Source organism: Pectobacterium brasiliense, assembly GCF_013449685.1.
In the GTDB taxonomy this organism is placed as follows: Bacteria; Pseudomonadota; Gammaproteobacteria; order Enterobacterales; family Enterobacteriaceae; genus Pectobacterium; species Pectobacterium brasiliense_A.
Genome location: NZ_JACDSF010000043.1, coordinates 1 through 57,671 on the forward strand (window position 1 = coordinate 1; position 57,671 = coordinate 57,671).

Annotated in this window: 50 protein-coding genes; 31 read left to right on the forward strand and 19 right to left on the reverse strand. The window is 51.2% G+C overall.

Annotated features, from left to right (window positions below; genetic code table 11):
* Positions 1-176: 176 nt before the first annotated feature.
* From H0248_RS16675 to rfaQ, 6 genes are read right to left on the reverse strand one after another with little or no spacing between them, the layout of a single operon-like run.
* Positions 177-1,079, reverse strand: a complete 903-nt coding sequence (locus tag H0248_RS16675; RefSeq protein WP_110163103.1) for a hypothetical protein — start codon at positions 1,077-1,079, stop codon at positions 177-179.
* Positions 1,080-1,108: 29 nt separating this feature from the next.
* On the reverse strand, positions 1,109-2,119 hold the full coding sequence (waaO, locus tag H0248_RS16680; RefSeq protein WP_180786761.1) for a lipopolysaccharide 3-alpha-galactosyltransferase: 1,011 nt from the start codon (positions 2,117-2,119) through the stop codon (positions 1,109-1,111).
* A 29-nt stretch (positions 2,120-2,148) separates the two neighbouring features.
* Positions 2,149-3,231 carry a lipopolysaccharide 1,6-galactosyltransferase gene (waaB, locus tag H0248_RS16685; protein WP_110163101.1) on the reverse strand — a complete coding sequence of 361 codons (1,083 nt, stop codon included), beginning with the start codon at positions 3,229-3,231 and terminating at the stop codon, positions 2,149-2,151.
* Between the two features lie 21 nt (positions 3,232-3,252).
* Complete coding sequence (rfaP, locus tag H0248_RS16690; protein WP_110163100.1) at positions 3,253-4,053, reverse strand: lipopolysaccharide core heptose(I) kinase RfaP; 801 nt, start codon at positions 4,051-4,053, stop codon at positions 3,253-3,255.
* Positions 4,054-4,062: 9 nt separating this feature from the next.
* Positions 4,063-5,184, reverse strand: coding sequence for a glycosyltransferase family 4 protein (locus H0248_RS16695; protein WP_180786762.1), 1,122 nt, complete (start codon positions 5,182-5,184; stop codon positions 4,063-4,065).
* On the reverse strand, positions 5,181-6,254 hold the full coding sequence (gene rfaQ / locus H0248_RS16700) for a lipopolysaccharide core heptosyltransferase RfaQ (RefSeq protein ID WP_180786763.1): 1,074 nt from the start codon (positions 6,252-6,254) through the stop codon (positions 5,181-5,183). The genes H0248_RS16695 and rfaQ overlap by 4 nt, the downstream gene beginning before the upstream one ends.
* A gap of 356 nt (positions 6,255-6,610) precedes the next feature.
* Between rfaQ and H0248_RS16705 the strand changes: the two genes are divergently transcribed.
* Together H0248_RS16705 and H0248_RS16710 are read left to right on the forward strand one after the other, a co-directional pair.
* Positions 6,611-6,835, forward strand: a complete 225-nt coding sequence (locus H0248_RS16705; RefSeq protein ID WP_180786764.1) for a type II toxin-antitoxin system Phd/YefM family antitoxin — start codon at positions 6,611-6,613, stop codon at positions 6,833-6,835.
* Positions 6,832-7,206: a type II toxin-antitoxin system death-on-curing family toxin gene (locus tag H0248_RS16710; RefSeq protein WP_180786765.1), complete on the forward strand. Its 375-nt coding sequence runs from the start codon at positions 6,832-6,834 to the stop codon at positions 7,204-7,206. The genes H0248_RS16705 and H0248_RS16710 overlap by 4 nt, the downstream gene beginning before the upstream one ends.
* A 2-nt stretch (positions 7,207-7,208) precedes the next feature.
* Here H0248_RS16710 and H0248_RS16715 read toward each other — a convergent pair whose 3' ends face one another.
* The 4 genes from H0248_RS16715 to rfaD are packed head-to-tail and all read right to left on the reverse strand — an operon-like array spanning position 7,209 to position 11,498.
* Positions 7,209-8,468, reverse strand: coding sequence for an O-antigen ligase family protein (locus H0248_RS16715; RefSeq protein WP_219609239.1), 1,260 nt, complete (start codon positions 8,466-8,468; stop codon positions 7,209-7,211).
* 26 nt (positions 8,469-8,494) lie between these two features.
* Positions 8,495-9,478, reverse strand: coding sequence for a lipopolysaccharide heptosyltransferase RfaC (rfaC, locus tag H0248_RS16720; protein ID WP_180786767.1), 984 nt, complete (start codon positions 9,476-9,478; stop codon positions 8,495-8,497).
* Positions 9,475-10,542: an ADP-heptose--LPS heptosyltransferase RfaF gene (gene rfaF / locus H0248_RS16725; RefSeq protein ID WP_180786768.1), complete on the reverse strand. Its 1,068-nt coding sequence runs from the start codon at positions 10,540-10,542 to the stop codon at positions 9,475-9,477. Before rfaF ends, rfaC begins: the two co-directional genes overlap by 4 nt.
* Before the next feature lie 23 nt (positions 10,543-10,565).
* The gene (rfaD, locus tag H0248_RS16730; RefSeq protein ID WP_180786769.1) at positions 10,566-11,498 is read right to left on the reverse strand and encodes an ADP-glyceromanno-heptose 6-epimerase; all 933 of its coding nucleotides are present in this window, start codon (positions 11,496-11,498) and stop codon (positions 10,566-10,568) included.
* A gap of 242 nt (positions 11,499-11,740) precedes the next feature.
* Between rfaD and H0248_RS16735 the strand changes: the two genes are divergently transcribed.
* Both H0248_RS16735 and tdh read left to right on the forward strand, forming a co-directional pair.
* Complete coding sequence (locus H0248_RS16735) at positions 11,741-12,937, forward strand: glycine C-acetyltransferase (protein ID WP_180786770.1); 1,197 nt, start codon at positions 11,741-11,743, stop codon at positions 12,935-12,937.
* Between the two features lie 10 nt (positions 12,938-12,947).
* Positions 12,948-13,979, forward strand: a complete 1,032-nt coding sequence (gene tdh / locus H0248_RS16740; protein ID WP_180786771.1) for an L-threonine 3-dehydrogenase — start codon at positions 12,948-12,950, stop codon at positions 13,977-13,979.
* Positions 13,980-14,030: 51 nt separating this feature from the next.
* Here tdh and H0248_RS16745 read toward each other — a convergent pair whose 3' ends face one another.
* Both H0248_RS16745 and envC read right to left on the reverse strand, forming a co-directional pair.
* On the reverse strand, positions 14,031-14,978 hold the full coding sequence (locus H0248_RS16745) for a divergent polysaccharide deacetylase family protein (RefSeq protein ID WP_180786772.1): 948 nt from the start codon (positions 14,976-14,978) through the stop codon (positions 14,031-14,033).
* A gap of 2 nt (positions 14,979-14,980) precedes the next feature.
* The gene (gene envC, locus H0248_RS16750) at positions 14,981-16,282 is read right to left on the reverse strand and encodes a murein hydrolase activator EnvC (RefSeq protein WP_180786773.1); all 1,302 of its coding nucleotides are present in this window, start codon (positions 16,280-16,282) and stop codon (positions 14,981-14,983) included.
* Positions 16,283-16,526: 244 nt separating this feature from the next.
* Between envC and H0248_RS16755 the strand changes: the two genes are divergently transcribed.
* The 6 genes from H0248_RS16755 (at position 16,527) to H0248_RS16780 (ending at position 21,708) form a co-directional block, all read left to right on the forward strand.
* Positions 16,527-16,958 carry a rhodanese-like domain-containing protein gene (locus H0248_RS16755; protein WP_180786774.1) on the forward strand — a complete coding sequence of 144 codons (432 nt, stop codon included), beginning with the start codon at positions 16,527-16,529 and terminating at the stop codon, positions 16,956-16,958.
* 187 nt (positions 16,959-17,145) lie between these two features.
* A complete protein-coding gene (gene secB, locus H0248_RS16760) occupies positions 17,146-17,616 on the forward strand; it encodes a protein-export chaperone SecB (protein WP_014913761.1) in 471 nt (156 codons plus the stop codon).
* Positions 17,616-18,635 (forward strand): NAD(P)H-dependent glycerol-3-phosphate dehydrogenase, encoded by a 1,020-nt coding sequence (gpsA, locus tag H0248_RS16765; RefSeq protein ID WP_180786775.1) that lies wholly within the window; start codon positions 17,616-17,618, stop codon positions 18,633-18,635. Before secB ends, gpsA begins: the two co-directional genes overlap by 1 nt.
* Positions 18,636-18,777: 142 nt before the next feature.
* Entirely contained in the window at positions 18,778-19,599 is an 822-nt protein-coding gene (gene cysE, locus H0248_RS16770; RefSeq protein ID WP_039278732.1) for a serine O-acetyltransferase, read from the forward strand.
* Between the two features lie 307 nt (positions 19,600-19,906).
* Positions 19,907-20,560, forward strand: a complete 654-nt coding sequence (gene pagP / locus H0248_RS16775) for a lipid IV(A) palmitoyltransferase PagP (RefSeq protein ID WP_180786776.1) — start codon at positions 19,907-19,909, stop codon at positions 20,558-20,560.
* Between the two features lie 248 nt (positions 20,561-20,808).
* Positions 20,809-21,708 (forward strand): carboxylate/amino acid/amine transporter, encoded by a 900-nt coding sequence (locus tag H0248_RS16780; protein ID WP_180786777.1) that lies wholly within the window; start codon positions 20,809-20,811, stop codon positions 21,706-21,708.
* On the opposite strand, the gene metR is transcribed toward H0248_RS16780, so the two are convergent.
* Positions 21,614-22,549 carry an HTH-type transcriptional regulator MetR gene (gene metR / locus H0248_RS16785; RefSeq protein ID WP_014913764.1) on the reverse strand — a complete coding sequence of 312 codons (936 nt, stop codon included), beginning with the start codon at positions 22,547-22,549 and terminating at the stop codon, positions 21,614-21,616. The two genes, H0248_RS16780 and metR, sit on opposite strands and share 95 nt — an antisense overlap.
* Positions 22,550-22,653: 104 nt before the next feature.
* On the opposite strand from metR, the gene metE reads away from it, so the two are divergent.
* The 3 genes from metE (at position 22,654) to H0248_RS16800 (ending at position 29,417) form a co-directional block, all read left to right on the forward strand.
* The gene (gene metE / locus H0248_RS16790; RefSeq protein WP_180786778.1) at positions 22,654-24,921 is read left to right on the forward strand and encodes a 5-methyltetrahydropteroyltriglutamate--homocysteine S-methyltransferase; all 2,268 of its coding nucleotides are present in this window, start codon (positions 22,654-22,656) and stop codon (positions 24,919-24,921) included.
* A gap of 530 nt (positions 24,922-25,451) precedes the next feature.
* Positions 25,452-27,080 carry a methyl-accepting chemotaxis protein gene (locus H0248_RS16795; protein WP_180786779.1) on the forward strand — a complete coding sequence of 543 codons (1,629 nt, stop codon included), beginning with the start codon at positions 25,452-25,454 and terminating at the stop codon, positions 27,078-27,080.
* A gap of 675 nt (positions 27,081-27,755) precedes the next feature.
* Positions 27,756-29,417: a methyl-accepting chemotaxis protein gene (locus H0248_RS16800; RefSeq protein ID WP_180786780.1), complete on the forward strand. Its 1,662-nt coding sequence runs from the start codon at positions 27,756-27,758 to the stop codon at positions 29,415-29,417.
* A 102-nt stretch (positions 29,418-29,519) separates the two neighbouring features.
* On the opposite strand, the gene H0248_RS16805 is transcribed toward H0248_RS16800, so the two are convergent.
* Positions 29,520-30,347, reverse strand: coding sequence for a dienelactone hydrolase family protein (locus tag H0248_RS16805; protein ID WP_180786781.1), 828 nt, complete (start codon positions 30,345-30,347; stop codon positions 29,520-29,522).
* A 322-nt stretch (positions 30,348-30,669) separates the two neighbouring features.
* Here H0248_RS16805 and udp point away from each other — a divergent pair, with 322 nt between their 5' ends.
* The 5 genes from udp (at position 30,670) to H0248_RS16830 (ending at position 37,051) form a co-directional block, all read left to right on the forward strand.
* On the forward strand, positions 30,670-31,440 hold the full coding sequence (gene udp, locus H0248_RS16810; RefSeq protein WP_180786782.1) for a uridine phosphorylase: 771 nt from the start codon (positions 30,670-30,672) through the stop codon (positions 31,438-31,440).
* 236 nt (positions 31,441-31,676) lie between these two features.
* Positions 31,677-32,465, forward strand: a complete 789-nt coding sequence (locus H0248_RS16815; protein WP_180786783.1) for a tyrosine-protein phosphatase — start codon at positions 31,677-31,679, stop codon at positions 32,463-32,465.
* 145 nt (positions 32,466-32,610) lie between these two features.
* Complete coding sequence (locus tag H0248_RS16820) at positions 32,611-34,308, forward strand: Hsp70 family protein (protein ID WP_180786784.1); 1,698 nt, start codon at positions 32,611-32,613, stop codon at positions 34,306-34,308.
* The gene (locus H0248_RS16825; protein ID WP_180786785.1) at positions 34,305-36,356 is read left to right on the forward strand and encodes a tetratricopeptide repeat protein; all 2,052 of its coding nucleotides are present in this window, start codon (positions 34,305-34,307) and stop codon (positions 36,354-36,356) included. The genes H0248_RS16820 and H0248_RS16825 overlap by 4 nt, the downstream gene beginning before the upstream one ends.
* A complete protein-coding gene (locus tag H0248_RS16830) occupies positions 36,353-37,051 on the forward strand; it encodes a DUF1266 domain-containing protein (protein ID WP_180786786.1) in 699 nt (232 codons plus the stop codon). The genes H0248_RS16825 and H0248_RS16830 overlap by 4 nt, the downstream gene beginning before the upstream one ends.
* A gap of 74 nt (positions 37,052-37,125) precedes the next feature.
* On the opposite strand, the gene ppc is transcribed toward H0248_RS16830, so the two are convergent.
* Positions 37,126-39,765 carry a phosphoenolpyruvate carboxylase gene (gene ppc / locus H0248_RS16835; protein WP_180786787.1) on the reverse strand — a complete coding sequence of 880 codons (2,640 nt, stop codon included), beginning with the start codon at positions 39,763-39,765 and terminating at the stop codon, positions 37,126-37,128.
* A 242-nt stretch (positions 39,766-40,007) separates the two neighbouring features.
* The gene (locus H0248_RS16840) at positions 40,008-41,381 is read right to left on the reverse strand and encodes a PTS transporter subunit EIIC (protein WP_014913771.1); all 1,374 of its coding nucleotides are present in this window, start codon (positions 41,379-41,381) and stop codon (positions 40,008-40,010) included.
* 447 nt (positions 41,382-41,828) lie between these two features.
* Here H0248_RS16840 and H0248_RS16845 point away from each other — a divergent pair, with 447 nt between their 5' ends.
* Positions 41,829-43,028 (forward strand): starvation-sensing protein RspA, encoded by a 1,200-nt coding sequence (locus tag H0248_RS16845; RefSeq protein WP_180786788.1) that lies wholly within the window; start codon positions 41,829-41,831, stop codon positions 43,026-43,028.
* A 3-nt stretch (positions 43,029-43,031) separates the two neighbouring features.
* On the opposite strand, the gene H0248_RS16850 is transcribed toward H0248_RS16845, so the two are convergent.
* Together H0248_RS16850 and argE are read right to left on the reverse strand one after the other, a co-directional pair.
* Positions 43,032-43,745 carry a GntR family transcriptional regulator gene (locus tag H0248_RS16850; protein ID WP_180786789.1) on the reverse strand — a complete coding sequence of 238 codons (714 nt, stop codon included), beginning with the start codon at positions 43,743-43,745 and terminating at the stop codon, positions 43,032-43,034.
* A gap of 54 nt (positions 43,746-43,799) precedes the next feature.
* Positions 43,800-44,951, reverse strand: coding sequence for an acetylornithine deacetylase (gene argE / locus H0248_RS16855; RefSeq protein WP_131526237.1), 1,152 nt, complete (start codon positions 44,949-44,951; stop codon positions 43,800-43,802).
* Between the two features lie 202 nt (positions 44,952-45,153).
* Between argE and argC the strand changes: the two genes are divergently transcribed.
* From argC to hemB, 12 genes are all read left to right on the forward strand, one after another.
* Positions 45,154-46,158, forward strand: a complete 1,005-nt coding sequence (gene argC, locus H0248_RS16860) for an N-acetyl-gamma-glutamyl-phosphate reductase (protein WP_180786790.1) — start codon at positions 45,154-45,156, stop codon at positions 46,156-46,158.
* A gap of 37 nt (positions 46,159-46,195) precedes the next feature.
* Positions 46,196-46,969, forward strand: coding sequence for an acetylglutamate kinase (argB, locus tag H0248_RS16865; RefSeq protein WP_039278775.1), 774 nt, complete (start codon positions 46,196-46,198; stop codon positions 46,967-46,969).
* 61 nt (positions 46,970-47,030) lie between these two features.
* Positions 47,031-48,404, forward strand: coding sequence for an argininosuccinate lyase (gene argH, locus H0248_RS16870; RefSeq protein WP_180786791.1), 1,374 nt, complete (start codon positions 47,031-47,033; stop codon positions 48,402-48,404).
* 219 nt (positions 48,405-48,623) lie between these two features.
* Positions 48,624-50,183 (forward strand): DNA recombination protein RmuC, encoded by a 1,560-nt coding sequence (rmuC, locus tag H0248_RS16875; RefSeq protein ID WP_180786792.1) that lies wholly within the window; start codon positions 48,624-48,626, stop codon positions 50,181-50,183.
* Positions 50,184-50,370: 187 nt separating this feature from the next.
* Positions 50,371-51,126 (forward strand): bifunctional demethylmenaquinone methyltransferase/2-methoxy-6-polyprenyl-1,4-benzoquinol methylase UbiE, encoded by a 756-nt coding sequence (gene ubiE / locus H0248_RS16880; protein WP_010283801.1) that lies wholly within the window; start codon positions 50,371-50,373, stop codon positions 51,124-51,126.
* 12 nt (positions 51,127-51,138) lie between these two features.
* Positions 51,139-51,780 (forward strand): ubiquinone biosynthesis protein UbiJ, encoded by a 642-nt coding sequence (gene ubiJ, locus H0248_RS16885; RefSeq protein ID WP_180786793.1) that lies wholly within the window; start codon positions 51,139-51,141, stop codon positions 51,778-51,780.
* Positions 51,777-53,417 carry a ubiquinone biosynthesis regulatory protein kinase UbiB gene (gene ubiB, locus H0248_RS16890; protein WP_180786794.1) on the forward strand — a complete coding sequence of 547 codons (1,641 nt, stop codon included), beginning with the start codon at positions 51,777-51,779 and terminating at the stop codon, positions 53,415-53,417. Before ubiJ ends, ubiB begins: the two co-directional genes overlap by 4 nt.
* Before the next feature lie 82 nt (positions 53,418-53,499).
* Positions 53,500-53,760 carry a twin-arginine translocase TatA/TatE family subunit gene (tatA, locus tag H0248_RS16895; protein ID WP_180786795.1) on the forward strand — a complete coding sequence of 87 codons (261 nt, stop codon included), beginning with the start codon at positions 53,500-53,502 and terminating at the stop codon, positions 53,758-53,760.
* 3 nt (positions 53,761-53,763) lie between these two features.
* The gene (gene tatB / locus H0248_RS16900; protein WP_180786796.1) at positions 53,764-54,357 is read left to right on the forward strand and encodes a Sec-independent protein translocase protein TatB; all 594 of its coding nucleotides are present in this window, start codon (positions 53,764-53,766) and stop codon (positions 54,355-54,357) included.
* A 3-nt stretch (positions 54,358-54,360) separates the two neighbouring features.
* Complete coding sequence (tatC, locus tag H0248_RS16905; protein WP_180786797.1) at positions 54,361-55,113, forward strand: Sec-independent protein translocase subunit TatC; 753 nt, start codon at positions 54,361-54,363, stop codon at positions 55,111-55,113.
* Between the two features lie 106 nt (positions 55,114-55,219).
* Positions 55,220-56,002, forward strand: a complete 783-nt coding sequence (gene tatD, locus H0248_RS16910; protein WP_180786798.1) for a 3'-5' ssDNA/RNA exonuclease TatD — start codon at positions 55,220-55,222, stop codon at positions 56,000-56,002.
* 17 nt (positions 56,003-56,019) lie between these two features.
* Entirely contained in the window at positions 56,020-57,042 is a 1,023-nt protein-coding gene (gene hemB / locus H0248_RS16915) for a porphobilinogen synthase (protein WP_010283816.1), read from the forward strand.
* 96 nt (positions 57,043-57,138) lie between these two features.
* Here hemB and rfaH read toward each other — a convergent pair whose 3' ends face one another.
* Positions 57,139-57,627 (reverse strand): transcription/translation regulatory transformer protein RfaH, encoded by a 489-nt coding sequence (gene rfaH, locus H0248_RS16920; RefSeq protein WP_180786799.1) that lies wholly within the window; start codon positions 57,625-57,627, stop codon positions 57,139-57,141.
* Between the last annotated feature and the right edge of the window lie 44 nt (positions 57,628-57,671).

Genomic DNA, 57,671 nt, shown 5'->3' on the forward strand with positions numbered 1-57,671 from the left:
ATTGTACAAAAAATAGTTACGGGAAACAGCCTATTTGAACTTGGGCGGAGCTCGAAATTCTCACGTACTATATGTACGCTCTGGTTTCTCCGAGCTGTCTGATTCCACATTGATTAGTGTCAAAAAACGTCTATTGGGGTATGGTCTTAATAATATTTAAAAGTCATTTAATATTGTTACGACTCATGAGTGGGGCGCGTATCAGGCACGATTTCAAATTTTGAGCGTGGGTGTGCGCCATTTAGTGTAAATTTGATTAAGTTTTTAGTTTTTTCCAAATTATTTTTTAATCTCAAAAAATCTCTTATACATACCCATAATGTACTTAGCGTTGATTTTTTGGAGTAAGCCTGGCGGATGAAAAATTTAAAATAGAATATTTCCATGTTCCTGAAACTACTTGTTGCTTCCTCTGGATTAAAAATAGCAAATGAATGGTGTACATTATTAATGCAATAAATTTCAATTGGTATCCCGCTATCGAGCATCAAATTTATTGTGCGAAAGAGATCGCTATCGATGCCATAAAATGCCAATCTCTCTTCAAACGCATACTTACGAAAATTGACAATTTTTCTAATCATTCTAGCTGATAGCGTAATACCTGACATAACAGAGTTTATACGGACTTTAACTTTTCCCTCGTTAATCAGCGTTTCGTCATCACCATAGACGTGTGGATAGTTCTGGACGAGTATGCCATCTTTCTCCGCAATGATTATTGGAACGATTATATCTCGATCGCGATGTAGATGTATATTCTGGAAAAATCTCGTTGGTAAGGAAGTATCTTGATCTAAAATAGATATAAAATTGTAATTTCTTTCTTTAGATATAAAGTTATAAACCTTGGATAGCGCGAGATTCCTTGTGTCTTGATAAATTCTTACATTGATATTTTTAGAGGCACAAGTGGAAAAAAAATTTTGTATATCATTTTCTTCTAATAGAATTGGGCCATTATTCCATATATTAATAGTTAGACTAATATTGTCCAGACTACAGTCAGTGATACTCTGCAATGTTTCAGATTCTATAATTCTTGAATTATAAAGTATTACGATAGTCGTTATATTCATGATGATTAATTTATATCCAATAAACCAGATTAAAATTTAATTTTTTTTATAAAGTATAATATAAAAAAACGAATATAATTCAATATCTTGCCTTGGTGACGCATGTGCTTGGCACAGTATCTCAGTTGGGTTGACGATTTTGCCTTTTCCAACGGTGAGTTTTCCCAAGGAGAATGTGATTTTGCAATTTGAAAATAGTGGCTGTTAGGATAATTAGCCCATTCGTGCCAAGGTTTTGTGGGCCCGATATAATGAATAAAAATGACGTTATCTGCAATAAAATGCGTCGTATCTTTATTTAGTTCGTAGTTAATACTATATTGATTATTATATTTTTTTGTAAGGAACAAAATTTTATCAACAAACAATATGTTTAAAATATCTTGATCTAAAAATGAAATTTTGTTTTTAACTTCATCACTGTCAAGCAGAACCATGGCTTGACGACTAATATCTTCTTTTCCCCATTGAGAAATATTTATCAATAGAAAACCTGCATTAAAATAACCAGCACTGATCCGCTCATCTCCCAGCGCCTGTGCACGTTTGGTCCACCACGGGTTCTCGCCTTCAGTTACTACTGCGGCAAGATGATTCTCCAGTTTCAGTTCAACTAATTCATCTACGTTTCCGTTACAGATTATATCTGCATCGAGGTAAAGAATTTTATCTTTTAATTCGTAAAAGTAGTCGGCAATGATAAATCTGAAGTATGTAGCGTAAGACCAGTTCTTTGTGCTGGGAAGTGACTTTAGTTCGTCACAATTCACAATATAAATTATGATTTGAGTATTGTATTGATGACTTAGTTTAGTGAATTCATCTCTATTTTTTTTATCAAAAAAATCAGTGAAAACATGAAATGTGAAATTTGTTTGCTTATTGTTCAGTAAAATGGATGCTATAGATATCCCGCAACCAAAAATGAAGTTTTTGTCAATTCCATAGGCGATGTCTAGCGTTTTTTTCGACGCGTCTAAAGATATATTTTCGTTTAAAATAAACTTATTGATAATAACTGTTTGAGGGGTAAAATACATGCTTTCACCATTATACGTTGTGCAATTAATTATTTTTGTGATGCTGTGTTTATGACACTTTTAAAGGTACGATAATAGTTATCATCATAAAAATCATGAATAGAGATTTTTATTATTTGTACATCAGGTGTCTCCCTACTCACAATAATTGAAGAGAGAATCGCTTGCAAAGCGTTCAGATCCCTCACAGGATAAAGCTGCCCATTGATACCATTCCTGATGATATCTTCCGGCCCAGAAGGGCAATCACTGCTAACACAATAGATACCATAAGACATGGCTTCAAGTAACGTCATGGGTAGCCCCTCAAAGGCAGAGCTCATGACGAACGCGGAAACATTTTTAATATTATTTTGTACATATTCCCATGGCGCTGCATGCCAACCGTGCCAGTGGATGTGTGCGGCAATGCCCAATTTTTTAGCATACTCCTGACACGTCTGAGCATCAGAGCCATCACCAATAAAATGGCATTCCCAATCACCTGTCAGCCCAGAAAAAGCGACCAACATATCTTTGAGGCGTTTTTGCCCTTCAAACTTAAGCCGTCCGACGTAGATAAATATGGCTTTTTCCGCCTCGGAGGGAGGGGGGATCACCGTGGTTTGTGGTGTTACTGGATTGAAAATGACCGCAACACGATCGGCAGGAACGCCGCGATCGACCAACTGTTGTTTGATGCCGGAACTGATCGCCAAGTGGTAATTGGCAGCCAACACGTGCTCTGAATGCTTTTTATGGTCAAGTGAATAGTGTATCCAAGAGACCAGCGGCAATGTTTTCTTGCTTGCGCGAATGGCTTGTGCCGCTACACGGCATGAAGGTGAATCAAAGGCAATAACGACATCCGGTTGGCTCTGTTTAATATGATGTGCCAACGCACTGGCATGACTCAGTCGACGTAGAAATGAAATCTTGATGTTTGAACGGTGGCAAACGAATTTTTTCCCTTCGAGCCATGCTTTATCCATGCGGTCATCGCGACATAAAAAATATAGGGTGTAGTCGTTTTTTGTCTCGACGTCATTTTCAAGAAAACCCGTTACTTTTTTCAGCACGGTTTCTATACCGCCGAACCCAGAAGTGGCTTCACCAACAAAGAGTATGTTCATAAGTGTTATCAGGCTAAGGCCTTACAAAGCCTTGCGCTCCGTTCGCACGCGAATCTTTTCTGCCTTTACACGTGCTTGTTGAAATAGAGGCTGTTCGTGTTGCAATGTTGTACGCAACGTTTGCCGATCAAAATAGATCGTTAAAAACCACAGTAAATCGTTTTTGGTTAAACCAATGTCGGTCGATGAAAAATAGAGGCCAATAAGATCTTTATTCCGCCAGCGCAGAGGAACACGATCGCGAAGTTGTGCTCGATGTAAATCAATAACTGAAATTTTAAATTGCGTGTCTGTGGGTTGATAAGGCAGATGCAGTAAAAAATGGCAGATATAACAATCGCGGTGATTAATCCCCGCAGCGTGCATGTCGCGTACCATTTCTGCAACGCGACGGATAAGCCGACGTTTTTCTTTCACAGAGGGCGGATTAGCCAGCCAGTTTGCACAATAGTCTTCCAGACTCATCGAAGGGTTAAGATCTTCGGTAATTATGAAAGAATGACGTCGTAGTGGGTTTAACCCACGTTGGCCGAATCCAATACCCTTCATGGTATCTACACCCAGATCTGCCAGACGATGGATGGCTTGCCATTCACGATCGGCACCGAGTACAGGCAGTCTGAGTGATAGCAAATTCTTTAACGCTTCTTTGAGCGCGGTGCCACGATGTATTTTGATGAAGTAGGATTTTTCTTTTAGTACAAAACGTAGCGTCCGGCGACTTTCCAATGCGCGAAAAACGTCGCCATCCAATTTTTCAACTTCTTCGAAGGGATCGCGATCTTTCCATTCCGATGCAAACGGCTCTTTTAGTTCAATCATGCTGTTTATTCACTCATCACTGCCTGAAATCAGCATCGCTGCTTTTTCAGGCAGGCTGTATAAATCTTCGCTATCGGCGAAATGGCGGGCGTTGTTAGCCCAGTTCAGTAATGTTTCCGGCTGATTCAGAGCATCATGTAGGGCCATATTCAACGATGTTTGTGCATAAGGTGAAGGGATAACAGCCCCTGCCCGCGCCTTGTCTATATAGGGCGCGTAGCCACACACGTCAGTCACCATCACCGGTAGTCCAGCGGCTATCGCTTCAAGTAGTACAATTCCCGCAGCTTCCTGATAAGCTGGATGCATCAACAGGTCTGCTGCGGCCATGAAATCAGGGATGTCATCACGTCCTGAAAAGAAGCGTACGTTATTTTCAATGCCACACTGCTTGGCCAATGACAGATAGCGCTCCGGCTTATCTTGCCCGACAACGAAAAAAATGACTTTCTGGCGTAATCCGTCAGGTAGACTCGCGATAGCCTGAATACTGCGTTCCACACCTTTACGTTTAAAATCAGATCCTACCTGAAGTAGGAAGATAGCGTTGTCGTCGATGCCTTGTGCGCGGCGAAAGGTTTGTCGAATGTCAGGTGCTTGACGGTCGTATTTTCTGTCGAGAGCGATGCCTGGTGGCAAAATAAAAAAGCGTTCATCTTGTGTGTTGTAGTGCTTCTTGAAATCTGCGATTTGTCGCTGCGTTAACATCAGCATTTTTGTGTGGCTATCGCGTTTAAAGACTGCCTTTTCAAAGGCGGCATAATGCCTGTAGCGTGGCATTAAGCGGTAGATTGCCCCTTTCTCTTGCTCGACTTTCTCGGCATAACAAACATCGGCAGCATAGTAGAAATCCAGCCCTGGCATTTTATTAAAACCAACAATCCGATCGACAGGATAGTGTTGGAGATGGCGTTGAACCCATTCACTATAACGCTGATTTCGTCGGTTATTGCTCATACCCGATACGGGAACGACAATAATCTCAAGGTTATCTGGCTGCTCACCTTGCCATGATAAAACATAGACGCGGACCTGATGTCCCAGCTTTACGCAAGCTTGAGCAATACTATAAAAATCACGTTGCAGTCCGCCGAAAGGGAAATATTTATACAGGCAGATGGCAATATTCATTGCACTTCCTCGTTTGTCGAACGATCTGCTAATAGACTATTTACCGCTTGAATAACCTCTTGTGCAGGGATGCAGGAAAGGTATTTTTGGTTCCTATCGAGATTTTTTCTTTCCGGCATCGGGTGATAGTCCCCAGCCCAAATAACGATACTATTGTCAGACCAGGGTCGCCATTTCTTGTGATCCGTTGGCCCAAATAGACAAACTACTGGGGTATCGAGCGCAGCTGCCATGTGCATGGGAGCAGAGTCGACACCGAGATAAAGTTTGGCTCTATCGATTAATGCGGCGAGTTCCAGAAAACTGGTTTTACCTGCAAAGGTTATATTCGGTTTGTGCTTGCATAGAGCATAGATATCTTGAACAACATGAAGATCGTCCTGAGACGGGCCGCAGGTCAGTACCACTTCGATGCCTCTTACTTTCAGGTCGTCGATGACAGTCGCAAATTTATCATTGTCCCAGCATTTAAAAGACTGTCTCGCCGTAGGCTGGATGACAATATAAGCTTGTTCACGTAGCTGTGGAGAGAGGCTGAACATACGATCGGCATCTTCCTCTCTGTAATACAGCGACATTCGATCTTTTTGCGTGGTCGGCTGTAAGTCGAGAGAAGAAAGCACGGAGCGGTTTTGCTCAACAATATGCGCCCCCATTGGCGGAACGCAGGTGCTGAAAAAAGAACGCCACATCTTTCCCTTCAGATTATTGCCCCGATCGAGAGCAATACTGTGACATCCCAATGATTTCACCAATAGGGCAATTGGCCACTGGTCAGCTAAATTGACGATCAGATCGTAATTGTTTTGCTTAAGTTCGAGCCTGATTCCCTGGAAATTGCGGATCTTTTCCAAAAGCGTGCCAGTCTTTCTTTTGAGGCCATAAAGCTGATGTATCTCTGGATTGGCGGAGAGAATTGGCATCGTATCCTGATACAGCAATACATCGATTTTGGCGTCAGGGTAATTGGCTTTCAGCGTGCTGATGAGCGGAGTGGTCAGCAGCATATCGCCATGATATCTGAGCTTTACCACGAGAATCCGGTGATAAGGGATGATGCGTTGACTCACTCGTTTTCCTTCATGTCATCAAAAGGTTAATTTTTACAGGCACGCTACCGCCTTGGCTTAACAGCGACCAAAAGGCTGATCCTATCCATGTGGTGTGACAGCATGGATAGCTAATTTTTCCGCTATGGTACTAAAACCCACCCCCCTCTCACAGTAGTAATTACTATTATATCCGTCATCTTGAAAGCTGCGCAGAGGTTACCTTTATCCACAGATTTCCGACCACCGCTGGTTTTTTGTTGTCATGCCCTCTCTCGTTTGTCGAAAAGATGTTGAGCGCATTGAATTGACAATTATACCGACTTAATTGTACAACTTAATTGAGATTAACCCGAAGCAATTTAAAGGAACATGCTATGTTGACCATGACTTTCTCTGATGTTCGTCAGAAATTTGCCAAAGTTCTGGATACGGCTATCACGCAGCCAGTGACGATTACCCGTCGTTCAGCGCCAGATATGGTGGTCATCACGGCGGCACAGTTTGCAGAGTTGCAGCAGGCTAAATTTGAGGCTTCCCTTACCAAGGTAATGAGTAAGCCAAAGAATCAGGCGCTGTTTAAGGAACTCGCTGATAAATGATCTTCTTCTTAACCGTTGAACAGGTCATCGCTATTCACGACAGCCAGTTAGAAACCTATGGCGGTTTGGCAGGGTTTAGGGATATTGGTTTGGTGGAAGGTATGGTTGCCCGTGTTGAGAATCTTCACTCATACCAAGGTGAGAATGACCTACACGTGATTGCCGCGTCACTGTTGCTTTCTATAGCGCGCGGGCATGGCTTTAATGATGCGAATAAAAGGACTTCGGCAGCCGCGGCTATGGTGTTTCTTGATATGAATGGCGCGTCAATGACTCCGTCAGAAAACTTTGCTGATTTCGTGGTAATGGCTGCACAAGGGGGTTACGACGTGCATACCGTAGCGGAAGCATTGAAAAAACTCGCCGATTAGGATCATTTCTGCTTTAACCATTTTCCAGTCAGCGTTGTGCCAAGACAAAACGCCATCAGCCACGCAATCAGCATGTCTCGTGAATAGAGAATGACATCGCTAAGTCCATACATCAGTAAGGCAAAAAGCAGCGCAGCAGAGAGGTGGCTGCGTAGAACAAAACACGAAAAATAAAATAAAGAGGCATAGAGCAACACAAGCAATATTGCTCCTGGTAATCCCTTGAGGGAGAAGGCATCAATCACGTCGTTATGCAGATGGACATTCAAATATCCCAACGCGCCTGATAATTCAGACTCTTGCTTTGCTTGTGCAACGATTCGTTCTGCACGCTGTTCGGCGGATTGTCCGAACAGGGCTTCTTCTCCTGCCTCGATACCGGATTGGTACATCGCAATACGCGCACCCACCGAGGTCATGCTGTTGTCCATACTATAGCTGTGTATATCGTTGATCAGGTCGTTGACACGTTGATAAAGCGTATTCTGGAAGAGGAATAAACACAGGAGAAGCGTGGCGGCTGAGCCGACGAATGCTTTAATAAGCAGGCGTTTATTATGCCTGACTTCTGACAATAAAATGGTCGCGCCGACAATCGGGTAGACGAATATCGCTGCCCGCGTCTCTGTTAGCAAAATAGCCACCATCACTAACAGAAAATGCCCCAGATAAAGGTAATATTTATGCGGTGAATCGAGTTTAAGCAGTGCCTGTGCGCTTAAGGCGCCAATGAACGTCAGAAAATAGGCTGCGCTAGTGGCCGTGCCAAATACCAGCCCAATGCGATGCATTCCACTGAACCATGCCTGATAAAATGCATAGCCTAACGCTAGCACACAAATGACGAGCATATAGGCATGTAACCGTTGTAGCTGACTCCTTTGTGAAAGATGCAAGACCGTTAGCAGGGTAAAGGCACCCAGAATACCAGCATGGGCAGATGTCCTGTAGGCGTTATACACATAAGGTAAAAGGCTATCGGGTTGATAATAGTGGTGATACCAAATGAGATTGGTTAAGCCGATAGCCAGTAGGCAAAGTGGAATCAGTAACAGCCGCTTAGCCGCTATTACTGTTCTTAAGTGTGTCGCCACATAAAAAACAGATAGCGAGCCCGTGAGATAAAAAAGCCACCCGGCAATAATGCTACTAAATGGCATCACGGCTAATGTGAGTAAACAGCCGGGGAAAACCGCTTTAAGCGCGACAGCCGAACTTATGCTGGGCGTTTTTCCCAGTTCGTACCTTAATTCATTGAGCATGTATTTGTTCACAGTCGGGAGCGATATCACTCGCCTGATGCTGGTAATTCTATCAGCTTCTCTAATTTCTGATGGACGAGGCTAGCGGGAATAGTCTCCATTTTCTGGCTTTCAGACATTTCCACCACCTGATTCATCCCGTAGCCGCCAATCAGCCCCGGGTCGGTTGGCCCATATAAGGTGATATTTGGGCGATCCAGCGCTGCCGTCAGGTGGCTAAGCCCGGTATCGACGGAAACGACGACTTTGGCGCCAGCTAATACCTCGGCGACCTGTTGCAGCGTGAGGCGTGGTAAGACTTCGACATGTGGAAAGCCTTCCGCCAGTCGTAAGGCGCGCTGGTGCTCATGCTCCGCTCCCCAGGGGAGTTTGATGCGTAATCCACTCGGTGCTAATAGCGCAATCAGTTCACGCCAGTGCGCTTCCGGCCAGTGTTTTTCATCACGCGTCGTGGCGTGGAGAAACACCAGATAGCGATTAGCGTCTGCGGGCGATTGGGAGAGAAAACGCGAGGCAATCGCATAGTCGCCGCGTTCGGTGGGTTTCCGATAGTTCAGGCTGGCGGCAAACAGCTCCCGCACGCGCTCGACGGCATGCTGCCGACGGCTTATTGGGTGGCGGTAGTTATAAAACCAGCTTGCCAGTGGTTCACGCGCACTTTTGCAATCCAATCCGTGCTTCTTTCCGTTGGCGAGTCGCGTAACCAGCAGCGCGCTTTTAATCAGCCCTTGCGCATCAATAATCGCATCGTAGCGATACTGGCGTAGCTGGTGTGTGAACTCTGCACGCTCCTGACGTATCGGGGCGCTGAACCAGCTTTTGCGCCAGCGGCGTATTGCGACAGGGATTACGCGAGAAACCGCCGGGTGCCAACTGGGAACTTGCGCGAAACCTTCTTCAACTACCCAGTCGAACTGGATACCGGGAATAGCCTGCATTGCATCGGTTAAGGCGGGCAGCGTATGCAGCACATCGCCCATCGACGATGTTTTTACGATCAGCACTCTCATGCGTCCGCTCCCAGAATGAGACTTTCTCTTGGAACGATATACTTATCCAGTGCGCTGAGTACGCGTTCGGGCTGAATGTCGATCAAACTCTGGTGGTAACCCTGTTCGGCATCGCCTTTGCGCACCCGGTGATAGCCGGTAATCAGGCGAATCACCTCGGCCTGATGGGACAGCGGCGGGGTAAAATCGGGGCTGCTTGGGCCATAAAGCGCGACAAGCGGACGATGAAGTGCCGCCGCAACGTGCATGAGCCCAGAATCGTTGCTGACGACAGCGTGGCAGGCGGCAATGAGTACAACCGCCTGTTCCAGCGAAGTTTTCCCCGCCAGATTGCTGCAATGCTGTCGTGCATCTTCCGTCAATCCTTGAAGGATATCATCACAGGCCGAACGGTCATTGGCCGAACCGAACAGCGCTATCTGGTAGCCGCGCTCGATCAGTGATTGTGCCAACGCCGCATAGTGATAATGCGGCCAGCGTTTGGCGGGGCCGAACTCGGCACCGGGGCAAAAGCCGATGATAGGGCGCGCATCGCTGAGATCGAAGGCCTGCATCATGTCCACAATTTCGGCCTGATTGACCTGCAACTGCGGCCACAGTAGCGGCTGCGGTAAGTCTTCGGCCCGACGAATACGGCTACGATCGTAGGCTAACGCGGTATAGCGCTGAACCATCAGCGGAAATGCGGCTTTATCCAGCACGCGTGCGTCGTTCAGCAGCCCGTAACGCATTTCGCCACGCCAGCCTGTACGCTGCGGAATCTTGGCAAAGAAGGGGACCAGTGCGGATTTAAAGGAGTTAGGCAGTACGTAAGCGCGGTCATAGCCCGCATCGCGCAGCGATACGCCAAGACGGCGACGTTCGCCCAGCTCCAGTGCGCCGTGACCTAGCGGCATGGCTAACGCCTGATTGACTTCCGGCATCCGTGCCAGCAGCGGACGGCACCAGGCCGGTGCCATCACGTCAATGACCGCTTCCGGGTGTTCAGCCTTCAACGTGCGATAAAGGCTGTGCGACATCATCATATCGCCGACCCAGGAAGGGCCGATGACCAAAATTTTCATACCGCTTATGAATCCTTATCCGATTAAACGGTACGGTTCAGCCAGGCCATATATTCCGCCACGCCTTCGGCGACGGTTTTGAACGGCTTGTCATAGCCAGCAGCACGCAAATTGGTGAGGTCGGCTTGTGTATAAGCCTGATAGCGGCCTTTCAGCTTTTCAGGGAACGCGATGTATTCCACGCTGCCTTTTTTATGGAAGGCGAGGGTGGCGTCCGCGACAGCCTGGAAGGATTCGGCGCGACCCGTACCGCAGTTGAAGATGCCGGAAACACCGTTTTGCCAGAACCACAGGTTGACGGCCGCGACATCACCGACGTAGATGAAGTCACGTTGGAAGTTCTCGCTACCGGAGAACAGCTTCGGATTTTCACCCTGATTAATCTGGTTATTCAGGTGGAATGCGACGCTCGCCATGCTGCCTTTATGGCCTTCGCGCGGTCCGTAGACGTTGAAATAGCGGAAACCGCAGATCTGCGATTCAGCTTCTGGCAGAATTTCACGCACGTACTGGTCGAACAGGAATTTGGAGTAGCCGTAGACGTTCAGCGGCTGCTCGTATTGACGCGCTTCGATAAAGTTATCGTTGCGGCCGCCGTAGGTTGCGGCAGAAGAGGCATACAGGAACGGAATGTTGCGATCGAGGCAGTAGTGCAGCACGTCTTTAGAATACTGATAGTTGTTATCCATCATGTATTTGCCATCCCACTCGGTGGTGGAAGAGCACGCGCCTTCATGGAATATGGCATCGATATCGCCCAGATCGTCACCTGCAACGATGCTGGCGATGAAATCTTCTTTATCCACGTAATCTGCGATGTCCAGATCGACCAGATTGGCGAATTTGGTGCCGTCTTTCAGGTTATCGACAACCAGAATGTCCCGATAGCCGATGTCATTCAGAGATTTTACGATATTGCTGCCGATAAAACCGGCACCGCCAGTAACGATAATCATGGGCGCGACCTTTATTAATCTTGCCGGTGAGGCACCGCGCCCCACACTGTTTATGACCGCTATAATAGCATTTCATTTTACCGCAAGCAGCCAGAGCTTAATTTATCCCGTGTTGCTCCCACGTTTTTAAGATGATTCAGGCCGTGACGAAGCCAGCATTTTCAGACTGTTTACCCCGCATTTCTGCCCACATCCGCTAGCTTAAAAACCATAACGCAATCTTTTTATGGGAGAGTGACGCTATGCCTGCCGCGTTTTATCAACAACTTACTGCACAAATTATGGCTGCACGCACCGAAGGCGTGTTCAAGGAGGAGCGCATCATTACCTCTGCGCAGCAGGCTGAAATCGAGGTAATGGACAGCAACCGCCTGCTCAATTTCTGTGCCAATAATTATCTTGGTCTGGCGGACAGCCCTGAGCTGATTGCCGCAGCAAAAGCCGGATTGGACAGCCACGGTTTTGGTATGGCTTCGGTGCGGTTCATCTGTGGAACGCAGGATATCCATAAAGCGCTGGAGCGTAAGCTGGCGGAGTTTCTGGGAATGGACGATGCGATTCTCTATTCCTCCTGTTTTGATGCTAACGGTGGGCTGTTTGAAACGCTGATGGGGCCGGAGGATGCGATTATTTCCGATGCGCTTAATCATGCCTCAATCATCGACGGTATTCGGCTATCGAAGGCGCGGCGCTACCGCTATGCCAATAACGATATGAGCCAGTTGGAAGCACAACTGCAACTGGCCATAGCGGAAGGGGCAAGACACGTCATGATCGCCACCGACGGCGTTTTCTCGATGGATGGCGTCATTGCCGATTTGCAGGGGATTTGCGATCTGGCGGATCGTTATGACGCGCTGGTGATGGTGGATGATTCGCATGCGGTGGGATTTGTGGGCGAACAAGGGCGCGGAACGCATGAACGCTGTGGCGTGATGGAGCGCGTTGACATCATCACCGGGACGTTAGGCAAAGCGCTGGGTGGCGCATCGGGCGGTTATACGGCGGGCAAGCATGAGGTGATCGACTGGCTGCGCCAGCGTTCTCGACCCTATCTTTTTTCCAACTCGCTCGCCCCTGCCATTGTCACCGCGTCGCTCAGGGTATTGGATTTGCTGGAACAGAGTGGCGAACGGCGTGAGCGTCTGTGGACAAATGCCCGCCTGTTCCGTGAAAAGATGACGGCCGCAGGGTTCACGCTAGCGGGAGCCGATCACGCCATTATTCCCGTCATGTTAGGTGAGGCGCAGCTGGCACAGGATTTTGCGCAGGCGCTACAGCGGGAAGGTGTTTATGTCACCGGCTTTTTCTATCCCGTAGTCCCCCTCGGTCAGGCGCGTATTCGCACCCAAATGTCGGCCGCCCATACGCCGCAGCAAATTGAATTCGCCGTCGAGGCTTTTATCCGCGTGGGCAAACGTCTGGGTGTGATCATCTGAGGAAACCATCATGAAAGCATTGGCAAAACTGCGGTCGGAAGAAGGCATCTGGATGGTGGACTCGCCCACGCCGGAGCTCGGACATAACGACATCATGATTAAAATCCGTAAAAGCGCGATCTGTGGAACGGATGTGCATATCTATAACTGGGACGAATGGTCGCAGAAGACGCTTCCCGTTCCGATGGTCGTCGGGCATGAGTACGTTGGCGAAATTGTCGCTATCGGTCAGGAAGTTAACGGTTTTCATATTGGCGATCGGGTCTCTGGCGAAGGGCACATTACCTGCGGCTACTGTCGCAACTGTCGTGCCGGACGGCGTCATTTATGCCGCAATGCTATCGGTGTCGGTGTAAACCGTCCCGGTTCATTCGCGGAGTATCTGGTGATTCCTGCCTACAACGCGTTTCGCATTCCCGACAATATTTCTGATGAGCTGGCCGCCATTTTCGATCCTTTCGGCAACGCGGTGCATACCGCGCTTTCCTTTGATTTAGTGGGGGAAGATGTCTTGATTGCCGGCGCAGGGCCGATAGGCATGATGGCTGCGGCGGTGTGCCGTCACGTTGGCGCAAGGAATGTCGTGATTACCGATGTGAATGCGTACCGTCTGGATCTTGCCAGTAAAATGGGGGCCACACGCGCCGTCAATGTGGCAGAAGAAAAGCTGGCGGACGTGATGATGGAACTAGGTATGACCGAGGGGTTTGATATCGGTCTGGAGATGTCGGGTGCGCCATCGGCCTTTCGTGCCATGCTGAAAGCGATGAATCACGGTGGGCGCATCGCTATGCTGGGTATTCCGCACGAACCGATGTCGATTGACTGGGGAGAGGTGATTTTTAAAGGGCTATTTATCAAAGGTATCTACGGACGGGAAATGTTCGAAACCTGGTACAAGATGTCGGCGCTGATTCAGTCTGGACTGGATTTGTCACCGATTATCACCCACCGCTTTCACATTGATGAATTTCAGAAAGGGTTCGATGCCATGCGCTCGGGTCAGTCGGGCAAGGTGATTCTCAATTGGGATGAGACATGACCCTGCCGAAGCGAACCCGTGCGATGGCAAAAGAGAAACGCGCGCCTGACATTACGGTTGTTTGGATGCTTCGGTCGCGGCTGGCGCAATCCAGGTCTGCCAGCGGTGCTTGATAAATAGCACGGGGGCGCTTTCCCGAATGCTGCTACTCACCAGCTTGAAGAACACATCGTTCTTCACCGGTTCCGGCGGCTGTTTGACGTGGCACTGCGGTATACCGCGGAACGGATTACGTGGTTTGACTGGCTGCTGCGGCTGGGGCTCATACTGCCGCGCCGGTTCATTCAGCAACTGGCTGGGGCGGACTAAGACAATATCGGTATCCAGTGTAGGCAACATCTGCTGCAAGACGCGGATGGTTGCAGGATGGGGATGCCCGATAGCGATGGCGGAACCGCTGTGGCGGGCGATTTGCACCGCACGGGTAAACTGTTTGCGAATCTCGGCTTCGTTTTGCGAGTCATCCAAAAAGACTTTGCGTTTGATGACCTTAACGTTCGTTCCTGCCGCGGCCTGGCTTGATTGGCTGCTGCCAATGGTCATGCTATCGAGGAAATAGAGCGGGTAGGCGCTCAGCGCCTGCATGACTTTTTGCATACCCGGCAAGCTGGCGGTCATCGCGCTGCCCATATGGTTATTCAACCCCACAGCGTAAGGCACGTTATTAACCGATTGGCGGATAATGCGCTGAATTTCTTCGCTGCTCATGTCCGGGCGTAACGTATCGCGCTCCAGCGGCTGCTTGCTCATCGGTGCCATCGGCAGATGGATCAGCACTTCTCGCCCTTGCTGGTGAGCTTTGGTCGCCATTTCGCGGGCGTACGGCGCATTGGGTAAGACCGCGATGGAAATCGCTGTCGGCATTGCCAGAATCTGGTTCTCATTATGCGGGCGATAGCCGAAATCATCGATAACGATGGAAAGTTTTCCGGCCAGTGCCAAAGGAGACAGGGCGAGCAGGCTCAACGCCAATAGTGGTGTTTTGGTTAAATAAGACAAGACTATCTTCCCAGCCAAGGTTGTGGATTGACCGCCTGACCCTGGCGACGGATTTCAAAATACAGTCCAGGCTGGCTCTGGCCGCCGCTGGTGCCGACCAGCGCAATGGGCTGGCCTGCCTTAACCTGAGCGCCAACGGAAACCAATGCGCTCTGGTTATAACCGTACAGGCTCATATCGCCTTTACCATGCTGCACAACAACGACCAGCCCGTAGCCCTGTAGCCAGTCGGCCATCAGTACGGTTCCGTCGGCGATCGCTTTCACTTCCGTTCCTTCCGGTGCGGTAATCACCATACCCTTCCAGCGCAGCTCGCCCTGCAACGGTTCACCGAAACGATGTTCAATACGTCCATTAACTGGCCAGATGGCTTGACCTAAAGGTCGCCCTAAACCGCCGGTTCGGGCCATGAGTGAGCGTTCACCTTCAGTCGGTTTGTAACTGCTGCCGCTGCGTTTGGCTTGCTCTTCTTTAGCGCGAACTTTGGCGGCCTCGCGCGCTTCCCGTTCGGCACGGGCTTTCGCTTCTCGCTCAGCGCGGGCGATCTGATCGCGCAACCGCGTTTCATTCTGGCGCAGTTCCGTCAACTGCTGCTGATCTTTTTCCAGCGAGCTTTCGAGCGTCGACAGCGTTTTCTTCCGATCGGACTGTGCCTGCTCCAGCGTCTGTTGCTGTTGCTGTTGGTCGCCCAGCAGCGTTTTTTGCTGTGCCTGTTTTTGTTCCAACTGACGCTTTTGGTCAGCCAGCTCTACGCGCGTTTGCTGCAATGCGTGGATAGATTTCTGCCGTGCTTCATTCAGGTAGCCGAAGTAGGCGAGGATGCGCTCGTTGCGCTGGCTCTCTTCTCCGCTCAGCATTAATTGCAGTGCGCTGTGCTGGCCTTGCCGGAAGGCGGCGTCAAGCTGACGGGAAAGTAGCGTTTGTTGCTTATCCTGCTGAGATTGCAGTTTGGCGATAGAGGCGCTGAGGCTGGTTAATTCTTTATTGAGCGTGGACAGCGTATTGCGCGTTTCATGCAGTTGACGACTGGCCTGAGAGATGGACTGCTCCTGCTTTTTCAACTGCTGGACTAAGGCACTGCGTTGCTTTTGTTGTTCTTGAACGCTTTTTTCTTTCGCGGCGATATCGTGTTGCAGGGTCTTAAGCTGTGCTTGATTATCTTCAGCCTGGCCGAGCGCGGGCAACAACAAAACGCCAACGCAGAGCGCGCTGACGCAGCGGGTGAGTAGCCTGTGTAATGCGGATAACTGGCGATCGGCGCTACATGCTACTCGACTCTGGACAAATAACGCGTTTTTACTCATATCGATAAATTATTCCACGATGAACAGCGGCTTACCAGTTGTCTCTTGTCTGATTTCTATTTCCAGACGTGACAAGCATGGCACAAAGGCGCATGTCTATGCGTATCAATGATAGATAAATGGAAAGCGCGCCGCAGATTAGATACGCTATATTGGCTTACTAGCTGTAATTGCCGTATCGCGCAGGTATACTCAGGAACCTTATATTTTTGTTGCTTAACTGATCCGGGAGCCGTTACACCCCATGCAAGAGATTATGCCATTCGTTAGCAAGCACCCTATTTTGAGCATCGCCTGGGTTGCGCTGTTGGTTGCGGTCATTGTACTTACTGTGAAGAGTAAACTGTCGAACGTGAAAGAAGTGGTTCGCGGTGAAGCGATCCGACTGATTAATAAAGAAGAGGCTGTCGTCGTTGATATCCGTAACCGTGACGACTATCGCCGTGGCCATATTGCCAGCGCATTTAACTTGTTGCCGAACGACATTAAAAACGGCAGCGTAGGTGAGCTTGAAAAACATAAGTCGCAGCCGATTATCGTGGTGTGCGCCAACGGCCTCTCTTCGCGCGAAGCGGCCGAGAATTTGTATAAAGCCGGTTTTGAGCGTGTGCAGGTACTGAAAGACGGCCTGGCTGGCTGGAGCGGTGAGAATCTGCCTTTAGTTCGCGGCAAATAAAACGGTTTGTGGTAAAACTATCCGCATCGTGCCAAGTGTATCAATTATACACCGTGAAAATGGCGGCGATTTTGCAGGATAACCGACAGGCTGATTGCAGTACGACAATGACAAAAATGTGCTGACGTCCGCCCACTTATGACGACGGAAGACGTCAAGATAATCTAACAAAAGGGTATTACTTAACATGTCTGAACAAAACAACACAGAAATGGCTTTCCAAATCCAGCGTATCTACACCAAAGATATCTCTTTTGAAGCGCCGAATGCGCCTCAGGTGTTCCAGCAGGAATGGCAGCCAGAAGTAAAACTGGATCTGGATACGGCCTCTAGCCAGTTGGCTGATGATATCTATGAAGTCGTACTGCGCGTGACCGTAACGGCTTCTCTGGGTGAAGAAACTGCGTTTCTGTGTGAAGTTCAGCAAGGTGGTATCTTTACCGTTGGCGGTATCGAAGGAACTCAACTGGCGCACTGCCTGGGTGCATACTGCCCGAACATTCTGTTCCCTTACGCGCGTGAGTGCATTACCAGCCTGGTTTCTCGCGGTACCTTCCCGCAACTGAACCTGGCACCCGTTAACTTTGATGCGCTGTTCATGAATTACCTGCAGCAGCAGACCGAAGGTGAAGGCGCTGCGCAGCATCAGGATGCCTGATGAACGCGTCTGACGCTTCAATGACCGTCATCGGTGCCGGCTCGTACGGCACCGCCTTGGCCATTACGCTGGCGCGTAATGGCCATCGAGTCGTGCTGTGGGGTCACAACCCTGCGCACATTCAGGCGTTACAGGCCGCTCGCTGTAATCAGACATTCCTGCCGGATGTGCCTTTCCCCGATTCGCTACAGCCGGAAACCGACCTCGCGCAGGCGCTTGCTGCCAGTAGAAACGTGCTGGTCGTTGTGCCGAGCCATGTGTTTGGTGATGTCTTGCGTCAATTGAAACCTCACTTGCGTGCCGATGCGCGTATCGTGTGGGCGACCAAAGGGCTGGAAGCGGAAACAGGGCGCTTGTTGCAAGATGTCGCACGCGAAGCGTTGGGCGAAACCATCCCACTTGCGGTGGTATCCGGCCCGACATTCGCCAAAGAATTAGCGGCGGGTATGCCGACGGCGATTGCGCTTGCATCAACGGACCGCGAATTTGCTGACGACCTGCAGCGGTTGCTGCATTGTGGGAAGAGCTTCCGTGTTTACAGCAACCCCGATTTTATCGGCGTGCAGTTGGGTGGAGCGGTGAAAAACGTCATTGCGATCGGTGCTGGGATGTCTGACGGCATTGGATTTGGCGCGAATGCGCGTACCGCGTTGATCACCCGCGGGCTGGCAGAAATGACTCGACTTGGCGCAGCGCTGGGTGCGGATCCTACCACCTTCATGGGGATGGCGGGGCTTGGCGATCTGGTGTTGACCTGTACTGATAATCAGTCCCGTAACCGGCGCTTCGGTATGATGCTGGGGCAGGGAATGGATGTACAGAGCGCGCAGGATAGCATTGGTCAGGTGGTTGAAGGGTATCGCAATACGAAAGAGGTGCTGGCATTAGCACAGCGCTACGGCGTTGAGATGCCGATTACTGAGCAACTCTGGCAGGTGCTGTATTGTGGGAAAGACGCCCGAGAGGCAGCGCTGAGCCTATTGGGGCGCACGCGTAAAGACGAAACCGCCAGGTTATAAAACACGTCGTTCCATGCTGGGCTTCCTAATCTGGGAGGCTCATAGTATCTTCGTTTTCTTGTATACGAGCAGTGGTGCTAATCAGCCCGCTGTTTGAGAACAGATATACGTTGTGGTGTGTGGTATCTCGGAGAGTAAGGTAATGTCGACAGAAGAACTGGAACTGGTCTGGATCAATATCAAGGCAGAAGCGCGCAGTCTCGCGGACTGTGAACCGATGCTGGCCAGCTTTTTTCATGCCACATTGCTGAAGCACGAAAATCTGGGTAGCGCATTGAGCTACATGCTGGCGAACAAACTGGCAAATGCGATCATGCCTGCAATTGCTATTCGTGAAGTCGTGGAAGAAGCCTACCGCGCCGATCCACAGATGATCGTTTCTGCCGCGCGTGACATTCAGGCCGTTTGCCTGCGGGACCCAGCGGTGGATAAATATTCGACGCCGCTGCTCTACCTGAAAGGATTTCATGCATTACAAGCTTACCGCATTGGTCACTGGCTTTGGTCGCAGGATCGTAAAGCGCTGGCGGTCTATTTCCAGAATCAGATCTCGGTTTCTTTCGGTGTCGATATTCACCCAGCGGCGAGAATCGGCTGCGGGATCATGCTCGATCACGCAACGGGCATTGTGATCGGCGAAACGGCTGTCGTTGAAAACGATGTTTCCATTCTGCAATCCGTGACGCTGGGCGGTACGGGTAAAACGAGTGGCGATCGTCACCCTAAAATTCGCGAAGGCGTGATGATTGGCGCGGGCGCGAAAATTCTGGGGAATATTGAGGTGGGTTGTGGCGCGAAAATTGGCGCGGGTTCTGTTGTGCTGCAATCGGTTCCTCCACATACGACGGCGGCAGGGGTTCCGGCTCGTATCGTCGGTCGTCCGGAAAGCGATAAACCCGCTATGGACATGGATCAGTATTTCAACGGGATCAATCGCGGTTTCGAATATGGTGATGGTATCTAATCCCACGGCATAGGCGATTCATCGTTCTTGCTATCTCTCTGATACGGGTTCCAACCAGAATATAAACCGCCGATAAATAAGGTGGTTTTTTGTTATTTCAGCTAGGAAACGTCTGAAAGCGGAACGGAATTCACTATCTATTTAAGCAAAGTTGCTGTTTATCTCTTCATAATAGGCTGTTTTGGTTTCCCGCCTATATAGGCAGATGACGTAAACTGAACTATATATTCTGGTAAGAACCAAAAATAGTTTTGTTTGGATCACCTTTGTTTGAATGGAATCGTGACGCTGTTACAGAGAACCTTATATGTATTTGAAGCGAATTTTAATCACGTTGAGTTTGATTACACTACCCGTTGTCCCTTTTTTGAGTTACGCAGCAGAAAGCATAAATAATGTAGGGATAAATAATACGAGTAGCACGGCAAATCTCGCACCTGTCGCGGTTGATTCCAATGAGTCGGCGTCGGATAAGCAGGATGAAAGTTGGTGGCAGAGAAGTAAAAATAATCTGTCTACGACCTGGAATTCGCCGCAGAGCCACGATATTTATATCCCGACGATCACCTGGCATAACCGCTGGACGTACGATAAAGAAAAGACCGATAAATATAATGAAAGGCCGTGGGGCGCGGGCTATGGTGTTTCCCGCTTGGATAAGGATGGGGACTGGCACGGGCTTTATCTCATGGCATTCAAAGACTCCTACAACAAATGGGAGCCTATCGGTGGCTATGGCTATGAAAAGCGCTGGCGGCCAACCAGCGATCAGGATTTTCAACTGGGGCTGGGTTTTACGGCGGGTTTCACTATGCGTGATAACTGGAACTATATTCCAATTCCCGTCTTATTACCTTTGGCATCAATAAGCTACAGCAGGCTCTCTTTCCAGGCGACTTACATTCCCGGAACATACAATAACGGTAATGTTTTCTTTGCTTGGTTCAGATGGCAGATTTAATTCCACGGTCACAGGGTCTCTTTATTTGATAAAAAGAGGCCCTATTTTTTGCTAAAAGAGCAGCACTGACAGAATATATTTAATGACGTGGATGCTACCTGATAAAGATTATTTAACGCCGCCTTTCTCCGTTGTTAAGCGTATTTTTTTGTTTGTTTGCTATTTAATCTAATGTAAACCACATTGACTGAAATTCATTCAGCCATCTCCGTTACAATGGTGATACTTTTTCCTAAGCGGATGTTGTTGTGCCATTACTTACTATCACCACTATCTTGTGGGCATTTTCATTCAGCCTGATTGGCGAATATCTGGCGGGTCAGGTTGATAGCTGGTTTTCTGCGATGTTCCGCCTGACGGCGGCGGCAGTGGTGTTTTTGCCGTTCCTACGCCTGCGGGGTTACAAGCCACGCGTCATTTTCTTGTATCTGTTAGTGGGTGCTTGCCAACTGGGTATCATGTACCTGTTCGTATTCCAGGCTTACCTGTACCTGACCGTACCTGAGTTTTTACTCTTTACGGTGATGACGCCGCTGTACGTGACGCTGATTTACGACCTGCTTGCCCGACAGCGCCTGCGCTGGGGCTACGTGATGAGCGCTCTGCTGGCGGTATTCGGGGCGGCGGTGATCCACTATCACGGCGTGAGTGCACATTTCTGGTGGGGATTCCTGCTGGTGCAGGCAGCTAACGTGTGTTTTGCCGCCGGTCAGGTGGGTTATAAGCGTTTGATGGAGCTCTATCCGGTGCCGCAGCACTGCGCGTTTTCCTGGTTTTATCTGGGGGCGGCGATTGTGACGATAGCTGCATGGCTGCTTTTCGGCAATCTGGATAAATTACCCACTACAACCTTGCAGTGGGGCGTGTTGGTCTGGTTGGGGATTGGCGCTTCTGGCCTGGGGTATTTTATGTGGAACTACGGCGCAACTCAGGTCGATGCCGGAACGCTTAGCATAATGAACAACTTTCACGTGCCGGCTGGGCTCTTGGTCAACTTCGCTATCTGGCATAAAACGCCAGACTGGCTGAGCTTTATCGTGGGGACGATAATTATTACGTCCTCACTGTGGGTACACCAGCGTTGGGTCGTGAAGCGTCCTTCACAAATGGTAAGTGCTCACAAGCGTGCTGGCGCGCCGAACGAATAAACGCATCAATCACCGGTTGGCGCTGCTCTCCGTCACGGACGGCGGCGTACAACCGGCTCCACAGCCCGTCCCCCAGCGATTTAGTCACAATCAGTCCCTGACGCTCGAAGCTTTCCACCACCCAGTGCGGTAGCGCAGCGATGCCCATGCGGGCGGCGACCATCTGAATCAGCAGCAGCGTATTATCCACGCTTTTCAGCGTCGGACTGATGCCTGCTGGTTGCAAAAAGTGACGCCAGACGTCCAGTCGTTGTCGCTGTACCGGATAAATCATCAGAGTCTCGGCGGTGAAATCCTCCGGTTCAATTTTCTCTTTTCCTGCCAGCGGATGGTCGGGAGCCAGCACCAACCTGACTTCAAAATCAAACAGAGGTGAATAGTGCAGGCCACTGCGCGGCATGATGTCGGAGGTCATAACCAGATCTAGCTCGCCTTGTTGAAGTGCTGGCTGAGGATCGAACGTCACGCCTGATTTAAAGTCCATCGCCACCTGCGGCCAGTGCTGATGGAACTCGTCTAGCGCAGGCGTCAGCCACTGAATACAGCTATGGCACTCAATGGCCAGACGTAGCGTGGTTTGGTGTGGCTCATGGCATGACTGCAACGCCTGCTGGATTTGCGGCAACACCTGCTCTGCGAGCTGCAACAGAATTTCTCCCTGAGGCGTAAAGCGCAGCGGCTGGCTTTTACGCACGAATAGCCTGAACCCAAGGCGCTGCTCCAGATCGCTGAACTGGTGGGATAACGCCGATTGAGTTTGGTGAAGTGCAGAGGCAGCGGCGGCTAACGATCCGGTATTGCGCAGTGCTTGCAGCGTTCGCAGGTGTTTGAATTCGATCATGAGAGTCCTTCACAGTGACAGTGAATAAATTGCGCTTGTGCTTACTACACTACCTGCGGATTATGGATGTGTAAACATCTGGACGGCTAAATGAGGAATTAACGATGGCGATTGTGAATCACACACTGGGTTTTCCGCGCGTTGGATTACGCCGTGAACTGAAAAAAGCGCAGGAAAGCTACTGGGCAGGTAACGCAACACAGGAGGAGTTGCTGACCGTTGGCCGCGAGCTACGTGCGCGCCATTGGCAACAACAGAAGGATGCTGGCGTTGATCTGCTGCCAGTGGGTGATTTCGCTTGGTACGACCATGTGCTGACCACGAGTCTGCTGCTGGGTAACGTACCTGCACGCCATCAGAATAAAGACGGTTCGGTCGATCTGGATACGCTGTTCCGTATTGGCCGCGGACGTGCGCCAACCGGTCAACCTGCTGCTGCGGCAGAAATGACCAAGTGGTTTAATACGAACTATCACTACATGGTGCCGGAATTCACCAAAGGGCAGCAGTTCAAGCTGGCCTGGACACAGCTGCTGGATGAAGTTGATGAAGCACTGGCGCTGGGCCATAACGTGAAGCCTGTTCTGCTAGGCCCGGTGACCTACCTATGGCTGGGTAAAGTGAAAGGCGAGCAGTTTGATCGTCTGTCGCTGCTGAAGGACATTCTGCCCGTTTACCAGCAGGTGCTGGCTGAGCTGGCGAAGCGCGGCATTGAGTGGGTGCAGATCGATGAGCCTGCACTGGTGCTGGAACTGCCGCAAGCGTGGCTGGCCGCATTTAAACCGGCTTACGATGCATTGCAGGGTCAGGTGAAATTGCTGCTGACGACCTATTTCGATAGCGTTAGCCAGAATCTGGAAACGATCAAAACGCTGCCGGTTCAGGGGCTGCATGTCGATCTGGTTCACGGTAAGGATGATGCCGCTACGCTGAGCGCCCAACTGCCTGCTAACTGGGTCCTGTCTCTGGGGGTGATTAACGGCCGTAACGTATGGCGTGCTGACCTGAGTAACTGGTTCGAGCGTCTGCAACCGCTGGTGGGGACGCGTGATCTATGGCTGGGCAGTTCATGTTCACTGCTGCATAGCCCTATCGATCTGAGTGTGGAAGTGCGTCTGGATGATGAAGTGAAGAGCTGGTTTGCCTTTGCCATCCAGAAATGTGCGGAGCTGTCACTGCTGTCTCAGGCACTGAACAGTGGCAACGGGCAGGCACTGGACGCCTACAGCGCGCCGATTCGTGCTCGCCGTACCTCGACGCGTGTGAATAACGCGGCCGTTGCCCAGCGTCTGGCGGCGATTACTGCGCAGGACAGCCAGCGTCAGAACGTGTATTCGGTTCGTGCGGATGCCCAGCGTGAGCGCTTTAATCTGCCAGCATGGCCGACGACGACGATTGGTTCTTTCCCGCAAACCACCGAAATTCGCGGCCTGCGTTTGGATTTCAAACAGGGTCGTCTGGATGGTAATCACTACCGCACCAGCATTTCCGAGCACATCAAGCAGGCTGTGGCTGAGCAAGAGCGTCTGGGGCTGGACGTACTGGTGCACGGTGAAGCCGAGCGTAACGACATGGTGGAGTACTTCGGCGAGCATCTGGATGGGTTTGTCTTTACCCAGAACGGCTGGGTGCAGAGCTATGGTTCTCGCTGTGTGAAACCGCCAGTCATTATTGGTGATGTGAGTCGCCCAGAAGCGATTACCGTCGAGTGGGCGAAATACGCACAGTCTCTGACCGACAAGCCGATGAAAGGCATGCTGACGGGGCCGGTGACGATCCTGTGCTGGTCTTTCCCACGTGAAGACGTCACGCGTGAAACCATTGCTAAGCAGATTGCACTGGCGCTGCGTGATGAAGTGGCCGATTTGGAAGCTGCAGGCATTGGTATCATCCAGATTGACGAACCGGCGCTGCGTGAAGGTCTGCCGCTGCACCGCTCTGACTGGGATGCTTATCTAGCCTGGGCAGTGGATGCTTTCCGTCTGAACGCCGCGGTGGCGAAAGATGATACGCAAATCCATACCCACATGTGTTATTGCGAGTTCAACGACATCATGGATTCTATCGCCGCGCTGGATGCCGACGTGATTACGATTGAAACCTCGCGTTCCGATATGGAACTGCTGGAGTCGTTTGAAGAGTTCGAGTACCCGAATGAAATCGGCCCGGGCGTTTATGATATCCACTCCCCGAACGTCCCAAGCGTGGAATGGATGGAAGCCCTGTTGAAGAAAGCGGCGCAGCGTATCCCCGCTGAACGCCTGTGGGTGAATCCGGACTGCGGTCTGAAAACCCGTGGCTGGCCGGAAACGCGTCAGGCTTTGGCGAATATGGTTCAGGCAGCACAGCGTCTGCGTGAAACCCAGTCATAGTTAATGGCTAATGCAATCAGGGAGGTGATGGCCTCCCTGATCTTTTATAGCTAACGAGTAGATAAAATACGCACTATTTTTCGTCGTATCTCGATTGTTTATTATTTTCTCCTGCAAATTTTCTCCCTTCCTGAAAATTAACTATATTGTCTTTCCCTTAATAAAATCGCCGCGCTATCCCCCTTTTTTTTCTGCATCGACTGGTAGGTTATTTGTCGAAAAGGATTATTTATCCGCTATCAATATATTTATTCATCGGCGGAGTGAGTCGACGTCGTCATAAAGCTAGGGAATCTTGTGCCGATAAGGTAGACGGCATGGAGGTGGCTCTGGGTTTACCAATAGAGCGAGGTCGTTTGTATTTTTTAACGTTCTACTTATGTTGAAAGTGCACCTGCAATTACTCATTTATGGGTATTTATATATACCCATAAAGCCTATTTTTTTCCGAAAAAACGATAATTCCCCACTCTGCGGTGTTATTAGACGAGCAGCAGTCATTATTATGTATTACCTAAAAGGAGTGAGACATGAGTTTAGCGAATTGGCGAATTGGCTATCGATTAGGAGGCGGATTTGCCATCTTGATTCTGATGTTATTTACCGTGAGTATTTTTTCTTTGTCTAAACTGTCCTCTTTTCAGGATGGTGCCAGAGATATCGTCAAAGAGGTTTATCCGCAAACGGTAGATGCGAATGACCTCATCGATAACGTGAATGGGCATTTTGTCGCTTATTTGCAAATGATGCTGGTATCCGGCCAGGAGCAGCGTCAGGAGTATGTCGATCGAATTATGGCGTATCGCAAGGAAATTAGCCGCCTACTCGACAATCTGGAAAGCAATGTCTCAGGAGATCATGCCCGTAAACAGGTAGGCGTTGTCCGCGGGCTTCGTGCCGAGTTCATCAAGTCTGGCGATAAAATTATTAGTGATGCGCTGGCGGGTAATAACGACGTTGCTGTAAAGGAATTCAATAGCAACCTGAACGTCATTCAGCGTAATTACCGTGACTCGGTGAAGCAGTTGGTGAATTACCAAAATGACGCGATGGATAACTCTGTCGAGACCATGGCTGAGGTATACAGCAACACCCGTATGATTTTGCTGCTTATTTTGGCGCTGGGTGCCGTATTTGGGGCGCTGATTGCCTGGGCGATCACGCGCAGTGTAACCCGTCCAATAGAGCAGGCTTTGCAAGTAGCAGATAGGGTGGCGCAGGGCGATTTGACTTCACGCATCACGGTGACCAGCAAGGATGAAACCGGCTTACTGCTGCAAGCGTTGGATCGTATGAACACCAGCCTGAGCACGATTGTCGGCCAGGTGCGTGATGGCGCGGAAACGATCTCAACGGCGGCGTCACAAATCACGGCCGGTAATCAGGATCTGTCATCGCGTACTGAAGAGCAGGCCAGCTCGCTAGAAGAAACGGCTGCCTCAATGGAGCAATTGGCATCCACCATTAAAAACACGGCAGAAAATACCCATCAGGCAACGGAGATTGCCAATAAGGCAACCGGTGCAGCGAAACAAAGCGGTGATGTCATGCTTTCCGTGACGCAAAAAATGCGCGGCATTCGTGATTCATCCCAGCGTATGGCGGAAATTATCGGCGTGATCGATGGCATTGCGTTCCAGACCAATATTCTGGCGCTGAACGCCGCCGTTGAAGCCGCGCGTGCGGGCGAACAAGGGCGTGGTTTTGCGGTGGTAGCGGGAGAAGTGCGCTCTTTGGCACAGCGCAGTGCGACCGCCGCGCGTGAAATCAAAGATTTGATCGACGACTCTGTGAGCAACATTCAGGAGGGCATGGAACTGGTTGATACCGCTGAAGAAACGATGGGGGGATTAACGGCCCACGTGAAGGACGTACACGACATCATCAGCGAGATTTCGCAGGCCAGTCGTGAACAGAGTGATGGGATTAACCAGATGAATTTGGCGATTGGACAGATTGATACCACGACCCAGCAGAATGCGGCCCTGGTTGAAGAATCAGCCTCTGCGGCGCTGTCTCTGCAAGCACAGGCCTCCGTTCTGGCGGAAGCGGTGAGTGCATTTAAAATACAGTCATACGGCAGTAGCAACACCGAGTCTTATGCGCCGATGTCGATGAGCACACCCACGCTGTCTTTGGCGCTGGCAAGCAAAGAGTAAATGACTGCCATCATTTGACGGCGTTGTAAGGTAGCGCCTATTCCCACAGGGAGGCGACAGCCTCCCTGATTCTTTGCATGCGCTACGTAGCGTAAATACGTTTTTTACCCTGCCTATTCAGTTTGTTATCCTTTACTAAGAAATATTTCCATCTCTTTATTTTTAATATCAACGATATCTGACTATCCTTTTATGTAATTGAAGCGTTATTTATGTTAATTATTAGTTGATTAACTTGTTGTTTTTCCGATCGAAACTTAATTTTTGATAGTTAAAATCTATTTATTATATGTTTTTGAATGATTTAAACGATCAATTTGTAAAGTTAAGAAACATGTTGCCGATAAAATGAATTACACAGGAACGGTTATGGATGCATGAATACGGAGAGGGAAGGTCTTGATAACGTCTCTGCAGTCTTATCAATCGTATTTGTACCACTGTTAGATTTATTGCCACTTTTGCACCTCAACACCTGAGGAAAATTATTTGATTTTGATCGCGCCTCTCATGCTGAGAGCGTGCGTAAAAATGCCTGCCTCAAGGTATCTCTGGTATGTCAGAAGGAAACCGCTTTTTCCTTTGGATAGCCAACCATTCTCCGCCCTGTGGTTCCATCAATCTGCGACATGTGCGCAATTGACATTGCTATGCATTATCTAAAAGGAGTGAGACATGAATTTAGCGAATTGGCGTATCGGCTATCGACTGGGGGCTGGGTTTGCTGTCCTGATTTTGATGTTGTTTGTCGTGAGTATCTTTTCCCTGTCCAAGCTATCTGGGTTTCAGGATAGTGCCAGAGATATTGTGAAAGAGGTGTATCCACAAACGGTGGATGCCAATAGCTTGATCGATAATGTTACGAGTATCCTGGTAGCGTATCAGCGGATGATGCTGGTGTCGGGTGAGGACAAAATCAAGGAAAACGTCGATCGCGTGAACGGATTCCGCCAGGAGATTGGCCGCTTGCTGGATAAGCTGGAAAGCCAGGCGGTTGAAGAGCGTTCACGCTCTCAGATGCAGACTATCCGCGCGATCCGCGCCGAATTTTTGAAATCCGGTGACAAAATTATCAGCGAAGTGGTCGCTGGCGATCGGGAAGCGGCGATTGAAGAGTTCAACAACAACCTGAATGTTGTCCAACGTCAGTACCGTGATGCGGTAAGACAATTGGTTAACTATCAGGATGATGCGATGGATACCTCGGTTGAAACCATGGCCGAGGTGTACAGCGAGACCCGCATTATTCTACTGCTCATTTTAGCGCTGGGTGCTGTATTTGGTGCGCTGATTGCCTGGTCAATTACGCGTAGCGTTACCCGACCGATACAGCAGGCTTTGCAAGTCGCAGACAGAGTGGCACAGGGCGACCTGACCTCACGTATTACTGTTACCAGCAAAGATGAAACCGGATTGCTGCTGCAATCGTTGGATCACATGAACACCAGCCTGAGCACGATTGTTGGGCAGGTGCGCGACGGGGCGGAAACGATCTCGACGGCGGCCTCGCAAATTGCCGCAGGTAATCAGGATTTGTCATCACGTACCGAAGAGCAGGCCAGCTCGCTGGAAGAAACGGCGGCGTCGATGGAGCAACTGACGTCTACCATTAAGAACACAGCGGAAAACACCCAGCAGGCAACGGACATTGCGAACAAAGCCTCTGGTGCAGCGAAGCAAAGCGGCGACGTTATGGTTTCTGTGACGCAGAAAATGCGCGGCATTCGCGATTCATCCCAGCGTATGGCGGAAATCATTGGCGTGATTGACGGCATTGCATTCCAGACCAATATTCTGGCACTGAATGCCGCGGTTGAAGCGGCGCGTGCGGGCGAGCAGGGGCGTGGTTTTGCCGTGGTGGCAGGAGAGGTGCGTTCTCTGGCACAGCGCAGTGCGACCGCCGCACGCGAGATCAAGGATTTGATCGACGACTCTGTAAGCAAAATTCAGGAGGGCATGTCGCTGGTGGATACCGCTGAAGAAACGATGAGCGGATTAACAGGCTATGTACAGGATGTGAATGAGATCATCAGCGAAATCTCGCAGGCCAGCCATGAACAGAGTGACGGGATTAACCAGATTAATTTGGCTGTGGGACAGATTGATACCACGACCCAGCAGAATGCGGCTCTGGTTGAAGAGTCGGCCTCTGCGGCACTGTCTCTGCAATCACAGGCCTCTGTGCTCGCGGAAGCGGTAAGTGCGTTTAAGTTGCAGTCATATGGCAGCGGCAAAACCGCGTCTTATGCATCGGCACCAACGCGCACGCCAACGCTGTCTTTAGCGCCAGCGACGGCGAAAAGTAAGGGCAATGACGGCGACTGGACGACGTTCTAAGGCTGTCTGTCTCTGTAAAATCATCAACAGGTAAAACACCAACGCCACCGTTATTCGGTGGCGTTTTAGATCGTGGAATAAGAGGCAAAACGTGTGAAGGTGTTACGCCACGCCGTTTTTCTGGAACCACGCCAGCATACGCTGCCAGCCGTCTTGTGCGGACTCTTCATGATAGCTGGGGCGGTAATCGGCATGGAAAGCATGCCCGGCATCGGGGTAGACGATGATATCTGCCTCGGCGTTGGCGGCACGCAGCGCCTTCCGCATGATATCCACTTGTTCTAGCGGAATACTCCCGTCTTTCGCGCCGTATAACCCCAGTACAGGCGCTTCCAATGCCGTTGCGATATCGACCGGATGTTTGGGGTTATTCAGCGTTTTCTCACCGGTAAATTTGCCGTACCAGGCAACGGCTGCTTTGAGCTGCGGATTATGCGCGGCGTAGAGCCAGGTGATGCGTCCGCCCCAACAGAAACCCGTTATCGCCAGCTTACTGGCATCGCCGCCCTGTTTAATCGCCCAGTTGGCCGTGTGATCGAGATCGGACAGCACCTGCGTGTCGCGCACTTTATACACCAGTTCGGTCAGGATGTGCTGAATGTTGTTATAGTGGCTGGGGTCGCCCTGACGAAAATACAGCTCTGGCGCAATGGCCATATAGCCTTGTTTGGCCAGCCTGCGGCAAACGTCTTGAATGTATTGATGAACGCCGAAAATCTCCTGCACCACCAGAATGATAGGGAGCGGCTTGTCATGGGTCGCCGGTCTGGCGATATACGCAGGCAACTGCTCACCCTGAGAAGAAATCGTGGTTTCACTGGCAATGATACCGACAGAATCCGTCGTAATGATGGAGGAGGTCTGCGGTTCTACCGCCGGGGATAGCCCCTGAGGAAGATGTTTGAAGGTCGTCTGTTCATCAGTCTTCATTACGCGCTCTCCTGTTATCGGCCGGTTTTCATGTGAAAGAGGGATCTCAGAATATCCATCATAAATCCTATCAATGATTAAAGAATCTACACTAGAAGACAATTAATCGGCAAAAATGAATTCCCCACCCGATAAATAGTGATTTAAGTCACATTTTTTATGTATGTTGATGTTTGTTTCTTTTTCATCGGTGACTTTAATCACTTAAAAAAACGTCATGATGCGCTAGAGTCTTCTTATTGAACGGATGCCTACAGACTGCGCTTATGGGGTGTCCAGCACGATTTCTCTGAATACCCAACTGATTGCCCGGGAGGCAGTTATGTCTACATCTGATGTGTTCCATCTTGGTCTGGTCAAGAACGATTTACAGGGCGCGACGCTGGCTATCGTCCCCGGCGATCCTGAGCGTGTTGAAAAAATTGCTCGCCTGATGGATAACCCGGTACATCTGGCATCACACCGTGAATTTACGTCCTGGCGTGCGGAGCTGGACGGCAAGGCAGTGATTGTTTGCTCGACCGGTATCGGTGGCCCGTCAACGTCAATCGCGGTCGAAGAATTGGCACAGCTCGGCATCCGTACTTTCCTGCGCGTCGGTACGACGGGGGCGATTCAGTCCGGTATTAATGTCGGCGATGTGCTAGTAACCACGGCAGCCGTTCGCCTTGATGGGGCGAGCCTGCACTTCGCGCCGATGGAATTTCCGGCCGTTGCTGATTTCGGCTGTACCACCGCGCTGGTGGAAGCGGCGAAGGCATCGGGGGCGGCGTTGCATGTGGGCATCACCGCATCTTCCGATACGTTCTACCCAGGTCAGGAACGCTATGACACCTTCTCTGGACGCGTTGTCCGTCGCTTCCGCGGTTCGATGGAAGAATGGCAGAGCATGGGCGTGCTGAACTATGAAATGGAATCCGCCACGCTGCTGACGATGTGCGCCAGCCAAGGGTTAAAAGCGGGTATGATCGCGGGCGTGATCGTGAACCGTACCCAGCAGGAAATCCCAGATGCGGCGACCATGAAGCTGGCCGAAACCACCGTCATCACGGTGTTGCTGGACGCGACTCGTCGTTTGTTAGCCGCTGAATAAGCACAAAAATTGATGTTATTTTGGGCTGGTCATCGTCGATGCCAGCCCGTATCCTGATATACCCGTCATTCTTCAAGCTGCATGTGCGTTGGCTGCGTTCGCTCACCCGAATCACTTACTTGAGTAAGCTCATCGGGATTCCTTCTCTTGCCGCCTTCCTGCAACTTGAATTATTTAGGGTATAGACTAAATAATTCAAGTTGCCTTGCTCGCCTTTCAACCTCGCAAGGAGATGTATGACCGAACCAACGTTGCTTCATCCCTCTTTATTACCGCTGGACGGTGGAATCAACTTCCGCGATTTAGGCGGTAACCGCGCTGCTGATGGGCGGCTTATCCGACACGGTAAACTTTTTCGCTCCGGCTCGCTGGATCTGCTGAGTCAGGCTGATTGTGAACATCTTGCTGGCGTGCCGATTGCTCACGTGGTGGATTATCGGGATGCCGATGAAATTGTGCAGAAGCCCGATGTCTTGTGGACGGGGGCTAATTATCACGCTTACCCAGCCAACCCATTGCGCCATGAAGTGACGGCTAATCTGGATTCATTGGGATCCGATGTGCTGGCAGCCTTTGATTCCCGCGCATTCATGTTGGAGCTTTACCGCCGTCTGCCTTTCAATAACTCGGCCTATAAACAGTTGGTATCGCTGCTATTACGGCCGGATGAGGGCGGGCTGGTACAGCACTGCGCTGTCGGTAAAGATCGCACCGGTATCGGTTCGGCACTGGTGATGTTTGCGCTGGGGGCAGATGAGCAGACGGTGATGGAAGATTACCTGCTCACCGAGACGACGCTGACGCCCTTTCGCCAGCAGCTACTGACACACCTGTCGGCAACGCTGAATGAGAAAGCGCTGGGACAGTTCGCTTATGTGCTGTCGGTACAGGAAGAGTTCATCGTGACGGCGTTGCAGGCTATCTACGAACGACACGGTTCCATCGATAGCTGGCTTGAAGTGGAATACGGTCTGGATAATCGTGCGCGGAACTATTTGCAGGATAAATATCTGATTGCAGGATAATTACCTGTTTTAATTGACAATAATGCGTTTTTCGAATCCGTTATTATGGTCATAATTAGCTCTCTTATCGGTTAATTTTACTCCGTCTAACCAACGCCCGATGAATTTCATCAGGCGTTTTGTGTTTATTAAATCAGGGAGGAATATGTCTCATATCATAGGGATTGATTTAGGCACGACAAACAGTCTGGTTTCATTCTGGGATGGTGAGAAAGCCGTACTGATTCCCAATGCACACGGTGATTACCTCACTCCTTCAGTTATCGGCCTTGATGATAACGGCGATCTGTTGGTAGGGCGTGTTGCCAAAGAACGCTTGATTACTCACCCACTTAAAACCGCAGCGTTGTTCAAACGCTACATGGGGACGAAAAAGGCCTACTCGCTCGGCGATGTACAGACCTACCAGCCTGAAGAACTATCTTCTTTTCTGCTACGCGTGCTGAAAGCCGATGCTGAGGCATTTCTTGGTGCGCCCGTGACAGAAGCGGTCATCAGCGTGCCTGCTTACTTTAATGACAAACAACGCAAAGCAACGCAGATTGCAGGGCAGCTAGCTGGCCTCAAGGTTGAACGTTTGGTGAATGAGCCGACGGCCGCTGCGTTAAGTTACGGGTTGCACATCAATGCACCAGAAAACCGTTTTTTAGTATTCGATCTGGGCGGTGGCACCTTCGATGTGTCGGTCCTGACGCTATTTGACGGCATTATGGAAGTGAACGCCACAGCAGGGCACAACACACTAGGGGGCGAAGATTTTGTCGATACGTTGGTAAAAGCGTTTCTGAATACGCATGCGCTGACGTCGCTCGACTTGTCAGAAATGAGTCGCCTGCGCCAGCATATCGAAGGAATGAAACGGGAATTGACGCTGCAACATGAGGCGTCGATAGCGCCAGAGTTCGGTGGCGTAGCGTATCCATGGCGCCTCACCCGCGATGATTTTGAATCACTTTGCACTCCTTTAATTGATGCGTTACGCCAGCCTATCGAACGGGCATTGAATGACGCGGCTATTACCCCGCGTGATTTGAATTGCGTCATTCTGGTCGGGGGTGCTAGCCGTATGCCCGTGGTGAGAAGCCTGGCTGCCAAACTATTTGGTCAGTACCCGATCGCGACGCTAAATCCTGATGAAATCGTGGCGTTGGGTGCTGCCGTGCAGGCTGGGCTCAAGGCGCGTAGCCAAGGGCTAGCGGAGGTCGTGCTGACTGACGTCTGCCCGTTTACCCTAGGGCTAGAAACGGCACGCCGCTTGCCGAATGGACATCTGGAGAGCGGTTATTATACGCCGATCATTGATCGTAATACGGTTGTCCCCGTGAGCCGGGAAAAGGTGTTCAGCACCTGTCATGAAGGGCAAACCAACATGCTGCTGCAAATCTATCAGGGGGAAAGTCGCCTGACGCGTAATAACGTCAAATTGGGTGAGCTGGAAATTGATTTTCCGCCCACACCGGAAGATGAACCCATTGTGCGTGTGCGTTATACCTACGATATCAACGGCATTTTGGAAGTGCAGGCGACAGACCTCCATGAGGGTAACAGTAAATCAACGGTTATCCGCAATGATAGCTGTGATTTGTCGGACGCTGAGATACAGGCGCGCTTACAGCAGTTGGCAGAGATAAAAATACACCCGCGTGAGCGTATGGAGAGTCGATTGTTACTGGCACGCGGTGAGCGTTTATATGAGCAATTAATGGGAGACGCTCGAGAACGTATTGCGCATGAATTGCAAGTTTTTGAAGATGCATTGGAAACGCAGGATACATTACATATTCGTCGGGTAACAAAAGAAATACAGAGCGTATTTGATGAGATGGAGCCTCATTCGTTATGAAAACGTCATGTTGGGTATTTTTGGGGATCGAGAAAACTATCGACCAAATGGCAATTCGGCGTGCATATGCGCGTTTGTTGCGAAGACATAATCCAGAGGATGATCCCGAGGCATTTAAAGCGCTCCGCGCTGCGTACGAAGAAGCGCTCTTGCAGGCCCGCTATCTGGTGGCTAAAGGGGATGCCGAGCAGCAGGAAAACCCTGCGTCAGAGGCAGAAGCAGAGGCTGAGAAGATGAGCAATCCTGCGGCTAACACGGCGAATGGTGACATTGCTGTAATGCAGGATACGGCGCAGCAAATTGAAGCGATAAAGCAGCGCGTGGCGGCAATCTATGCGGATTTTCAGTGTCGTATCGACGATGAGGTGTGGCGTGACGTGCTATCAACATCGGTACTCGATCGTCTTGAAATCAAACAGCCTGTTTCACTGTGGCTGTTTGGTTTTTTAGGCCACTGTGCTTTCTTGCCAGATGCGGTGAAGCAATGCTTATTGGAGACGTTTGACTGGGAACACAACTTGCTGTTGCTCAGGCGACACTATTCGTCACAGCAGGTGGAGGATGTGCTGGAATGGCTGAATGACGAAAATGTCTGGCATATCCCAGTGCGGAGGTTGCGCTTTCCTTCTGGTATAACTGGCGAAGACGTAGACCGCTATTTTTACGACCGGGAACAACTGGTTCGCATTGTTTACCAACATGATAATGCCGCATTTGATCGGCAACTAGCGCAGATGCTCTCGCGAGAGATCTGCGATCCAGAGCTGCTCTGTTGGGCTATCGCCCACTACCATCGCCTTGGTGATTTTTCCCCCGCTCGTGAATGCTGTCGTCAGTTAATTGCAATGGTGCCGGAGCAAATAGACGGTTACCTGCGATTAGCGCAGATCGAGCTGCATGACCGACAGTATCTACGTGCTGCCGATGCGTTTAATCAGGTGCTGGAGATGCAAAGCGACCATGCCGTGGCGTTGAAGGGATTGGCTGGCTGTTTTCTGGCTCAAGGGCTGTCGTTTGAGGCTCGAGAGTTGTATCGCTATGTCTGCACCTTGTTGCCGTATGACATAGAAGCGCAGATTCAAGTAATCAAAATTAATGCGCAGACGATTGCGGATGACTTCACGACGATTAAGCCGAAGCGTTACAGCATGGAATACTGTGAAGAAGTCGCAGAATGCTACCTGCAAAATGGTGCTTATACACTGAGTATTGATTTTATCCACCATCTGATGGCTCGAGCAGAATACAACGCTACGTCACCCTGGCGCTTTATTAGGGGGAGTATTTTTGAGGTCATCTACCGCTCACTTTTCGTCAAGCATGGTGATTTCAGCCAGCGTCATCTTTCCTCGACACTTTATATGACGCTTGGTGATGCCTATTATCGGTTGAAGCAATATGAGGACGCGCGGCAGGCCTATACATGGGCGATGGAAGAGGCGCAGCGGCAAGGAGAAAATGGCTACGATGCGCGGATTCGCTTAGCACGAACCCTGTACGAAATGGAGACGTATAAGGACATGATCCCGCTATTGGAAAATGTATTGAGCTATCATCAGGACAATTCTGAAGTCTGGTTTATGCTCTCGGAGGCCTTCCGTTTTACTGATGAGCCTGATGAGGCATTGGAGTGTGTGAATAAAGCTATCGCGCTGGATGCATCACATTGGGTGTATTTTTCCGCCCGTTCGATAATGTTGCTTTATACCTTTCATCGTTACCATGAAGCGTTACCGGATCTGGATTTTGCGGTGAGGTGCAAACCGTCCGATGATGGACTCTGGCATCGTCGCGGCATATGTCTAAGTCGCTTAGGGAGACACCGTGAAGCGATAGACTGTTTTGACGAAGCGATCGAGTGGGGCACTCGGCGGTCGATTACCGCACTGGAGTTGTTGAAATCTGCCTGTGAATTAGGCTTGTATGATAAGGCTCAGCGTGGCGCGAAGTTATACCAGGAATACGGCGGCGATATGGATGAGATCGGCGAATGGTTAATGAAGCTGGAGCGGATAGCGCCGGGGCGGCAGGGAGTAGATAACGCATGACCGTGGAAAATCAGGAAAATACGCAGCCTTTATCCAAAACTCAGCTATGGGGGCTGGCGCTGTCAGCCATTCTGACGGAAATGAATCGCGATCGCCATGATGTGCTGGATGGCGGGGGTGATAAACAGGAAGCGCTGAGGGCGATCCGCCATATTCTGAAACGGGATTGGGGCATTGAAACTCGCGAAGCGCTGCTGCGCCAGATCCATCGCCTGCTCAATGGTCACGGACACGGGCCTGGTTACCGCCGTCTACAGCATAGGCTGTCTGCGATGTCTGAAGCGGAGATGGATGCGTATATCCAGCGCCATCAACATGATGAAGAACATCACAGTGAATTACTGATCGTGAGGCTCAATCGGTTTGCGTTGGATCGTACCGGGATTGATGCCTGGGACGAAGGGCGTAGCGTCAACCTGTGCCGCTGGGGGATGGCGGTGGGTATGGTGGGCGAAGAGGAAGGTTGGGATATGATCATGTCTATGGCGCGGGATGCGCAACAGAAATATGACAGTTGGTATCATTTTGCCATTAGCTACGTGGTTGGGCGGCAATATTGGCGCTCGCTGGCGACGGAAGATTTTGTTAACGATCAGATGGATATTCTGCGTCGTTTAACCGGTAATCCTGAAAGTCCATGGAACACGCTGGACTGGCATTTACCGTTAGATGGCGTCACGACGGTTATCTTTTAACCCATGTAAAGGAAGCCTCTCTGTTGAGAGGCTTCGTGAGTGAGTTAGTTTGGCGTATTAACGTGTTGTCGCAATTAACCCGTATTACGCATACCTGCCGCGACACCGGCGATCGTCACCATCAGCGCTAGCTCCAGATCGGCATCTGGTTTTTCCTGCTGACGTGAACGATGCAGCAACTCGGCCTGCAATACGTTCAGAGGATCGGTATAGACGTTACGTAATGCGATCGACTCGGCGATCCACGGCAGATCCGCCATCAGGTGATCGTCGTTGGAGATCGCCAGCACGACATTGATATCGGCGGCCAGCTGATCGCGCAGCTGTTTCCCTAACGGCCACAGCTTCTCTTCTACCAGACGCTGATCGTAATACTCCGCCAGCCACAGGTCGGCTTTGGCGAACACCATCTCCAGCATACCGATACGCGTCGAGAAGAACGGCCAGTCGCGACACATGGCTTCCAGCTGTTCCTGCTTGCCGTCATCCACCACTTTCTGCAACGCGGCACCTGCACCCAGCCACGCTGGCAGCATCAGACGGTTCTGCGTCCAGGCGAAAATCCACGGGATAGCACGCAGGCTTTCCACACCGCCGTTCGGACGACGCTTGGCCGGACGTGAACCCAGCGGCAGTTTACCCAGCTCCAGCTCCGGCGTAGCAGCGCGGAAGTAAGGAACGAAATCTGGGTTCTCACGCACGTAGCCACGATACATATCGCAGGACACGCGGGACAACTCATCCATCACCTCGTGCCATTCCTGTTTTGGTTCCGGCGGCGGCAGCAGGTTTGCTTCCAGAATCGCACCGGTATACAGCGCCAGACTGCTGATGGTGACTTCCGGCAGGCCGTATTTAAAGCGGATCATCTCGCCTTGTTCCGTCACGCGCAGGCCACCTTTCAGGCTACCCGGCGGTTGTGACAACAGCGCAGCATGAGCCGGTGCGCCACCGCGACCGATGGAACCGCCGCGTCCGTGGAACAGCGTCAGTGCGATACCCGCTTTCTCACAGGTTTTGATCAGCGCGTCCTGTGCACGATATTGCGCCCAGGATGCGGCCATCACGCCCGCGTCTTTCGCAGAGTCGGAATAGCCGATCATGACCATCTGCTTGCCCTGAATAAAGCCGCGATACCAGTCGATACTCAGCAACTGCGTCATGACATCATCGGCGTTGTTCAGGTCGTCCAGCGTTTCAAACAGCGGTGCGACCGGCAAGGCAAATGGGCAGCCCGCTTCTTTGAGCAGCAGTTGAACGGCCAGCACGTCGGAAGGCGTGCGCGCCATTGAAATAACGTAAGCAGCAATAGAACCCTGTGGCGCTTTGGCGATAACCCGACAGGTATCCAGCACTTCTTTGGTATCCGCACTCGGCTCCCAGTAGCGCGGCAGGAGCGGGCGCTTGGAACTCAGTTCACGGATCAGGAAGGCTTGCTTATCGGACTCTGACCAGCTTTCGTAGTCACCCAGACCCAGATAGCGGGTAATTTCGGCCAGCGCTTCGGTGTGGCGGGTGCTTTCCTGACGGACATCGATACGTACCAAAGGCACGCCGAAGCAGCGCACGCGACGCAGCGTATCCAGCAGGCGACCATCGGCGATGATGCCCATGCCGCAGGTTTTCAGCGATTGGTAGCAGGCGTGGAGCGGTTCCCAAAGCTGTTCGTTGGTAACCAGCAGATCTTTAGGAGGCAGACGCTCTTCACCCGTCAGACGGGCTTCCAGATAGCTCAGCGTACTGCTCAACTGCGAACGCAGCGACTTCATGATGGCGCGGTACGGTTCCTGTACCTCGCTGCCGCCGGCCAGCTCCAGCAACTCCGGCGTACATTCGGACATCGACAGCTCGGAAACCAGCACCTGAATATCACGCAGGAACAGATCGGCCGCTTTCCAACGGCTGAGTAACAGCACATGGCGAGTGACTTCCGCCGTGACGTTCGGGTTACCGTCACGGTCGCCGCCCATCCAGGACGTAAAGCGCACCGGAACCGCATCAACGGGCAGACGGTAGCCAAAAGCCTGTTCCAGCTGTTCATCCAGCTCGCGTAAAAACGCAGGCACACCTTCCCACAGGCTGTTTTCCACCACGGCAAAGCCCCACTTGGCTTCATCTACCGGGGTAGGACGAATTTTACGGATTTCATCGGTATGCCAGGACTGTGCGATCAGCTGGCGCAGGCGGCGCATGATCTGATTACGTTCATAATCAGCCAGATCGTTATGGTCGAGTTGCTTGAGGCAGGTATTCACTTCCACCAGTTTGTGGATCAGCGTCCGGCGGGTAATTTCGGTCGGGTGCGCTGTCAGCACCAGCTCGATCGACAAGGACTCTACCGCGTCACGGATATCGCGTTCGGTCAGATTTTTACTTTCTTTCAGGCGCTCAAAGGCGTTGGAAAGCTGTGCCGGGTTACTCGCGGCTTCACCGTGCGGTGAAATCGTATGGTACTGCTCAGCGGTATTGGTCAGGTTAAGGAACTGGCTGAATGCACGAGCAACCGGCAACAGTTCATCGTTAGACAGGTTTTGCAGCGTGGTCAGCAGCTCCTGACGATGTTTTTCATTACCTGCGCGGGAAGACTTTGACAGCTTGCGGATTGTTTCGACTTTATCAAGGATGTTTTCACCCAGCGCTTCCTTGATGGTATCGCCGAGAAGCTTGCCGAGCATACTGACGTTACTGCGCATTGCGGAATATTGTTCGTTCATAGTTACCCTGACCATCCCTACCATTTTTGTAAGTTTATTTCACTTGACATATTTTGACGCACTGCCTCCATCTAGCCACGATAAGGCGGATTCGTCAATTGACGATTCTTTCTTCTCCTTATTCTTTGTACTTGCATTGAGGCGGGCTTGGCAATTTGTGAAATTTAATTACAGGGGCGCGGATATTAGAAGGACTTATTAGCAGGGGAACGTCGCGGGGCGCAACGGCCCCGCGAGTGCGGTTATGCCTGTTTGGACGCTCTGACGACCAGAATATAAGTCAGCGTGAAAGAAAGCACGATGGCGATGGCCATGCCGGATACCGCGTAGCTAAAGTACGGGCCGATATAGGCTGGCAGGCTGAAAATACTCGACAAGATGTAGCCATACAGCCGGACACCGAAGTACGCGATAAAGGCCGAGGCGATGGAGCTGGCAATAGTGGCGGAGATAAACGCTTTTTTATACTTGGTCAGTACGCCGAACAGCGCCGGTTCGGTAATACCGAGCAGCGCGGAAACCCCAGCAGACAGCACGACGGATTTATCCTGACGGGTTTTGGCATGGAAGTAGATGGCAAACGTGGAACCCGCAATCGCCATATTAGCCATACACATCATTGGCATCAGCATATCAAAGCCCTGATTGCTGAAATTTTGCAGCGCAATCGGTGTCATCGCGTGATGCATGCCAGTCAGAATCGCGACAGGTCGAATCGCACCAACCACGAAACCAGCAAAGATAGACGACACATCGAACAGGCTCTGAATAAACAGTGCCAGCAGTTTACCGAGGTAGATCCCGAATGGCCCGATAACGGTGAGCGACACCAGTGCGGCGATAAACAGCGTCAGCGTTGGGGTAAACACGGTTTTCAGCACCGAAGGCATGATGCGGTCGACCCAACGATGGATATAGCTCAGTGCCAGCACGGAGAAAATCACTGGGATGACGCTGGCGGCATAGTTGAACACCGGAATGGGTAGCACACCGATGAAGTAAAAGGCGCTGACCGCATTAGGGCTATTGCTGGCTAGTGCCTTCGCCGCTTCTATCAACGATGGGTACATCAGGCAGGCTGCAACAGCCGCTGCCAGATATTCGCTTGTTTTAAAGATCCTGGCTGCGGAGATGGCGAGGAAGAAAGGTAAGAAATAGAACACACCGCTGGCGATCAGATCGAGGACGATCACGGTATCGGTTTTGGCAGAGACCACTTTCAAGGCGATCAGCCCTGCCAGCAGCCCTTTGATCATCCCGGCACCTGCGATGGCAGGGACGATCGGACCAAATACGCCGGAAACCGTATCCATGAACAGCGAAATCAGCCCCTTCTTCTGCTTCTGCACGTCTGGCTGCGATGTCGTTGTAGGCGAAAGCTGGGCGTTCAGCAGTTCGTAATACTCATTGACCTGTGGCCCGATAATAATCTGAAACTGTTCACTCTGGTGTTGCGCACCTAATATACCAGGCAGATTTTTGATCGCCTCGGTTTGCACTTTATTTTCATCAATTAAATCAAACCGAAGCCGCGTCATACAGTGCCAGGCTTTATTTATATTATCGTTTCCGCCAACCAGTTTAATGATTGACTGAATAACCTCATTTTTTCCCATGGAATAAACTCCCCGCATATATCCGTCATAATTCAAATTGCATGTGCGTTGGCTTCGTTCAGTCACCCGAATCACTTACTTGAGTAAGCTCATCGGGATTCCCTCGCTTGCCGCCTTCCTGAAATTCGAATTATTTAGGGTATAGCCTTATGTTATTTTTGGCCGAATTATTTCCACCGATAGTAAAAACTTAAAGAAGAAAAAACAAACCAATAAAACATGAAGTTCGTCACATGGTTATTCTATAAGGGGATATTTGTTGCCATTATTCGATAATTGGTCTGGTTTTTTAATCAATTAGATGGGTTTTTCAAACCAAAATAAATCTTTTAAATAAGAGGTTTACAATAAAAGAAAAAATAAGTAGAAAACAAAAAAAGAAACTAATTTTAGACTGTGTTTTTGCCGGGTAGCGCTATTCCGGTAAATGCTCTGGAGGATATTTTTGTGTTGCCGACAATCATTACTGACATTGAATGTCTTGTTACCCGCCCTGACCGCCATAATTTAGTGACGGTGGTGGTTCACACGGATAAAGGCGTGACAGGTTATGGCTGTGCGACCTTCCAGCAGCGCCCGCTGGCCGTCAAAGCGATGGTGGACGAGTACCTCAAACCGCTGCTGCTAGGACGAGATGCTAACCACATTGAAGATCTGTGGCACATGCTGATGGTCAACGCCTATTGGCGTAACGGGCCGGTTATCAACAATGCGGTGGCGGGTGTCGATATGGCGCTGTGGGACATCAAGGGCAAGCTGGCGGATATGCCGCTCTATCACCTGTTTGGTGGGAAATCCCGCGATGCGATTGCCGCTTACAGCCATGCAGCCAGCGATACGCTGGACGGGCTTTATCAGGAAGTGGATCGGCTGTATTCGCAGGGCTATCGTCATATCCGCTGTCAGCTAGGATTCTATGGTGGTAATCCCGATGCGCTGCACAGCACGCGGCAACCGACGGAGGGAGCCTATTACGATCAGGATCAGTACATGACCAACACGCTCGCCATGTTCCGTGCGCTGCGTGAGAAATACGGCGATCGTTTCCACATCCTGCATGATGTTCATGAGCGTTTGTTCCCGAATCAGGCCGTGCAGTTCGCCAAAGCGGTAGAAGCCTATCGCCCCTATTTTATCGAAGACATTTTGCCGCCTGCGCAAAATGAGTGGCTGGCGCAGATCCGCAGCCAGAGCGCAGTGCCGCTGGCGACCGGTGAGCTGTTTAATAACCCCGCCGAGTGGCAGAATCTGGTGATTAACCGTCAGGTTGATTTCATCCGCTGCCATGTCTCACAGATTGGTGGGATTACGCCGGCACTGAAGCTGGGCGCGTTCTGTCAGAACTTTGGTGTTCGTCTGGCGTGGCACTGCCCGCCAGATATGACGCCTATCGGTGCGGCGGTCAACATTCATCTGAATATCCATTTGCACAACGCCGCTATTCAGGAATTTGTCGCTTACCCAGAAAATACCCGCAAGGTCTTCCCGCAGGCGGTGGAGCCGGAAAACGGCTACCTGTATCCGATTGAACGCCCCGGTATCGGCGTTGGGATCGATCTGGACGCGGCACGGCAGTTCCCCGTCGTCTATCGTCCGCATGAGTGGACGCAGAGCCGCCTGTCAGATGGCACGATACATACGCCTTGAGTCTTACGGCGACTGGCGGAAATTCAGGTTATCGCGGTTAAAGGGGATGACGTAGGTGCAGGCGTAGTTGATGTCGATGATATCGCTCGCTTCGTACACGCGACCGCCCTGTAAAATACCGCGATTAAGAATATGCATCGCCGCCGTGCCTTTCTTGCAGCCCAGCAGCTCAGCCTGTGCTTTGGTGACGTTAACCGCCTGATAATGCGTCAGGTAGTGTGAAATCGCATAGCCCTTGCTGAGCACATACTGCTGAATCGAGCTTTCAATAATCTTCTGGCTCATGTCTGGGAAATCCGCGGCGGGCATCTTTGATATCTCAATCTGCACTTTGCGGTTATCGACATAACGTAACCGGCTAAATTCCCAGATGAACGTATTTTCGCTGATAGCAAAAACCTGCTGCTCTTCACGATTCGGCAATCGCTTATGCAGGCTAAGCAGACGGAATGAAATCTGATTAAATTTCTTTTCGGTAATCGAGTTATATACCAGCGGATTGCTGCGTACGCCCTGATTAATGAAGTTACCCGAGCCTTGTACCATATGGATCGCGCCGATGCTGGCGAGCTTTTCCAGCGCCTGACGGAGGGTAAAACGCGACACGCCGTATTCTTCCGCCAGTTGGCGTTCCGGCGGCAGCTTTTCCGGCAGCGGATCGGTGTGCCGATAGATTTTGCTCAGTAAATCCTGCGCGATGAAGTCTTTCTTTTTCATGAGCTGTCTCAAAGTAGCCCTGCCAGCGTAGCTGACAAGGCCGCTTGCATCGGATCAGTGGTGACAGAAGTGATGAATCACCTGCGAGATCAGATCACGCGTTGGTTTGATAAACTTGGTATCAATATATTCATCCGGCTGGTGCGCCTGCTCGATCGATCCCGGTCCCAGAACCAGCGTCGGGCACAGTGTCTGAATAAACGGGGCTTCGGTGCAGTAGTTCACGATTTCCGTTTTCGTCCCCAGCAGCTTCTCTACGACTGACACCAGACGGTGATCGGGTGGGCACTCATAGCCAGGAATCGGAGGGTGCAGCTCGCTGATGGTCAACCGGCCCGGCCAGCGCTGGCTGACGGGCTCAAGCGCTTCTGACAGCAGTCCGTCCAGATCGTTAAGCGTAATGCCCGGCAGCGGACGGATATCCATATGCAATTCACAGCAGCCGCAGATGCGGTTAGCGGCATCGCCGCCGTGAATGTGGCCGAGGTTCATGGTCGGGTGAGGAATGTGGAAAATCGGGTTGTGATAGCGTTCCTGTAGCGTGTTACGCAGTACCAGCAGGTGAGAAATGGCTTCGTGCATTAGTTCAATCGCGTTCACGCCGCGCGAAGGATCGCTGGAATGGCCGGACTGCCCCTGAATGCGGATCGCGTTGGACATATGGCCCTTGTGGGCGCGCACCGGTTGCAGCGACGTCGGTTCGCCGATGATGGCGCAGTCCGGGCGAATCTGCGTGGATTCAGAGAAATACTTGGCACCGGCCATGGTCGTCTCTTCATCTGCCGTTGCCAGCACATAGAGCGGTTTTGTCAGCTTGGTCGGATCGATATCGCGTAACGCATCCAGAATAAAGGCAAAGAAACCTTTCATATCCGCTGTACCCAAGCCGTACAGCTTGTTGTCATGTTCGGTCAGCGTGAACGGGTCGCGCGTCCAGCGACCATCATCGAATGGGACGGTGTCGGTGTGGCCTGCCAACAATAAGCCACCTTTTCCTTCACCAATCCGCGCCAGCATATTAAATTTATTGAGGGTGCCGGGAACCGGTTGGACTTCCACATGGAAGCCGAGATCGCCGAACCAGCCTGCCAGCAGGTTGATTAAGGTATGATTACTTTGATCGAGCGCGCTGTCGGTGGCACTGATGGACGGTGTGGCGATCAATGCCCGATATAGCTCAATAAAAGGGGGTAAATTCATCTTCACTGTTGACAGCCTCTGGTTAGGATAGTATCAATATTCATGCATTTATTTTGAATAAAAATACAATAATGCTCAGCGAAAGGAAACCCAAAGGTACGGCGATGGCGATTCGTCACTTTCACTGAGTTTCGCGGGTGAACAGCGTACCGACGCTGGTGAGCCCGGTTACCTGTTTCATAGATAAGTAAGAAGGTATACGGATCCCATGCTGAATACGCTGATTGTTGGTGCAAGTGGTTATACCGGCGCTGAGCTTGCGCTCTACCTGAACCGTCACCCACAGATGAACATAACCGCTTTGATGGTTTCTGCGCAAAGTGTCGATGCAGGAAAATTGATTTCTGATTTACATCCGCAGCTCAAAGGCATTATTGATGTACCGGTAAAACCGCTGACCGATGCGGAAGAAGCGGCGAAAGGCGTGGATGTCGTTTTTCTGGCGACCGACCACAAAGTCAGCCACGATCTGGCCCCTGTTTTTCTGGCGGCAGGCTGCACCGTTTTTGATTTATCTGGTGCGTTCCGCGTACAGGATGCCGACTTTTATCGTCGCTACTATGGCTTTGAGCATCAGCACCCTGACTGGCTGGCAAAAGCGGTTTACGGGCTGGCTGAATGGCGTGCTGAAAGTGTAAAACACGCGCAGTTGATTGCGGTGCCGGGCTGTTATCCAACGGCAGCACAGCTGGCGCTGAAGCCGCTGCTGGACGCGCAATTGCTGAACCCGGCGCAATGGCCGGTGATTAATGCCGTGAGCGGCGTGAGCGGGGCAGGGCGTAAAGCGTCTATGACCAACAGCTTCTGCGAAGTCAGCCTGCAACCGTACGGTATTTTCAACCATCGTCATGAACCTGAAATTTCAACGCACCTCGGCACGCCAGTGATCTTCACGCCGCATTTGGGCAACTTCGCTCGCGGTATTCTGGAAACCATCACCTGCCGCCTGCAACCGGGCGTCACCCAGCAGGATGTTGCCGAAGCCTATCACAACGCCTATCACGATAAGCCGCTGGTTCGCCTGTATGACAAGGGCGTGCCGGCGCTGAAATCCGTTGTCGGCCTGCCGTTCTGCGATATCGGTTTCTCCGTTGACGGTGAACACCTCATCGTGGTGGCAACCGAAGATAATCTGCTGAAAGGCGCGGCGGCACAGGCTGTACAATGCATGAACATTCGTTTTGGTTTCCCTGAAACCCAATCGTTAATTTAATGACTACTGGTCCCGACATTTCGAGGCGCGAAGCATAATGAATCCGTTAATTATCAAATTAGGTGGCGTTTTACTGGATAGCGAAGAAGCGCTGGAGCGTCTGTTCACCGCACTGGTGGCTTACCGTCAGGAGCATCAGCGTCCGCTGGTGATTGTGCACGGCGGCGGCTGTCTGGTGGACGAGCTGATGAAGAAGCTGGCGCTGCCAGTCGTGAAGAAAAACGGCCTGCGCGTCACGCCAGCCGATCAGATCGACATCATCACCGGTGCGCTGGCGGGATCCGCCAACAAGACGCTGCTGTCATGGGCGAAGAAGCATGATATCAACGCAGTTGGTCTGTGTCTGGGCGATGGCGGCAGCACGACGGTCACGCAGCTCGATGAGTCTTTGGGCTTTGTGGGCAAAGCGGAAGCGGGATCGCCTGCGCTGCTGAATACGCTGCTGTCTGCGGGCTACCTGCCAGTCGTCAGCTCCATTGGTATTACGGCGCAGGGCGACCTGATGAACGTCAACGCCGATCAGGCGGCGACGGCGCTGGCGCAAACGCTGGGCGCGGATTTAATCCTGCTGTCTGACGTGAGTGGCATTCTGGACGGTAAAGGCCAGCGTATTGCTGAAATGACGGCGGAGAAAGCCGAGCAACTGATTGCTCAGGGCATTATTACCGACGGCATGATTGTTAAGGTCAACGCCGCGCTGGATGCCGCGCGTGCGCTGGGGCGTCCGGTTGATATCGCTAGTTGGCGTCATGCCGAGCAGCTACCTGCGCTGTTCAACGGCGTGGCGATTGGTACACGTATTCTGGCGTAAGTCGTTTCTGGGTATGGCATGATGCGATACCAACATGAATTAAATTCTGGGAGTAATCGTTATGGCTTTGTGGGGCGGTCGGTTTAGTCAGGCAGCAGATCAGCGTTTTAAACAATTTAATGACTCACTGCGGTTTGATTACCGTCTGGCGGAACAGGACATCGTTGGCTCGATCGGCTGGTCGAAAGCGCTGGTGACGGTCAATGTGCTCAGCGAGCAGGAGCAGCAGCAACTGGAACAGGCGCTGAATGCGTTGCTGGTTGAGGTACAGGCTGACCCTGAGATGATCCTGCAAAGCGATGCAGAAGACATTCACAGCTGGGTTGAACAGCGCCTGATTGAGAAAGTCGGCGCTTTAGGTAAAAAACTGCATACCGGTCGTAGCCGTAACGATCAGGTCGCGACCGACCTGAAATTGTGGTGCAAAGCGCAGATTGCAGAGCTGCTGCTGTCGGTACGCCAGCTGCGTCAGGCGCTGGTCACGACGGCTGAAGCCAATCAGGATGCGGTGATGCCGGGTTACACCCACTTGCAGCGCGCACAGCCGGTGACGTTTGCACACTGGTGTCTTGCCTACCACGAAATGCTGGCGCGTGATGAAAGCCGTCTGGAAGATACGCTGAAGCGTCTGGATGTCAGCCCGCTGGGCTGTGGCGCGCTGGCGGGAACGGCTTATCCGATCGACCGTGAGCAACTGGCGGGCTGGCTGGGATTTGCCTCGGCCACGCGTAACAGTCTGGATACGGTTTCCGATCGCGATCATGTACTGGAACTGCTGTCCGATGCGTCGATCGGCATGATCCACCTGTCTCGTTTTGCCGAAGATCTGATCTTCTTCAACAGCGGTGAAGCGGCGTTCGTTGAGCTGTCTGACCGTGTGACATCTGGTTCTTCCCTGATGCCGCAGAAGAAAAACCCGGATGCACTGGAGCTGATTCGCGGTAAATGTGGTCGCGTACAGGGCGCGTTAACCGGCATGATGATGACGCTTAAAGGCCTGCCGCTGGCGTATAACAAAGACATGCAGGAAGACAAAGAAGGGCTGTTTGACGCGCTGGATACCTGGCACGACTGCCTGATGATGGCGGGTCTGGTGCTGGAAGGCATTCAGGTGAAGCGTCCACGTTGTAAAGAAGCAGCCGAGCAAGGCTACGCGAACTCGACAGAGCTGGCGGATTACCTGGTCGCGAAAGGCGTTCCATTCCGTGAAGCGCACCATATCGTGGGTGAAGCGGTGGTTGAAGCCATTCGTCAGGGCAAAGCATTGGAAGCGTTGCCGCTGGCCGATCTGCAAAAATTCAGCGCTGTGATTGGCGAGGATGTGTACCCGATTCTGGCGTTACAATCCTGCCTAGATAAGCGTGCTGCACAAGGTGGCGTGTCACCGCAGCAGGTCGCTAAAGCGATTAGTGATGCGAAGCAGCGCTTAGCTTAACTCGCCCACCTCTGTTCTGTTCCCCCAGCGTGGTGTTCCGCGTTGGGGGAATTCTACCCTTACCGATCTGATTCTTCTGCAAATTATCATCTATCCATTTTCATATGGAATGCGGTTCGCATTTTTTTGCTCAACCTACTCCCCATCAGAATTGTTTCTGGACATCCATACAGTATCATTTTACCTTGACCGACAGCGTGAAAGGCCTGCGGAGGCAAAGTGGATATCAGCATATTTTATGGTCTGGGCGGCGGCGCGGTAGGGCTACTGATCGGGTGGTTGATTGCCAGCCTGATTCATCAGCAGAAGCTGTCGCAGCATGACACCGAACAGCGGTTGCTGGCACAGACGTTACAGCAGACTCAGCAGTCGCTCAGCGAACAGCAGCAGACAAAGCAGCTGCACGAACAGCGGCTACGGCAAAACGAGCTGGAGCTGCGCACGGTTCACGCTCAACTCTCTGCCAGCCATGAAAAGCTGCAACAGCTCAGTGAACTCCGCGAGGAGTGCGTGCAGCTCAATCAGGAACTGCGAACGCTGCGTGAAATCAATAGCGCACAGGAAGCGGAGCTACGGGAAGTCACCATTCGGCTGGAAGAAACCCGTATGGCGGCGGAAGAGAAGCAGCGGCTGCTGGCAAACAGCGAACAGCGGTTGACGACACAGTTTGAGAATCTGGCGAACCGGATTTTTGAACACAGCGGCCGCAAAGTGGATGAACAAAATAAACAGAGTCTGGATAAGCTGCTGATGCCGCTACGTGAGCAGCTTGATGGCTTCCGTCGTCAGGTGCAGGACAGCTTTGGGGCGGAAGCGCGCGAGCGTCACACGTTGGCGCACGAAATCCGCAATCTGCAACAGCTGAACGCGCAGATGGCACATGAGGCCATCAACCTGACGAAAGCGCTGAAAGGCGATAACAAAACGCAGGGTAACTGGGGCGAGGTGGTGTTAAGCCGCGTACTGGAAGCTTCCGGCCTGCGTGAAGGCTATGAGTACCAAACACAGGTCAGTGTGCAGACGGGAGCAAATAGCCGCCTGCAACCGGATGTCATCGTGCGCTTACCGCAGGGCAAAGATGTCGTGATCGATGCCAAGATGTCGCTGGTGGCCTACGAGCGCTATTTCAATAGTGACGATGACGCAGAGCGCAGTGTGGCGTTGAACGAACATTTGCTCTCGGTTCGCAGCCATATTCGGCAGTTGAGCAGTAAAGATTACCAGCAGCTTCCGGGCCTGCGTTCGCTAGACTACGTGCTGATGTTTATTCCGGTCGAACCGGCTTTTCTGGTCGCTATCGATCGCCAGCCCGAATTGATCAACGAGGCACTAAAGCACAATATTATGCTGGTCAGCCCGACCACGCTGTTGGTGGCATTACGCACTATCACCAATTTATGGCGCTATGAACAACAGAGCCGCAATGCACAGCAGATCGCTGAAAAAGCGTCGCGACTGTACGATAAACTGCGGTTGTTTGTCGATGATATGGAAGCGCTGGGGCTGAGTCTGGATAAAGCGCAGGGCACTTATCGTCAGGCGATGAATAAACTTTCCTCTGGGCGTGGTAACCTTATTGGCCAGGCTGAGGGGTTCCGTGCGCTGGGTGTAGAAATTAAACGCACAATCAGCCCGTCATTAGCAGAAAAAGCAACGGCCCATGAGCACGCTGAACGCGATGAATTACCGGATTCCGCAGCGCCCGACGCTGTTTCACCAACCGTGAAAACGGAGGGCGAAGAAGGGGAATCCCCCTTAGCGACCCGTAACCTATCCTAAATAATTCGAGTTGCGTGAAGCCAACGCACAAGCAGCTTGAAGTATGACGGATATAAATAGGTATGGATTTCGCGGGCTTGGCACCATGCTATGTGAAATTAGTGCAGTGGGGTTTTTATACGGGTCTGGTACACTCTCACCATTAATGGGTAGACCCGAAATTTGACTGAAATAGTAGGCGGATAAGATGGCAAGTGAGCAGGAGAAAACGGCCGACTTTGGTTTTCGGACTGTCGCCAGGGATGAAAAAGAAGTCATGGTGGCTGAGGTTTTTCATTCTGTAGCAGCAAAGTATGACTTGATGAATGACCTGATGTCCTTTGGTATCCACCGTGTCTGGAAGCGTTTCACTATCGAATGTAGTGGAGTAAGACGTAACCAGCGAGTTCTGGATCTTGCCGGAGGCACAGGGGATTTAACCGCCAAATTCTCCCGCATGGTTGGCGAAGGTGGTGAGGTCATTCTGGCGGACATCAACGCATCAATGCTGAAAGTGGGCCGCGAAAAACTGCGTAACAAAGGCATTATCGACAACATCAACTACGTGCAGGCTAATGCTGAAGCGCTGCCGTTCCCTGATGACTTCTTCGACTGCATTACTATCTCCTTTGGTCTGCGCAACGTGACGGACAAAAACAAAGCGCTGCGCTCCATGTACCGCGTGCTGAAGCCGGGTGGTCGCTTGCTGGTGCTGGAGTTTTCCAAACCGATCATTAAACAGCTGAGCACCGTTTACGATGCATATTCATTTCATATCCTGCCGAGGATTGGCGAAGCCGTGGCGAGTGATGCCGGGAGCTACCGCTATCTGGCGGAATCTATCCGCATGCACCCCGATCAGGAAACGCTGAAAGGGATGATGATCGATGCCGGTTTTGACAGTGTTAACTATTTCAACCTCACCGGTGGAATCGTTGCACTGCATCGTGGGTTTAAATTCTGATTGGAAACGCCAATGCTGATAACGTCTTTTCTGACTGCTACGCTGGAAACCGCGCTGAATCAGCTGCTTTTTCACGATACGGTTTCTTGCGATCGTGGTTTTTCTTGCGATCGAAGTATGAAGTCTGCCCGCCAGCGCTTACAGGGTAAAACACTTCAGATCGAGCTGGCTGAGCTGGATATGCCCTTGGTGCTGGTGTTTAACGAACAGCGGCTGGACGTGATCAACCAATGGGGCGAGCCAGCGGATTGCTGCCTGAAAACACGCGTTCCGGTTCTGATGAAATTACGCGATCGTCAACAGCTATCGTCGCTGATGCGCAGCGGCGAGCTGGTGATAGAAGGCGATATTCAAGTTGTTCAACAGTTCATCGTGCTGGTTGATCTGGCGGAGTTCGATCCGGCGGAGTGGTTGTCCCCCTATCTGGGCGATATTGTTGCTCAAGGGCTTACCCAAACGGCACAGAAAACCCTGAGTTTCCTGAGACGCTCATTCCATCAGCAGCAACATTTCTTGTCTGAGACGCTAACGGAAGAGTGGCGACTGGCTCCAAGAAAACTGGAAAATGCCTGGTTCCATGAGGAAATTGTTGCGCTGGATAAATCCGCCGATACGTTGTCCGAACGGCTGGCGAAGCTGGAGGCTTTACGATGACGCCCAGTGAATTACGCCGCCTTTACAGTATATTGCGTGTACTGTTGAGCTATGGTCTGGACGAACTGATTCCTAAAATGCGTTTGACGCTGCCGCTACGTGCGGGTCGTCGTCTGCTGTTCTGGTTACCCAATCGTCACCGCACTAAGCCTTTAGGGGAACGTCTGCGTTTGGCACTTCAGGAACTGGGGCCTGTGTGGATTAAGTTCGGACAAATGATGTCCACGCGCCGCGATCTGTTCCCACCGGCTATCGCCGATCAACTGGCGATGTTGCAGGATAAGGTTGAGCCGTTTGATGGCAAATTGGCGCGCGAGCAAATTGAGCTGTCGATGGGCGGAGTCCCCCTTGAAGAGTGGTTTGATGATTTTGACATTAAACCGCTGGCCTCTGCCTCGATTGCACAGGTGCATACCGCCTGCCTGAAAAGCACGGGAAAAGAGATCGTTATCAAGGTTATTCGCCCAGATATTTTGCCTGTCATCAAGGCGGATATGCGCCTGATGAAACGTCTGGCGGGGTGGTTGCCGCACCTGTTGCCTGATGGCCGCCGTCTGCGCCCGCGCGAAGTGGTGCTGGAATATGAAAAAACGCTGCTTGATGAGCTGAACTTGCTGCGTGAAGCGGCAAATGCCATTCAACTACGGCGTAATTTTGATAATAGCCCGATGCTGTATGTGCCGGAAATATATTCAGATTATTGCAGTGAAAGTATGTTGGTCATGGAGCGAATTTACGGTATTCCTGTTTCTGATGTCGACGCGCTGACAGCCAATGGCACGGATATGAAATTACTGGCAGAACGCGGCGTTCAGGTTTTCTTCACGCAGGTGTTCCGCGATAGTTTCTTCCACGCAGATATGCACCCCGGCAATATCTTTATCAGCTACGATCACCCAGAGAACCCGCAATACATTGGTATTGATTGCGGCATCGTCGGTTCGTTGAATAAAGAAGATAAGCGCTATCTGGCTGAGAATTTCATTGCCTTCTTCAACCGCGATTATCGCAAAGTTGCCGAACTGCACGTGGATTCGGGCTGGGTGCCTGCGGACACGAATGTTGCCGATTTTGAGTTTGCCATTCGCACGGTCTGTGAGCCGATCTTTGAGAAGCCGTTGGCAGAAATTTCGTTCGGCCATGTATTATTGAATCTGTTTAATACGGCCCGTCGCTTCAATATGGAAGTACAGCCGCAGCTAGTGCTGCTGCAAAAAACGTTGCTGTATGTTGAAGGTGTGGGTCGGCAGCTTTATCCGCAGCTTGACCTGTGGAAAACTGCCAAGCCGTTTCTGGAAAACTGGCTGAAACAACAGGTCGGTTTGTCTGCGGTTTTCCGTGCGCTTAAAGAAAAGGCGCCGTTCTGGGCTGAAAAACTGCCGGAAGTCCCTGAGCTGTTTTATGACGGGCTACGTCAGCATAAGATGTTAAAGCAAAGCGTCGATAAGCTGGCCTATGAGTTGAAGACACAGCACTCTCGTCAAGGACAGTCACGATATCTTCTGGGTATTGGCGCAACGCTGCTAATCAGTGGTACGTTATTACTGATCAGCCGTGTTGAAGCCGATAGGGTTCCCGCAGGACTGATGGCCGCAGGGATCGTCGCTTGGATTATCGGCTGGCGTCGAACTCGTTGAAGCAGATCATGATGTACGCCAGAATTACTCGATATAATTACGGGAATTCTGTCGTTCCCCTTTTTGAAAAGAGGTAAATGTTATGGGCGGTATTAGTATTTGGCAGTTGCTGATTGTTGTCGTTCTCGTCGTGCTGGTATTCGGGACCGGAAAATTAAAAACACTGGGTTCAGATTTGGGTGCGTCGATCAAAGGCTTTAAGAAAGCGATGGGGGATGATCAAGCCTCTAATCACGCAGATAAAACTCAGCAAGATGCGGATTTTTCGACTAAGTCGATCACTGATAACCCATCAGAAACCAAACAGAATGACACGAAGAGCCAGCATAAAGAGCAGGTGTAAGCTGTGTTCGATATCGGTTTTGGTGAATTGCTGTTGGTGATGGTTCTCGGCCTGATTGTCCTCGGGCCGGAGCGTTTGCCTGTGGCAGTCAGAACGGTTGCAAGCTGGATCAGGACGCTGCGTTCGCTGGCGTCTACGGTTCAGAATGAGCTGTCGCAGGAACTGAAACTCCAGGAGTTTCAGGAAAGCCTGAAGAAAGTCGAAAAAGCCAGTTTGCAAAATCTGTCGCCTGAGTTGAAAGCCTCAATGGATGAACTCAAAGAAGCGGCAGAAGCGATGAAACGTGGCTATGCCGAGACAGTGTCGCCGCAAAAACCAGATGACCACCAAACGTCAGAAGGTCATCGCGCGACGGTGGAACCGCAGCACAGCACCCCGCTGAGCGATCCCGAAGCGGCCTACGATGGGGTGATTGAAGCGGAAACCGCAGTACGTCCGGTAGTCAGTCAACCTAAACCTGAAAGCGCTACTGTGGCTGAACATCACCATGATGGTCACAACGCCGCGAGTGATGACGCTGTCAGCAGCGATAATGTCAAACCTGAGCAGTCCCAGTCTTCTGCTGTTTCTGCCCGTCAACCGAGCGATAGTCGTTAGTTTATGGCCGATGAAGAGACTCAACCGCTAATTAGCCACCTGATTGAGCTACGTAAGCGGCTACTGAACAGCATTATCTGTGTGCTGGCGGTATTTATTGCGCTGGTGTTCTTTGCCAACGACATTTATCAACTGGTTTCTGCACCGCTCATTGAGCAATTGCCTGCGGGTGCCAGCATGATCGCGACCGATGTCGCCTCACCTTTCTTTACGCCGATAAAGCTGACGATGATTGTCTCAGTGTTTGTCGCTGCGCCGCTGGTGCTGTATCAGGTGTGGGCATTTGTGGCTCCAGCTTTGTATAAACACGAGCGTCGCTTAATGATGCCGTTGCTGGTTTCCAGCAGTCTGCTGTTTTATTCGGGCATGGCGTTCGCGTATTTTGTGGTGTTCCCGCTGGCGTTTGGTTTTTTTGCAAAAACCGCGCCGGTTGGCGTATTGATTGCGACAGACATCAATAACTACCTCGATTTTGTTATGGCGCTGTTCATGGCGTTCGGCGTATCGTTTGAGGTGCCCGTTGCCATCGTGCTGCTCTGCTGGAGTGGTGTGGTGACGCCAGAAGATCTGAAGAAGAAACGCCCTTATATTTTGGTGGGCGCATTCGTTGTCGGGATGCTGCTGACGCCGCCGGATGTTTTCTCGCAGACGCTGCTGGCGATTCCCATGTATCTACTGTTTGAAATCGGCGTCTTCTTCTCACGGTTTTATGTTGGCAAAGGCCGACGTGCTGAAGCCGAAGAGCCATCGCAGTAACGAACGGTTTCCTGCGGTAGGACGGTAAAATGACCTCTCTTCGAGAGGTCTTATTTTTTTATTCGCCAGCGTAAAATCGGTGAACGGTCACGGGCAGGTGAGAGTCATGTTTGATATCGGTGTCAACCTAACCAGTTCTCAGTTTGAAAAAGATCGGGAGCAGGTCGTCATCCGGGCAAAGCAAGCGGGTGTCAGTGGCATCTTGATCACCGGAACAAACGCTCAGGAAAGCCATCAGGCCATGTTACTGGCGCAAGCTTATCCTGATTACTGTTGGTCAACGGCAGGCGTTCATCCGCATGATGCCAGCCAATGGAATGACGGCATCGCTGAGCAGCTTCATCAGATGGCAAGCGCCGCCTGCGTGGTTGCTATTGGTGAATGTGGGTTGGATTTCAACCGTAACTTTTCGACACCAGAAGAGCAGGAACGGGCGTTCAGTGCGCAGCTAGCGATAGCGGCCGAACGGTCCATGCCGGTTTTCCTTCACTGTCGTGATGCCCATTCCCGCTTTATCTCTCTGCTGACGCCGTGGTTGAGTCAGTTACCTGCCGCCGTCGTTCACTGCTTTACCGGCAATCGTCATGAATTGGATGAGTGTCTGGCTGCGGGGCTGATGGTCGGTATTACCGGCTGGGTTTGCGATGAGCGTCGCGGGCTTGAGCTGCGCGCCTTACTGCCGCATATTCCTGCCGATCGGCTGTTGGTGGAAACCGACGCACCTTATCTGTTACCTCGGGATTTACGCCCTAAACCGGCCTCCCGCCGTAACGAACCCTGTTATCTGCCTCATATTATCCGCCAGATTGCGGAGTGGCGTGGAGAAGATGCCACATGGTTGGGACAGACAACAGATGAAAATGCCCGCCGAGTTTTCCGGCTGGCCTGATTCAGGAGAATAATGACATGAGCACTGCTTTTCCCGGCACTTTCCCTGGCCGACGTATGCGTCGCATTCGCCGCCATGATTTCAGCCGCCGCCTTGTTGCTGAGAATCAACTGACGGTGAATGATTTGATTTATCCCGTTTTCGTGATGGAAGGGACAAATCATCGTCAGGAAGTTCCCTCAATGCCGGGGGTATATCGGATGACTATCGACGTGCTTCTGAAAGAGGCCGAAGAGATCGCTAAGCTCGGTGTTCCGGTGCTGTCGCTGTTCCCCGTTATTGAAGCGGATAAGAAATCGCTCTATGCCGAAGAAGCCTATAACCCGGATGGTCTGGTTCCTCGCACAATTCGCGCGCTGAAAGACGCTGTCCCAGAACTGGGTTTACTGACGGATGTGGCGCTCGATCCCTATACCACGCACGGGCAGGACGGGATTATCGATGCGGATGGCTATGTGATTAACGACGTCACCAAGGAGATTTTGGTACGTCAGGCGTTGTCACACGCTGAAGCTGGAGCCGAAATTATTGCGCCTAGCGACATGATGGACGGTCGCATCGGTGCTATCCGCGATACCCTTGAAGCGCAAAACCTGATCAATACCCAGATCATGGCGTACTCGGCTAAGTATGCGTCGTGCTATTACGGGCCTTTCCGTGACGCCGTGGGCTCAGCTGGCAATCTGAAAGGTGGAAACAAGAAAACCTACCAGATGGATCCTGCTAACAGCGATGAAGCCTTACAAGAAATTGCGCAGGATTTGCAGGAAGGCGCGGATATGGTGATGGTCAAACCTGGGATGCCTTATCTGGACGTGGTGCGTCGCGTTAAAGATACCTTTGGTGTGCCGACGTTTGCTTATCAGGTATCTGGCGAATATGCGATGCACATGGCGGCGATTCAGAACGGCTGGTTGCAAGAACAGCCAGTAGTGATGGAGTCTCTGCTGTGCTTTAAACGCGCAGGTGCAGATGGTGTGTTGACCTATTTTGCCAAGCGTGTCGCACAGTGGCTACACGATCAGCATATGCAACGCTAGGTCTGTTCTTATCCGGCGCGTGATAAACGCGCCGGATAAGGTAAAGAGCAGAGGCGTCAAGCTACGTTTTTCGAAGGGCGATGTTTTTTATAAAGACTAAGCTTTGCGAAACTCGCGGTTATCGATGCTCTGTCTGACCTGTTTATTCAACATATTCAGCAACAGCATCGAGCGGGCTTCGCCGTCAGGCTCGGTGTAGATAGCCTGAAGACCAGAGAAAATACCGTCGGTAATGACCACGCTATCGCCAGGCTGTGGCGTCAGTGGGTCAATGATTCCCTGAACAGGGCGAAGTGACAATTCATCGATAACCTGCTGCGGAATGGTCGCGGGCAGTGCACCGAATCGCACAAAGTTGCTCACCCCGCGCGTCGCGCTGATGGTGGTGGTGTGGATGCATTCGGGGTCGAACGCCACAAACAGGTAGTTTGGGAACAGCGGCTCACACACTTCCGTTCGTTTACCACGAACGATCTTATCCAGCGTGATCATCGGGCTCACGCAGGTGACATCCTGACGTTCCAGATGCTCTTTCGCTCGCAGCAGTTGACCACGTTTACAATACAGTAAGTACCAAGCTTCCATAATTTCGCAGACTTATGATTCCGACGAGCAAGCATAACAAAAGC

Coding starts and splice junctions, on each gene's coding strand:
- hemB (WP_010283816.1), top strand. CDS start 56,020: ATGAGCACTGCTTTTCCCGGCACTTTCCCTGGCCGACGTATGCGTCGC.
- metR (WP_014913764.1), bottom strand. CDS start 22,549: ATGATCGAATTCAAACACCTGCGAACGCTGCAAGCACTGCGCAATACC.
- ubiJ (WP_180786793.1), top strand. CDS start 51,139: ATGCTGATAACGTCTTTTCTGACTGCTACGCTGGAAACCGCGCTGAAT.
- gpsA (WP_180786775.1), top strand. CDS start 17,616: ATGAACGCGTCTGACGCTTCAATGACCGTCATCGGTGCCGGCTCGTAC.
- H0248_RS16800 (WP_180786780.1), top strand. CDS start 27,756: ATGAATTTAGCGAATTGGCGTATCGGCTATCGACTGGGGGCTGGGTTT.
- secB (WP_014913761.1), top strand. CDS start 17,146: ATGTCTGAACAAAACAACACAGAAATGGCTTTCCAAATCCAGCGTATC.
- cysE (WP_039278732.1), top strand. CDS start 18,778: ATGTCGACAGAAGAACTGGAACTGGTCTGGATCAATATCAAGGCAGAA.
- H0248_RS16815 (WP_180786783.1), top strand. CDS start 31,677: ATGACCGAACCAACGTTGCTTCATCCCTCTTTATTACCGCTGGACGGT.
- waaB (WP_110163101.1), bottom strand. CDS start 3,231: ATGAACATACTCTTTGTTGGTGAAGCCACTTCTGGGTTCGGCGGTATA.
- udp (WP_180786782.1), top strand. CDS start 30,670: ATGTCTACATCTGATGTGTTCCATCTTGGTCTGGTCAAGAACGATTTA.
- H0248_RS16830 (WP_180786786.1), top strand. CDS start 36,353: ATGACCGTGGAAAATCAGGAAAATACGCAGCCTTTATCCAAAACTCAG.
- tdh (WP_180786771.1), top strand. CDS start 12,948: ATGAAAGCATTGGCAAAACTGCGGTCGGAAGAAGGCATCTGGATGGTG.
- argB (WP_039278775.1), top strand. CDS start 46,196: ATGAATCCGTTAATTATCAAATTAGGTGGCGTTTTACTGGATAGCGAA.
- rfaC (WP_180786767.1), bottom strand. CDS start 9,478: ATGAGAGTGCTGATCGTAAAAACATCGTCGATGGGCGATGTGCTGCAT.
- H0248_RS16850 (WP_180786789.1), bottom strand. CDS start 43,745: ATGAAAAAGAAAGACTTCATCGCGCAGGATTTACTGAGCAAAATCTAT.
- waaO (WP_180786761.1), bottom strand. CDS start 2,119: ATGTATTTTACCCCTCAAACAGTTATTATCAATAAGTTTATTTTAAAC.
- argH (WP_180786791.1), top strand. CDS start 47,031: ATGGCTTTGTGGGGCGGTCGGTTTAGTCAGGCAGCAGATCAGCGTTTT.
- pagP (WP_180786776.1), top strand. CDS start 19,907: ATGTATTTGAAGCGAATTTTAATCACGTTGAGTTTGATTACACTACCC.
- rfaF (WP_180786768.1), bottom strand. CDS start 10,542: ATGAAAATTTTGGTCATCGGCCCTTCCTGGGTCGGCGATATGATGATG.
- rfaP (WP_110163100.1), bottom strand. CDS start 4,053: ATGATTGAACTAAAAGAGCCGTTTGCATCGGAATGGAAAGATCGCGAT.
- H0248_RS16705 (WP_180786764.1), top strand. CDS start 6,611: ATGTTGACCATGACTTTCTCTGATGTTCGTCAGAAATTTGCCAAAGTT.
- envC (WP_180786773.1), bottom strand. CDS start 16,282: ATGAGTAAAAACGCGTTATTTGTCCAGAGTCGAGTAGCATGTAGCGCC.
- H0248_RS16840 (WP_014913771.1), bottom strand. CDS start 41,381: ATGGGAAAAAATGAGGTTATTCAGTCAATCATTAAACTGGTTGGCGGA.
- H0248_RS16820 (WP_180786784.1), top strand. CDS start 32,611: ATGTCTCATATCATAGGGATTGATTTAGGCACGACAAACAGTCTGGTT.
- H0248_RS16675 (WP_110163103.1), bottom strand. CDS start 1,079: ATGAATATAACGACTATCGTAATACTTTATAATTCAAGAATTATAGAA.
- tatA (WP_180786795.1), top strand. CDS start 53,500: ATGGGCGGTATTAGTATTTGGCAGTTGCTGATTGTTGTCGTTCTCGTC.
- metE (WP_180786778.1), top strand. CDS start 22,654: ATGGCGATTGTGAATCACACACTGGGTTTTCCGCGCGTTGGATTACGC.
- H0248_RS16805 (WP_180786781.1), bottom strand. CDS start 30,347: ATGAAGACTGATGAACAGACGACCTTCAAACATCTTCCTCAGGGGCTA.
- ppc (WP_180786787.1), bottom strand. CDS start 39,765: ATGAACGAACAATATTCCGCAATGCGCAGTAACGTCAGTATGCTCGGC.
- H0248_RS16715 (WP_219609239.1), bottom strand. CDS start 8,468: ATGCTCAATGAATTAAGGTACGAACTGGGAAAAACGCCCAGCATAAGT.
- argC (WP_180786790.1), top strand. CDS start 45,154: ATGCTGAATACGCTGATTGTTGGTGCAAGTGGTTATACCGGCGCTGAG.
- rfaD (WP_180786769.1), bottom strand. CDS start 11,498: ATGATTATCGTTACTGGCGGTGCCGGTTTTATCGGCAGCAATATCGTA.
- H0248_RS16755 (WP_180786774.1), top strand. CDS start 16,527: ATGCAAGAGATTATGCCATTCGTTAGCAAGCACCCTATTTTGAGCATC.
- H0248_RS16795 (WP_180786779.1), top strand. CDS start 25,452: ATGAGTTTAGCGAATTGGCGAATTGGCTATCGATTAGGAGGCGGATTT.
- tatD (WP_180786798.1), top strand. CDS start 55,220: ATGTTTGATATCGGTGTCAACCTAACCAGTTCTCAGTTTGAAAAAGAT.
- rfaH (WP_180786799.1), bottom strand. CDS start 57,627: ATGGAAGCTTGGTACTTACTGTATTGTAAACGTGGTCAACTGCTGCGA.
- tatC (WP_180786797.1), top strand. CDS start 54,361: ATGGCCGATGAAGAGACTCAACCGCTAATTAGCCACCTGATTGAGCTA.
- H0248_RS16695 (WP_180786762.1), bottom strand. CDS start 5,184: ATGAATATTGCCATCTGCCTGTATAAATATTTCCCTTTCGGCGGACTG.
- H0248_RS16825 (WP_180786785.1), top strand. CDS start 34,305: ATGAAAACGTCATGTTGGGTATTTTTGGGGATCGAGAAAACTATCGAC.
- H0248_RS16710 (WP_180786765.1), top strand. CDS start 6,832: ATGATCTTCTTCTTAACCGTTGAACAGGTCATCGCTATTCACGACAGC.
- ubiE (WP_010283801.1), top strand. CDS start 50,371: ATGGCAAGTGAGCAGGAGAAAACGGCCGACTTTGGTTTTCGGACTGTC.
- ubiB (WP_180786794.1), top strand. CDS start 51,777: ATGACGCCCAGTGAATTACGCCGCCTTTACAGTATATTGCGTGTACTG.
- H0248_RS16735 (WP_180786770.1), top strand. CDS start 11,741: ATGCCTGCCGCGTTTTATCAACAACTTACTGCACAAATTATGGCTGCA.